The sequence below is a fragment of the Pseudomonas sp. B2021 genome (genome assembly GCF_018135665.1).
In the GTDB taxonomy this organism is placed as follows: Bacteria; Pseudomonadota; Gammaproteobacteria; order Pseudomonadales; family Pseudomonadaceae; genus Aquipseudomonas; species Aquipseudomonas lactis.
In genome coordinates this window covers 4,067,134-4,119,981 of record NZ_SMOF01000001.1, presented here as the reverse complement: position 1 = coordinate 4,119,981, position 52,848 = coordinate 4,067,134, and the positions used below count along the sequence as shown (strand labels likewise).

The window sequence follows — 52,848 nt, the reverse complement described above, 5'->3', positions numbered from 1 at the left end:
TACCGGCCTGTCACGCCGGGGGTCGCGGGTTCGAGTCCCGTCCGCTGCGCCATATTTTCCAGGTTCGATGTGTCGGGCTTGAGATTGAACAGCCAACGCTGATCAGTCAGATGTTTAAAGGTGGTTGAGGGTTCATGCTCAATCAGCCAAGCGATACGCAGCGGTAGTTCAGTCGGTTAGAATACCGGCCTGTCACGCCGGGGGTCGCGGGTTCGAGTCCCGTCCGCTGCGCCATATCTGCCTCAAGGCCCACTGAACGCCTTGAAGCACAAGGAAAGCCACTGGCTCACCTTGATCCGATAGCAAAGACCCTGGTCGAAAGACCGGGGTTTTTTGTGTCTGGGGGTTTGAAAAAAACCTCATCTTCTTCGCTACCACCAGCGCTCATTATCGGCAAACGGCCGACAGATCATTTCGATTCTGTCGGCCGTTTTGCGTTCTTGTGTCAAAAAATTTCAATGTGGTTATTTGCCGCAGGCGCAGAAACCTTTAAAGTTAACCCTTCGGTCAACTTTGCACTGTCATCATGGCCTTTTGATTCGTCGAGAAAGGCTTCTGCAAGTCTCCAGATTCGGTGTACTTAACCATAAGGGCGGATTTATAACCGCTCAGAGGATGATCCATGTCCAACCGTGAAATAACCCGGCGCTCGTTCCTCCAGGGCGGGCTGGTGGCGGGTGTGAGTGTCACGCTCACGCCGCTCAGCACCCAGGCGCTGGCTGCCTTGATGGAAAACAGCGTGACCGTGCCGTCTGAAAAGTGGCTCGGCCATAACGGCAAGGCGCGCCAGCGTAACGATGCCTTGTCGAAAGTCTGCGGCAGCAAGGTGTTTGCCCGCGACATCCGTTCCAAGGACATGCCCGGCTGGCCCCAGCAGCAAGGTCACGCCATGTTGCTTAAAACCATCAAGGCCGACCACATCTACGCGGGCTACGACCTGTCGTGGCTTGGCGCCGATCTGCAGCCGGACCGTATTGTCACCGCTGCCGACCTGGACAAGGACGGTATCGTCTTCCCGGAAGAGCATGCGCCGGACCCGTTGCTGCCCGAGGGTAAAGTGCCGATGTTCATCGGTCACCCGGTGGCGATCCTGATCTGGAACGACTTCGAGCGTTTCCGCCAGGCCAAGAACAAGCTCAAGTTCAATGACAAGGCGATTCGTTACGGTGCCAAAGTGCCGTATTACGAAGGTGACCCCTACGGTAGCTTCCGCTACGTGCGCGTGGGTGGCCCGACCTCGGCCGACGAAGACGAATTCGCCAGCCTCAAGGATTCGATCCTGTTCCCGATGCTGAAAAACCGTCGCCCAGTGTGGAATTCCCAGCCAAACCTGCACGGCAACCTGACCGAGCGCGGGCTGTTCTACGCCGAGCGCATGAAGAGCCAGATCAACACGCCACCGGACAACTGGCTGGTATTTGACGAGCGCTACAAAACCCCATCGATCGAACCGGCCGCCATGGAGCCGGACAACGGCAACGGTTGGTACGATCCGGCGACCAAGACCCTGCACTTTGTGGTGGCCACCCAGTGCCCATTGGAAGTCGCGACCGAGACCGCCAAAATGATCTCGCCGTCGAGCTTCGGCCTGGCCCACTTGAACATGCACCCGGGTTACACCGTGGGGTACGGCTCCAAAGACCACAACATTTTCGTCTACTACGCCGCCCTCGCTGCGTTGTATGGCGCCGGCGTGCCGGTGCGTCTGGCCAATGACCGTTACGAGCAATTCCAGAGCGGCATCAAACGCCACCCGTTCGATATTCGCTATCAGTTGGCGGTCGACAAAAACGACCACAGTTTCAAAATTTTCCTCGCCGACATGAGCGTCGACGGCGGTGGCCGGATCAACTACAGCCCATCGGTGGCTGCGGTCGGCGCCACGGCGGCGCAGTCGATCTACTACATGCCGCAGAACGACCTGCAAGTGACCGCGTACCACTCCCGTGGCGTTGAAGCCGGTTCGATGCGTGGCTACGGCACCCTGCAAAGCATGGCGGCGACCGAAATGATGGTCGACGAAATCGCCGGGCGCCTGGGTGTGGATGCCATTGAGCTGCGGCGCAAGAACGCACTGCGTTCGGGCATGAAGAACACCCAGGGCGCGATCCCTGCCGGTGCGTTGCGCCTGCACGAAATTCTCGACAAGGCCGCTGCGCACGACGTATGGAAAAACCGCGACGCGATCAAGCAACAACGCGAAGCCGCCGACCCGGATAACTGGTATGGCGTTGGTTTCGCCATCTGCCAGAAAGACTTCGGCACAGGTTCCGAAGCGCCGATGGCCAGTGTTGAATTCAGCGCTGACGGTCGCATCAGTCTGCGTCATATCGGTATCGAAATCGGCACCGGCATGTCCACTTCGCAATCGCTGGTGGTCGCCGATTTTCTCGGCAGCCCGGCCCACGAAGTGAAGACTGGCGAAACAGAGTGGCAGGAAATGCAGCTGGTCACCGGCGGCAACCCTTACACCATGAGCCAGGCCGAGCAGGACAACCTGCTGCGCAACCCGCGTTGGGTGGGCAAGCTCGCGTCGGCGTCTTCGGCGACCAACTCGGCGTACTACTTCAGCCACGCCACCCGTGAAGCGGCGCGTGTGCTGTTCAACCACGGCCTGTGGCCAGCAGCGCTGGAGATCTGGCGCCAGGGCCCGTTCGGCGGCCAGGCCAACCCCTATGTGGTACGCCGCGAAGACGCGCATTGGGTCGACGGCAAGCTCACCGCCAACGGTATGCAGCCGTTGAGCTTTGAAGAACTGGCCAAGCGCGCGCACGAGCGCGGCCTGGTCACCGCTGCCACGGTCCACGGGTTCAACCGCTGGAGCTGGGCCGAAGCCGAATACAGCATCGACGGCGTGCGCGAGCGCCTGCCGCTCGACGGTCTGGCGGTGAAGTACGGCGACGGCGCACCGAAAGCCAAGCAGGCGCTGATGAGCACTGCCGGTTTCCACCTGCTCGATCGCCAGAACATCAGCTATCCCGCCACCCAGTTGAACAACGCTGCGGTGACGTACTACAGCCCCGTCGCCACGTTGGTGGAGTTGAAGGTCAACAAGGGTTCGGCGCAGGTCGAAGTGCTCAATCACCATTCGTGGATCGAGTGCGGGCGGGTGCTGGTTGAAGAGTTGGTCAAGGGCCAGCTCGAAGGCGGTGTGGCCATGGGCATCGGTCACGCCTTGATGGAAGAAATGCCGCTGTACGAAGGCGGGCCGGGGGAGGGTGACTGGAACTTCAACCGCTACCGCCTGCCGATGGCGCGTCACGTTGCCGTGTGGAAACAGACCTCGGAGATTCTGCCGGCGCTGTCGCCGAGCGACCCGTCCAAAGGTATCGCTGAAGTGGTGATGATCCCGATTGTCGGGGCCATTGGTAATGCGGTGGCGCACGCCATCGGTAAACGTGTTCGCGACCTGCCAATCACGGCTGTCCGCATCAAGGAGGCCCTCAATGGCTAACCGTCCGCTTCAACTGACCCTCAATGGTCAATCCGTCGGCCCGGTGGACATCCCTGATGACCTGCCGATGATCGACTACCTGCACGAATACAAAAACCTCACGGGCTCGCGGCTGGGCTGCGGCCAAGGCATTTGCCACGCCTGTGTGGTGATCGTCGACAACCCGGACGGCACCAGCGAAGAAGTGCGCACCTGCATCACCGGCGCGCATTACTTTGAAGGCAAGCAAGTGCGCACTATCGAAGGCCACGCCAAGCGCGATGAGTCGGGCCAGGTCACTGAGCTCAACCCGATCCAGCAGCGCTTCGTGGATGAGTTCGCCTTTCAGTGCAGCTATTGCGCGCCGGGCTTCGTCAATGCGGCGACCGTGTTAGTGGAGAAACTGCAACGCCAGCCGACCGTGTACAGCAAGCTGGAACAAATCATCGAGGACAGCCTCGGTCATCACGTCTGCCGTTGTACCGGGTACGTGCGTTATTACAACGCCACCCGCAACGTGCTGACCGATCTCGGCCTGGTCAAGGAGGGTTAAGCATGAAGCTTTTTCTGACCCGCCTGGCCTTGGCGGTCGGCCTGGCCGCGCCGGTATTGTTTGCCCACGCTGATGATCAAGCCAAGCGCGGCGAATACCTCGCCCGCGCCGCTGACTGCATGGCCTGCCACACTGCACCGGGCGGTGCGCCGTTTGCCGGCGGCCTGCCGATTGTCTCGCCGTTTGGCACCATCTACGGCACCAACATCACGCCAAGCAAGGAACACGGCATCGGCTTGTACAACGATGACGAGTTCTTCGCCGCGTTGACTGAAGGCAAGCGTCGCGACGGCGCGTACTTGTACCCGGCGATGCCCTACACCTCGTACCACCTGATGCCGCGTGAAGACTCGGACGCCATTCATGCGTACCTCAAAACCATCGAGCCGATCGAGCGCGCAGCGCCGGTCACGAGCCTGAGCTTTCCCTTCAACGTGCGCCTGGGCTTGATGGGCTGGAACGTGTTGTACGGCAAAGCGCTGAAACTGGAACCGGCGCAAGGCAAGAGCGAAGCCTGGAAGCGCGGCCAGTACATGGTCGAAGTGCTCGGCCACTGCGGCGAATGCCACACGCCACGTGGCCTGCCCGGTGCGATGGAGCTGGACAAGCGCCTGACCGGCGGCATCCTCAATGGCTATCTGGCGCCCAGCCTGCTCGCCACGGACCTGGCCGCGCGCGGCTGGAATGAACAGGACCTGAGCACCTTCCTCAAGCACGGCATGAGCGCTCAGGGCTCAATGTTCAACGAGATGTTCCCGGTGTTTCACAACAGCACCCAGGGCCTGAGCGATGCGGACCTGGCCGCGATGGCGACCTTCCTGCTCGGCGATAAACCGCCGGCAGCCAAGGCGTTGGTCGAAGTGCCGGTGGAGAAACTTGGCCCGAGCGCTCAGCGCGGCCGCCAGGAATACCTGAACGTCTGTGCCGGTTGCCATGCGGCAGGTGGCGAAGGCAAGCCGCACATCGCGGTGGCGATGCGCGGCAACACCACGCTGCGGCTGGAAGACCCGCGCAACCTGGTACGGGTGATTGAGGACGGGATCGGCGAGCAGAAGTTCTCCGGGTTCGAACACATGCAACCGATGCCGGGCTTCGCTGGAAAACTCAGCTCGGAGCAACTCACCGATCTGATCAATTACCTGCGCCAAGGCTGGGGCGGGCAATCGGCGGAGCTGGCGGTAAGCGACGTGCAGAAGCTGCAGGCTGAGGCGCCGTCCATCGAGCACAAGGCGCACTGACATGCAGCATCTGGATCTGCAGGTGATACGACGGGCGCTGGAGTGGTCGGTGGCCGGACAGCGCATCTGGCTCTGTACGGTACTGGCCACCTACGGCTCGGCGCCGCGGGCGCCGGGTTCGCTGCTGGCGGTGAACGCCGCTGGGCAGTGGATTGGGTCGTTGTCGGGTGGTTGCGTCGAGGAAGACTTTCTCGAGCGCGTCGCCGAAGGTGCGTTTCTCGATGCGGTCAACGTGGTGCGCTATGGCGCAGGGGACGATCCGCGCTCGCGGGTCAGCCTGCCCTGTGGCGGTATTCTCGATGTCTTGGTTGAGAAGCTCGAGCCTGACTGCGAGGTGCAGGCGCACCTGCGTGAAGTGGAGTCGGCGCTGCTCGGGCAGCGCCGCTTGATTCGCGAGGTGTACCTGGCCAGCGGGGCGCACAGCCTGTTTGCTGACCGCGAGCAGGGCGCGCGCATCGAGCGTGACAGTGACCGGGTGCGCATCCGTGTTGGTGCGGCTCAGCGTTTGTTGCTGGCCGGGTACTCCAGCGTGGCGCAGGCGTGTGCCGAGTTTGCGGTCGGTCTTGGGTTTGAGGTGATCCTCTGCGACCCGCGCGATGAAGTGCTCGAAGGCGTGGTGCTCAATGGCGTGGAGATTCGTCGCCAGTTGCCGTCGGTGTTTATTGCCGACGGTGGCTGTCACCGTGATACGGCGGTGGTGGCGCTGACCCATGACCCGCGTATCGACGATCTGGCGATGATGGAAGCGGTGCGTACCGACGCGTTCTACATTGGCGTGATGGGGTCGTTGCAGACATCGCAGAAGCGCTTTGAGCGACTGCGCCGTATCGGTGGGTTAGGGGAGGCTGAATTGGCGCGGATACACGCACCCATCGGGCTTAACCTGGGCAGCAGGACGCCATCGGAAATCGCGCTGGCAGTATTGGCCGATATCGTGCGGATTCGCAGCGGGATTGCTCGCGACCAGCTCTGAAGCGCAGCCCTGTAGGTGTAGGAGCGGGCTTGCTCGCGAAAAACTTCAACGATAACGCGTTTATTCTGAATGAATGCGGCGGCTGTGAGTTTTTCGCGAGCAAGCTCGCTCCTACAGTGGTTACATCCCGAACTTATCCCGCAACCCGTAGTACCAGGCCCCCAACGCCGCAAACGGCGTGCGCAACATCTGCCCACCCGGGAACGGGTAATGCGGCAAGTCCGCAAACGCATCAAAACGCTCAGCCTGACCCCGCAAGGCCTCTGCCAGCACTTTGCCCGCCAGGTGCGTATACGTCACGCCATGGCCGCTACAGCCCTGGGAGTAATAGATGTTGTCGCCAAGGCGGCCAACCTGCGGCAAGCGCGACAGGGTCAGCAGGAAGTTGCCGGTCCAGGCGTAGTCGATCTTCACGTCCTTGAGCTGTGGAAATGCCTTAAGCATTTTCGGCCGGATGATCGCTTCGATATTCGCCGGGTCCCGCGCGCCATACACCACGCCGCCGCCGAAGATCAGGCGCTTGTCGCTGGTGAGGCGGTAGTAGTCGAGCAGGTAGTTGCAGTCCTCGACACAATAATCCTGGGGCAACAGCGTCTTGGCCACTTCATCGCCCAGTGGCGCCGTGGTGATCACTTGGGTGCCGCACGGCATCGACTTGGCCGCCAACTCCGGCACCAGATTGCCCAGGTAAGCGTTGCCCGCGACGATAATGAACTTGGCCCTGACCCTGCCTTCAGCGGTGTGCACCACCGGATTGGCACCGCGCTCAATGCGCACCGCTGCCGATTGCTCATAGATCGTGCCGCCCAGGGATTCCACGGCCGCGGCTTCACCGAGCGCCAGGTTGAGCGGGTGGATATGACCGCCGCTCATGTCCAGCAGGCCGCCCACATAGTTGTCACAGGCCACCACTTCGCGGATGCGGTGCTCGTCCAACAACTCCAGTTGCGTATGGCCGTAGCGCTCCCACAGGCGCTTCTGCGACTCCAAGTGGCCCATGTGCTTGCTATTGAGGGCGGCGAACACGCCGCCGTCCTTCAAGTCGCACTGGATCTGATACTTGGCCACGCGCTCACGGATGATCCTGCCGCCTTCAAACGCCATCTGCCCCAACAACTGCGCCTGCTGAGGCCCGACACTGCGCTCGATCACATCGATATCGCGGCTGTAACTGTTGACGATCTGCCCACCGTTGCGGCCCGAAGCACCAAAACCGACCTTGGCGGCTTCCAGCACCGTGACGCGAAAGCCGTTCTCCAGCAAAAACAGCGCACTGGAAAGCCCGGTATAGCCAGCCCCGATCACGCACACGTCGGTCTCGACTTCACCTTGCAGCACAGGACGGGGCGGGACTTCATTCGCAGAAGCGGCGTAATACGACTGGGGGTAGGGGGTGTTCGCCATCCTGGAACCTCTGTTTTATATTTTTTACGAGTGCGCCGATCCTACCTGAGTTGAAAATTGCCTGCCAGCCACCCGGAAATCACGGGTGTACCCGACGCAAATAAAAAATTCGCATATTCATAGGGTTAGCTGCAAAAAAGATGTTGACACCCCTTCGGAATTCCGTAGAATGCCGCCTCACAGCAGGCACGTAGCTCAGTTGGTTAGAGCACCACCTTGACATGGTGGGGGTCGTTGGTTCGAGTCCAATCGCGCCTACCAAACAAAATCCGCTCTGCTGGGCGGTCTAGAAGGGCTCACCGAAAGGTGGGCCCTTTTTTGTTGTGTGAAATTTGGGCACAGCAAAGCCAAGGCGCCTGGCGGCGTCCTTTCAGGGCTTGAAAGTCCAATCAGGCGAACAGCGTCGCCACCGCCAGCAGGCAAATTACCTGGGCGAACAGTTGGCAGCGTATTTCGCCAAGCGTGGTCGCCATATTACTCATTTGTCCGGCATACATAGCGGGAACCCCTCATTGTCGGCGTGACGCCGTGAATGAACTGCAAGTACACACAGCTGCATCGTGGAGTATAGGTGCTGATCAGGAATTTTCACTTCCGACGCCATAGCGAGCTCACCCACACGATTTGTGCAAAAAAACTCGGCTCAATTCCTTCCAGGCACCGTACCGTACAGTGTCATCCCCCCACAAAAAATATTGGTGTGCAGCAACAATTTTTCTTGTTGGACACCCCCGGCCCCAGGCAGCAAAGTTGCCGCCACTGACGCTCGACCTTCCAGGTCAACAATAAAAAAACCGAGCCGACTGCACGCCACTTTCAAGCTGTGAGCCCTTTGCTCACATCCTGCTGTAATGGCGCCGCAGCGCGCACTAAAGGACCTCCCCGCCATGCAAACTGTTGTGAACTTATGGCCGTTGATCGGCGTACTTGTCATCGTGGTCGGCTTTGTATTGCGCTTCAATCCGCTGTTGGTGGTCACCGCAGCCGCCATCGCCACGGGGCTTGCCGCCCAGTTCCCCCTGGAAAAAATCCTCGCCACCATGGGCGATGGCTTCCTTCAGACCCGTGCCCTGCAACTGATCCTGTTATTGCCGCTGGCGGTGATCGGCCTGTTGGAGCGCCATGGCCTGCGCCTGCATGCGCAGAACTGGATCGCCCGCTTCGAACGCGCCACGGTCGGGCGCTTGCTGATCATTTATCTGTTTGTGCGTGAGTCCACGGCGGCCATGGGGTTGACGAGCCTGGGTGGGCATCCGCAGATGGTGCGGCCGCTGCTGGCGCCGATGGCCGAGGGCGCGGCGGAAAAGCGCTATGGCAAGCTGCCGGACAAGCTGCGTCACAAGGTACTGGCCATGTGCGCTGCCACCGATAATGTCGGGTTGTTTTTTGGTGAGGACATCTTCGTGGCCTTTGGTGCGATTGCGTTGATGCACACCTTCCTGCTCGGCTCGGGGATTGATGTGGAGCCGCTGCACATTGCGGTGTGGGGCATCCCGACGGCGATCTGTGCCTTCATCATCCACGCTATCCGGCTGCATCGTTTCGACCGGCGCTTGACCCGCGAAATGAGCTCGGCCGCCGCCCCAGTGGAGGCTGCTCAATGATTATTTCCATTCAATACCTGTACTGGCTGGCGGGTGTGCTGTTGCTGATCACCGCCGGCATGATCCTGCTCGACCGTTCCCACCCCAAGCGCTGGTCCAGTGCGCTGTTCTGGTTGTTGTTCGCCGTACCGTTCCTTATAGGCGAGCGGCTGCCTTCGGTGGTCATCGGAGTGGGTGTGGTGGTGATGGCATTGATTGCGGGCTTGGGCGGCGTTGGTCGTGGCCAGCATGCCCAATTGCACGACAAGGCGTCTCGCGCCAGTGCCGGGCGCCTGGGCCACAAATTGTTCATCCCGGCGTTGGCGATTCCGCTGACCACGGTGATTGGCTCAGTGTTGCTCAAACACACCGAAATCGGTGGTGTACCGCTGCTGGACCCGAAGAACACGACCTTTGTCTCCCTCGGCATCGGTTGCCTGATCGCCCTTGGCCTGGCCTGCTGGCTGACCCGTGATACGCCGGTGCAAGCGTTGCGCGAATCCCGTCGCCTGACCGAAGCCCTGGGTTGGGCCATGGTGCTCCCGCAAATGCTGGCGATGCTCGGGCTGTTGTTCAATGAGGCCGGGGTGGGTACGGCGGTCGCTCATGTCACCACCACTTACATCAACCTGGACTACAAATTGGTGGCGGTGATGGTCTATGTGTTGGGCATGGCCTTGTTTACCGTGATCATGGGCAATGGTTTTGCGGCCTTTCCGGTCATGACCGGTGGCGTCGGCGTGCCGGTGCTGGTGGGGATTTACGGCGGCAATCCTGCGGTGATGGCGGCGATTGGTATGTTCTCTGGCTATTGCGGTACGTTGATGACGCCGATGGCGGCCAACTTCAATATCGTACCGGCGGCGCTGTTGGAACTGCCGGACAAAAATGCAGTGATCAAGGCCCAGATACCCACGGCGCTGATGATGCTGGTGGTCAATATCGTGCTGCTTTACCTGTTGATGTGAGGTCATTGTGCAAAACGTATTGCTGACGGGCTTCGAGCCCTTTGATAAGGCGGCGGTAAACCCTTCTTGGGAGGCCGTGCGCCAGTTGGACGGTGTGCCGTTGAGCGAGGGCGTGAAGATAGTTGCGCGTTGCTTGCCCTGCGCATTTGCCACCGCCGCCGAGACCTTGCTGCAGTTGATCAACGAACTGCAGCCGGCAATGGTCATCGCCACGGGCCTGGGGCCTGGGCGCAGTGATATTTCCATCGAGCGCGTTGCGATCAACGTTAACGATGCGCGTATTCCCGACAATCTGGGCGCGCAGCCGATTGATATCGCGGTAGTGGATGGCGGCCCGGCGGCGTATTTCTCGACGTTGCCGATCAAGGGCATGGTCAAGGCGCTGCGTGAGGCCGGTATTGCGGCCTCGGTGTCGCAGACGGCGGGGACGTTTGTGTGTAACCAGGTGTTTTACCGCTTGCAGCATGCGTTGGCGGGGACTGGGGTGCGCAGTGGGTTTATTCACGTTCCCGGCTTGCCTGGATCGGGCGAGCCGTCGATGGCGTTATCGACGACCGTGGAAGGGTTGCGTGCGGCGGCGTTGGCCGCCTGGCAAACCCAGGCGGATATCGTTCTTACCGGTGGCCAGATCAGCTGACGCTATACGCTGTGTTGCAATTTCAACTACAGTTCCAGCACACCCTCGCCTTGGAAAGTTGCCATGTTAAAGCGTACGAAGTTCGTGTCGGTTGCGTTGTCGCTAGCACTGTCCGTGACCAGTGGCCTTGCCCTTGCAGATCCAGGTAATGGCAAAGGCCAAGGCAACAACAAAGGTGATGCCTATGGTGGGCAGGACACCGGCAAAGGTCACGGTAATAACAAAGGTAATGCCCAAGGTGGGCAAGGTAAGGGCAAAGACAAGGGCGGCCCATCCAGCAATGACTTCAGCGTTGATCGAGGTCGTGTGCTGAATGTGTTGGGCGGCCACCGCGATTATTGGCGTCCGGGCCCGGCCTTACCGCCTGGCATTCAGAAAAACCTGGCACGCGGAAAGCCACTTCCGCCGGGTATTGCCAAGAAACTCGACGGCCGCTTGCTGGGGCAGTTGCCTCGTTATGATGGTTACGAATGGCAGCAAGCGGGAACCGACTTGATATTGGTGGCCATTGCGACCGGCATCATCTACGAAGTCCTTAACGGCGCGTTTGATTGAGTTGCCGCGCCCTCAAGCTTCACGGCCAGGGAAAAACAACTCAAAGCATGTCACGCCGTCTTCACTGCTGACGCGGTACCGCCCGTTATGCAACTGCATGATGGTCGCCACGATCGAGAGCCCCAGGCCGTTGGACTGGGACGACCGCTCGCGGGATTCATCCACCCGGTAAAACCGTTCGAACAGCCGCGGCAGGTGCTCGGCCGGGATCGTCTGGCCGTGGTTGCTGACCCTCAGGTTGATGCCCGCGCCATCCGGCACTGCCTGGATACTCAGCTCCGAGCCCGGCGCGCCATACTTGATGGCGTTGGCACACAGGTTGGCCAAGGCCCGGCGCAGCAACATCGGTTCAGCCCAGATCACCCCTTCGCCCAAGGCGGTGATGTGCATGTCCACATCACCCGCCAGCCCTTCGAAATAATCTGCGATACGTTCCACTTCATCCGCGGCGTCCAGCGCCTGGCGTTGGCGCATTGCGCTGGCGGGGTCGGTGCGAGCCAGGAACAGCATGTTGTCGAGCATCCGCGCCAGGCGCTCCAGCTCTTCGACATTGGAGGCCAGCAGTTGCTGATAGCTCTCGATGCTGCGGTGCTGTTGCAGGGCCACCTGGGTTTCGCCGAGCAGGTTGTTGATCGGGGTGCGCAGTTCATGGGCCATGTCGGTGGACACTTGGCCCAGTTGTACAAAACCTTTGGCCAGGCGCTCAAGCATGGTGTTGAACGAGTCGATCATGGGCAGCAATTCTTTCGGTGCGCCGTGGCTGTGGAGGCGTTCGGCCAGGTTGCTGACGCCGATCCCTTGGGCGTGTCGGGCCAGACGGCGCAAGGGCAGCAAGCCGCGATGGACCAGTAGGTAACCGACCAGCGCCAGGGTGATCGCGGCGATACTCGCCAGGATGTATACGCTCAGACGATAACTGGCGAGTACCGCGGTGCGCTCGGTCATCAGGCGGCCGCTGGTGATTTGCAGGCTGCCCAGGTCGCCGGAGTCGATGGCCACGGCCACCATCGAGAAGGGAATACCGTTCAGGCCGGGCAAATGTTGCACGTCGCTCAACATGAGCCGGTGATCCTTGGGCAGCGGCTGGATCGACGGCAGCGCAATGTTCCCCGGGTTCACCAGCAGCAGCGGCTGCTGGCCGGGTGCGGCGATACTCAGCACCGATTCACGGTTGCCCAACATGTTCTGGAACAGCTCTGGCTTGGTCTTGATCAGGTCCAAGGTATTGCTGTCGTTGAGCAAGTTGCGTAGCTGATCCACTCGGGATATCAGCGCGGCGTCATCGCGGCGGATCAGTTCGCGCTCCAGTTCCCGGTACAGCGCCACGCCCAGGGTTGCCAACAAGGCGAAGGCGAGCAGGGCGAAGATCAACGCCAGGCGCAGGGTCAGGGAGTAAGGGCGCTGGCGGCTCATGGCTGGGTATCGAAGCGGTAGCCAATGCCCCGCACGCTGTGGATCAGCTTGAGCTGGAACGGGTCGTCGATTTTCAGGCGCAGGCGCCGCACGGCGACGTCCACCACGTTGGTGTCGCTGTCGAAGTTCATGTCCCACACCCGCGAAGCAATCAGCGAGCGGGACAGCACCTGGTCCTGGTGCGTTGCGAACAGATGCAGCAGGGCGAACTCTTTGTTGGTCAGGGTAATGCGCGTGCCGGCGCGGGTGACCCGACGTTTGAGTACGTCGATGTGCAGGTCGGCGATGTGCAGTTGCTCTTCATCCCGGCTCGGGCCACGACGGTTGAGGGTACGCAGGCGCGCCACCAGTTCGGCGAACGAAAAGGGCTTGATCAGGTAGTCATCGGCACCCAGTTCAAGGCCTTTGATGCGGTCGGCGATGTCATCGCGGGCGGTGAGGAACAGCACCGGCGTATCGGCCTCTTTGCGCAGGCGACGCAGCACTTCCCAGCCATCCATTTTCGGCATCATCACGTCGAGTACGATCACGTCGAAGGGCGTTTCAAGGGCCTGGTGCAAACCGTCCACGCCATCGCGGGCCAGGCTCACACAATGCCCCAGTTCCTGCAGGCCATTGAGCAGATAATTGCCGGCCTTGGGTTCGTCTTCGACTACAAGGATGTTCATGGGAAGTGCTCTGCTTCAATAAGTTGCGCCAGTGTAGCCCGATCAATTGTCATTGGCGCAACCGGTGCCCTGGACTTGATAATCCAGCACGTGTACGCGGTCTTGGTGGTCCAGGTAGCGCAGTTGCGCCGGCACAACCCCGCATTGGCCGTAGGTGTCGGTGCTCGACAGCACCTTGGCGACATCCAGGTGGACGAAGAAGCCGGTTTTGTCGTGGATCACGTTGGCGGCAGGGGCGGCGTCGGCAGCGAATACCGAGCCAGTGACGAGCAAAGCGGCGAAGCCCAGGGCAATCAGTTTCATGGTGGTGTCTCACGTTCCGGGTGGGTAGTGAGCTCACGGTAACCAGGCGACCCCAACAGCCAACCAACAGGATCATGACAAGTTCGTCATTTTTGCCTCGGAACTGACGGGCCAGATCTCGGCGTTTACAAGCGTCAAGGTGATCCGTAGATTGCAGGGGCCCAGCCCATGAGGAAGCCGTGCAGTGTCCAGCCCAACTCCAAACGTATTTACCCGGCGTTACCGCGCCTTTCTGTTCGATATGGACGGGACCCTGCTCAACTCCATTGCGGCTGCGGAGCGCGTGTGGGGCATCTGGGCTGCACGGCATGGCTTGGATGTGGAAGCGTTCCTGCACACCATTCATGGTGCCCGCGCAATTGATACGATCACCCGCCAGGCGTTGCCGGGTGTCGATCCACAGGTAGAAGCCCAATGGATCACCGAGGCTGAGCTGGACGATGTCGAAGGCATCGTGGCAGTTCCCGGCGCGGTGGCGTTTTTGGCCAGCCTGCCCGTCGATCAATGGGCGTTGGTCACCTCTGCGCCAAAAGCGTTGGCCGTGCGCCGGCTGCAAGCGGCGGGCATTCCGGTGCCGGCGGTACTGGTGACAGCCGAAGATGTAAAGACGGGCAAGCCCGATCCGGCCTGTTATGTGCTGGGTGCCCAGCGCCTGGGCGTGCCGGTGCAAGACTGCCTGGTGTTCGAGGACGCCACAGTGGGGATTCAGGCTGGGGAAGCGGCGGGGGCGGATATCATGGTGGTGACCTCGACACACATGGCGCCGATGGTGACTGCCCATGCTCGCATCGAGGAATATAGTGCGTTGAAAGCCGAGCGTGGGGCTGATGGCTTGCTGTCCTTAAGTCCGTTACCGGTCTCGGCCTTCCAGGCAGTCGAGGGAGTCTGATAGGGCCTGCAACCGGCTGTTTTTCATGCCTTGGCGCGACATCACCATTTCCCTGAGTATCTCGGTGGCGAGCTGGTTGATGGCCTCTGTACCGTGATAGTGCGCACGCACGATGCCGGTAATCGCGAAGTGATCGGTCTCTGGGCCGCTGAGCACGGCTGACAGGGTGCCGTCGGCATGCAGCGTGCACTCGACCCTGTAGCTGGGCAGGCGGTCAGCCAAGGCTTTTTCGATTTGGGATTTGTTGAGGGTGTCCATCCGCATTTGCACCTTTGATTGGCTACGCAGCGCAAGCCCAATGATAGGTGGTGCGGCGGCGCTGTAAATACCGGCGATCCGAAAGCAGGCAGCAGCGCTCAGCGTGCGGCTTTCTCGTGGGTGCGATGGGCGGCGCGCTGGCGCAACTTGCGCAAGATCATCTTCTGGATCGGCTTGAGGCAGAACACAAGCAGGTAGCCGCAGAGCAGAAGCGCCAGATCCACCCAGGAATGGGTGTCGGGATCGGCCCCTTCAACTTCCATTCTCAACCCACACCCGAGTGCCACGAAGACCAGCCCTATCAGCAGGGCAATCATCCAGGATCTTGAAACAAGGGGTTGCGACGCGGCTGGCCTCATCGACGTGTTCCTGAAATGCACTCGGATGGCAGGATAAAGTGTCAGAAATTGGGCTGCCAATAGCGCGACAAGTTCCGGATACCCTGACAGTTTCATCTTGCAGCGAAGGGAAAGCTCAAGGCGCGCTGGTCACGCGGGGAGACGCGAGCAGGCCAATTGGGTTTTCGCCAGCCGTTACAGTGAACGAAAAGGCTGGCTACTGGAGGCGTTTCAAGGCGTCTGGTTTTTATCGGGTGCAGTCAGGCCGGCCTGGATACGCTGGTAAATCTCCTCGCGATGCACGGCAACATCCTTAGGGGCGTTGATGCCGATTCGTACTTGCTGGCCGCTAACGCCCAGGATGGTGATCGTAATGTCATCACCGATGTTTATGCTTTCACCGACTTTGCGGGTGAGTATAAGCATGGACTTCTCCTTGAATTACTTTTAAGGACACATGTTTCAGACAGGGTAGGTGTCGGATGTGTGTAGCTTACTGCGAAGCGCTTCCCTGTGACTGCCTCTTTCTAGGACGCATAGAGGCGACATTAATTCCCATGGCGGTATCATACAGGTCGCGATACATGATTCGCATTGTTTAAGCCAACGTTTATGACGGCCAGAATAGACAGTGAATGGTAAAGTTGCCTCTTTGATCCTCAAAGGAGCAGGGCAGTGCGTAAAGTAGCGATGGCAATTGTGGTGTTGGCGTTGGCCGGATGCGGTGAAGGTAAGTCGGTCGACGCCCCCAAGGCCAAGCCTGCCGTGACCGAAAGCCTGCCGCAAACCGGTGCGATTGCCGCTCAGGAGTGGGATATACGGGTCGGCCCGCCGGACCATAAGCTGCAGGCGATCACCGACCTGACCGCCTGGTTGCTGGAACACGGATTCAATTTCTACATCGTGAAAGTCGACGGCAAGGATGAGGTGCTATTGGGCCCGTTCGCGACCAAAGCTGAGGCCGAGGCCAAGCAGGCGCTGCTGAACGAAAAAATGGCGCGGGCCAAGAAAACCGACACCGTGTCGGAGATTATCGAGCACAACGTCGCGCAGTAGCAGGCCAAGTGGGCGGGCACCCCGCCCACGTTCAGCCGCAGGCCTTCAGGTTGACCGGGCCGACGAACTCATTACCACGCCCCATCACGCACGCCACGGTCTGGTTGCGCTGGCGCTCCCAGGTTTGCACCGGATAGGTCTTGTTCCAGGCTTCATACAATTGCCGGTCCTGCTTAGACAGGCGCAGGCCGTATTGCTTGCTCATATAAAAATACGTGCGCGCGATCATTCCGCGAATGGACGGGCGCGGCATGACCTTCTTCGCCTTGAAGTCCACCTGGGTCAGGCATGAGCCGTACTGCCCGCTTTGCACCGGCAGCCAGCCAAAGCTGAAGTTGTTACGGTCGCCATTCACTTCGCCGATGCTCGGCACCAGGTTGTGCAGGTCTGCCTCGGCGCGCTTGAACACCTCATCATGGCGCGTGCAGTTTTTTCGCCCGCCGTTTTGCCAGCATTGGCGCAGATGCCCGATTTGCCAGGCCGGCACGATGTGTTCCCACTCAATGCGTGCGGCGCGGTTGGCGTTTTTACGCGGTATGTAACCGCAGGCTTTCAGGTTCACCCGGTTACCGGTGTATTTGCAGCCGCAATAGAATTCAGTGGATTGCGGCGCGTAGAGCTTCCAGGCGATTTTCTTGGCTTCGCTGAAGGTTCGAGGGGCCTGGGCGTTGGCGGTGACGGTGAAAAACAGACAGCACACAGCAATAAAACGGGCACTCATTGAATCAATCTTCCTTCGGCACAACCCAGAAAATCTGCACGCCACCGTCATCTCGATAGGCGAGGGTGACGTTGTCGTTTTCCGCAATCTCTTCCAGTAAACGTTGCCAATCGTTCTCCGGCTCATCGGGTAAACGGAAGATCAACGCTGCCTTGGCTTTCTGCGCGTTGGTCGAATTGATGATTTTTTGCACGCGAATGGCCAGGCGCTGATAGGCGTCAGGCGATGCAGGTGCTGCGGAAGAGGGCTTTGCCACAGAGCATTCCTTAATTGGCTGTACGCACATACAGTATTTAACTGTAGGCAATTTCGCAACTGCTTAAATTTCAAGAAGTTCGTCTGACAGCGAATCAGGAAGTTTGTTGAGAAGGGAAGGCAGGAACTGTAGGAGCGAGCTTGCTCGCGAAGAACGTTAACGATAACGCGTAAAGCCTGACTTAACGCGGCGCTATCAAGTTTTTCGCGAGCAAGCTCGCTCCTACGGGTGAATCAGCAGGGATCAGTACTCCCAGAAGATCCGTTGCAATTCTTTGCTGTCCTGGGTCTTCGTCAGGGCGACCATGGCCAGGATGCGGGCTTTCTGCGGGTTCAGGTCAAGGGCGGCGACCCAGTCGTATTTGTCGTCTGGCTGTTCGGCGTTACGCAGAACCATGCCACCGGCGTTGACGTGGGAAGAGCGAATGATCTGCACGCCTTGTTTACGCAGTTCCACCAGCGCTGGAACGACCTTGGACGATACCGAGCCATTGCCGGTACCGGCGTGAATGATCGCTTTGGCACCCGCTTGGGCCAGTGCTTTGTAGGCGGTGTCGCTCACGTTGCCGTAGCCGTAGGCAATTTCAACGTCAGGCAGGCTTTTGATGGTTTTGATGTCGAACTCAGAATCCATGGTGTGACGCTTGGCCGGCAGGCGGAACCAGTAGGATTTGCCTTCAACGACCATGCCCATTGGGCCCCATGGGCTCTTGAAGGCTTCGGTTTTGATGTTGATCATCTTGCTGACGTCGCGACCCGATTGGATCTCGTCGTTCATGGTCACCAGCACGCCTTTGCCGCGGGCTTCCTTGCTACCTGCGACCGCAACCGCGTTGTACAGGTTGAGCATGCCGTCTGCCGACATCGCGGTGCCTGGGCGCATGGAGCCGACCACCACGATAGGCTTGTCGGTTTTTTCTACCAGGTTCAGGAAGTAGGCGGTTTCTTCAAGGGTGTCGGTGCCGTGGGTGATCACGATGCCATCCACGTCCTTGTTGTCGGCCAGTTCGGCGACACGGCGACCCAGTTGCAGCAGGTTTTCGTTGTTGATGCTTTCCGACGCAATTTGCATCACTTGTTCGCCGCGAACATTGGCGATCTGGCTAAGCTCAGGAACGCCGGCGATCAGTTGTTCGATGCCGACTTTGGCTGCCTGGTAGGTGGCACTGTTGGCCGCACTGGCGCCGGCGCCAGCGATGGTACCGCCGGTGGCGAGGATGACCACGTTGGACAGTTTGGTCTTGCTTTCAACTTCCTTTGCCTGGGCGGCGACGGGGAATAGCAGCAGAAGGGCCAGGGCGCCCGGAATAACGTTCTTCAATGCAGATTTCATTATTTTTCTCTCTGGTTTTTGATGAGTGCTGTAGCAGGTTCATCTAGAACACCCGGGCGGTTCTGAACGCCGCGAGGTGCTGAGAAAGAGCAGGATTTGTACCAGGCTGAGCATGTTGGTATTTTTAAATTAACTTATTGATTTAAAACAATTTAAAGTGAGGTTTCGGTTTGATGGGGTTGGGCGCTGTCCGGCTTTCCGAACGAGAAGGGCTGTGGTGTTCGGTTGTCCGAAAGCGTTCACGATTTGTCCGGGCACCCTGTGTGATCATTCGCCACACAGCCTGTCGTTTCAGAGAACGGTCACAGAGGGCGATTTTGCTTAAACGTATCAGCTGTCAGTAGCTGAAGGATAAGCTTGGAGGGCGCCCATGAAAGGCTCGCTGCCATCGTTGACAAATCTCGACAAGGTTCTCATAGTTTGCTCAACGCAAACGTTTGCGAGATGTTTCACTGGGCCCTTAGGCACATCGTCACAGCTCGTATCAGCCGCCCAGGTGGGAGGGCTGCCGAAGGGGTCTTCGGTGCAAGCGTTGCTCACAATAATCATAAGATCGGAGTGAACCCATGAAGCTGCCATTTGCTGGACGTCTTCTTGCTGTTGCTGTGCTTGCTGCCGCATCCGCCGCTTTGCCTCTCTCTTCTGCATTTGCCGATGACGCTGCCAAAACGCCTACCGTGGGTTTGGTGATGAAGTCCCTTGCCAATGAGTTTTTCGTCACCATGACCGACGGTGCGAAGGACTACCAGAAAGCGCATCCTACAGAATTCAAGTTGATCTCCAACGGCATCAAGAACGAGACCGATACCAGCGCTCAGATCGCCATCGTCAACGAAATGATCAACGCCAAGGTCGATGCGCTTGTCATCGCTCCCGCCGACTCCAAGGCACTCGCCAGTGTGCTGAAGAAAGCTTCCGATGCCGGTATCAAGGTGGTCAACATCGACAACCGCCTGGACCCGGAAGTACTCAAAAGCAAAAACCTCGATATCCCGTTTGTAGGCCCGGATAACCGCAAAGGCTCCAAGCTGGTGGGTGACTACCTGGCCAAGCAGCTGGCTGCCGGTGACAAGGTCGGCATCATCGAGGGCGTACCCACTACCACCAATGCCCAGCAGCGTACCGCAGGTTTCAAGGATGCGATGGACGCGGCAGGCATGAAGATCGTTTCCACCCAATCCGGTAACTGGGAAATCGACCAAGGCAACAAGATCGCCGCAGCGATGCTGAGCGAAACGCCAGATATCAAGGCGCTGCTGGCCGGTAACGACAACATGGCCCTGGGCGCCGTCTCCGCCGTGCGTGCGGCAGGCAAGGCCGGCAAGGTGTTGGTGGTGGGTTACGACAACATTGACGCGATCAAACCAATGCTCAAGGACGGCCGCGTGTTGGCCACCGCTGACCAGGCCGCTGCCCAGCAAGCCGTGTTCGGTATCCAGAACGCGCTGAAGCTGGTCAAGGGTGAGAAAGTCGATGCCAAAGATGGCGTGATCGAAACCCCGGTCGAACTCGTCATCAAGCAGTAATCCTGGCAGTACCCAACAGCGCCCGCTCGTCCTGAGCGGGCGCCTGGAGATTTTCCTATGTCATCTTCCGCCCCGAACGCTGTCCTCTCGGTCAGCGGTATCGGTAAGACCTATGCCCAACCGGTTCTGTCCGACATCACCCTGACGCTTAATCGCGGGGAAGTGCTGGCGCTGACCGGTGAAAACGGCGCAGGCAAAAGTACCTTGTCGAAGATCATCGGCGGCCTGGTCACGCCCACCACAGGGCACATGCAATTCAATGGTCAGGATTACTGCCCTGCCAGCCGCACCCAGGCCGAAGCCTTGGGCGTGCGCATGGTTATGCAGGAACTCAACCTGCTGCCGACGCTGACCGTGGCTGAAAATCTGTTCCTGGATAACCTGCCAAGCCGCTGTGGCTGGATCAGCCGCAAACAGCTGCGCAAGGCCGCGATCGAAGCCATGGCCCAAGTCGGCCTGGACGCGATCGACCCGGACACGCTGGTGGGCAGCCTGGGCATTGGTCACCAGCAAATGGTCGAGATCGCTCGTAACCTGATCGGCGACTGCCATGTACTGATCCTTGACGAGCCCACGGCGATGCTTACTGCTCGTGAAGTCGAGATGCTGTTCGAACAAATCACGCGCCTGCAGGCTCGAGGCGTGGCGATCATTTATATTTCGCACCGGCTCGAAGAGTTGGCCCGTGTCGCCCAGCGCATTGCGGTATTGCGCGACGGCAAACTGGTCTGCGTCGAACCGATGGCCAACTACAACAGTGAGCAACTGGTGACCTTGATGGTCGGTCGCGAACTGGGCGAACACATTGACCTGGGCCCGCGCACCATCGGTGGCCCGGCCTTGACGGTGACGGGCCTGACCCGTTCGGACAAGGTTCGTGATGTGTCCTTTGAAGTGCGCGCCGGTGAAATCTATGGCATTTCCGGCCTGATTGGCGCCGGCCGCACCGAATTGCTGCGCCTGATCTTCGGCGCCGACCCGGCCGACAGCGGCACCGTGGCCTTGGGTTCGCCGGCCAAGGTGGTGAGCATTCGCTCGCCGGTGGACGCGGTCGGTCATGGTATTGCCCTGATCACCGAAGACCGCAAGGGCGAGGGCCTGCTGCTGACCCAGTCCATCAGCGCCAACATCGCCCTGGGCAACATGCCGGAAATTTCCGGCGGTGGCGTCGTCAACAGCCGCAACGAAACCGCTCTGGCCAAGCGCCAGATCGACGCCATGCGTATCCGCAGTTCCAGCCCGACGCAGCTGGTGTCCGAGCTGTCGGGTGGTAACCAGCAAAAGGTGGTAATTGGCCGCTGGTTGGAGCGCGATTGCGCGGTGATGCTGTTCGATGAGCCCACCCGCGGTATCGACGTCGGTGCCAAGTTCGACATCTATGCCTTGCTCGGTGAACTGACCCGCCAGGGCAAAGCGCTGGTGGTGGTGTCCAGTGACCTGCGTGAGCTGATGCTGATCTGTGACCGCATCGGCGTGTTGTCTGCCGGGCGCCTGATCGAGACCTTCGAGCGTGACAGCTGGACCCAGGACGAATTGCTCGCCGCCGCCTTTGCCGGCTATCAGAAACGTGATGCGCTGCTCAACGAAGCCGCGCCTAGGAATACCCCATGAAAACAAGCATTTCCCCCGGTAAAACTGGCGGCAACTTCTATGGCCTGGGTACCTACCTGGGGCTGGCGGGTGCGTTGCTGGCGATGATTGCGCTGTTCTCGCTGCTCAGCGATCACTTCCTGTCCTATGACACCTTCAGCACCCTGGCCAACCAGATTCCGGACCTGATGGTGCTGGCGGTGGGCATGACCTTCATCCTGATCATTGGCGGCATCGACCTGTCTGTGGGATCGGTATTGGCATTGGCGGCCTCGGCAGTAAGCGTGGCGATCCTGGGCTGGGGCTGGAGCGTGTTGCCCGCCGCCCTGTTGGGCATGGGCTGCGCGGCGTTGGCCGGCACTATCACAGGTTCCATCACGGTGGCCTGGCGCATTCCGTCATTTATCGTATCCCTCGGCGTGCTGGAGATGGCCCGCGGCGTGGCCTACCAGATGACGGGCTCGCGCACCGCTTATATCGGTGATTCGTTTGCCTGGCTGTCCAACCCGATTGCCTTCGGTATTTCCCCGTCGTTCATCATCGCCTTGCTGGTGATCATCGCGGCCCAGTTGGTACTGACCCGTACGGTCTTCGGTCGTTACCTGATCGGCATCGGCACCAACGAAGAAGCGGTGCGCCTGGCGGGCATCAATCCCAAGCCTTACAAGATCCTGGTGTTCAGCCTGATGGGGCTGTTGGCCGGTGTGGCGGCGTTGTTTCAGATTTCGCGTCTGGAAGCGGCGGACCCGAATGCCGGTTCGGGCCTGGAGCTGCAAGTGATCGCCGCCGTGGTGATCGGTGGCACCAGCCTGATGGGCGGGCGTGGCTCGGTCATCAGTACGTTCTTCGGCGTGTTGATCATTTCGGTCTTGGCCGCCGGGCTGGCGCAGATCGGCGCGACGGAACCGACTAAACGCATCATTACCGGTGCTGTGATCGTGATCGCCGTGGTCCTCGACACTTACCGCAGCCAGCGCGCCAGTCGGCGGGGCTGAGCCATGGCAACGATCAAGGATGTGGCAGCGCTTGCAGGTATTTCCTACACCACCGTGTCCCATGTGGTGAACAAGACGCGCCCAGTCAGCGAGCCGGTACGCATCAAGGTCGAGGCGGCGATCAAGCAGTTGGACTACGTGCCCAGTGCCGTCGCACGCTCGCTCAAGGCCAAGACCACGGCCACCATTGGGCTGCTGGTGCCCAACAGCCTCAACCCGTATTTTGCCGAGCTGGCTCGGGGTATCGAGGATTACTGCGAGCGTAATGGCTATTGCGTGATCCTCTGCAACTCGGATGACGACGCAGAGAAACAGCGCAGTTATTTGCGCGTGTTGCTGGAAAAGCGCGTCGACGGCTTGATCGTGACCTCCGTAGGTGGCGATGACAGTGGCCTTGCCGCAGGCTTGAGTGCAGTGCGCACGCCCATGGTGATTGTCGACCGGGCGCTGGATGGGATTGATGTGGACCTAGTGCGCATCGATCACGAGGAGGGCGCTTACCTGGCGACCCGGCACTTGCTGGAATTGGGGCACCGGGACATCGCCTGTATCGGCGGCCCGGGGCATACCCGCGTGGCGCAGATGCGCCTGGCGGGTTACCAGCGTGCATTGCGCGAGGCGGGCATCGAGGTGTTGGCCAGTCGTACCCTGGAAAGCGATTTCACCAGCACGGGCGGGTATGCCGCAGCCGTACAGTTATTATCGCAACACCCGCCCAGCGCGATTTTCGCCAGCAACGATATGATCGGGTTTGGCGTGCTGCGCGCCGCTGCCGAGCGCAATGTGCGGGTGCCGGGCGAGCTGTCGGTCATCGGTTTCGATGACATTCAGATGGGGCGCTACGTCTACCCGGCGCTGACGACGGTCGGCCAGTCGATCCTGCAATTGGGTGAGACGGCAGCCGAATTATTACTGCAACGAATAGCAACACCCCAACTGCCGATCGATCAACGTATCGTGACGCCCAGTATTGTTTTGCGTGAGTCGACCGCGCCATTGGCTGATGTGTTCGCCCAATACCGCTGAACCGAATTGATGAGTACTGATGTATGCCAGCAAAAGTAGTGGTAATAGGCAGCTTGAACATGGATCTGGTCACCCGCGCCAGTCGCTTGCCGCGTGCCGGTGAAACCCTGATCGGCCAGACATTTTCCACTGTGCCCGGTGGCAAGGGCGCCAACCAGGCCGTCGCCTCGGCACGCCTGGGGGCGAGTGTCGCCATGGTGGGGTGCATCGGTACCGACGCCTATGGCAGCCAATTGCGCGATGCGCTGTTGGTGGAAGGGATCGATTGCCAGGCTGTCAGCACGGTGGACGGCTCCAGCGGTGTGGCGTTGATCGTGGTCGATGACAGCAGCCAGAACGCCATCGTCATTGTGGCCGGCAGCAACGGTGAGCTGACGCCTGCGTCGCTGCGAACGTGCGACGCTGTGCTCCAGGCGGCAGATGTGATCATCTGTCAGCTTGAGGTGCCAATGGAGACCGTTGGGTATGCGCTCCAGCGGGGGCGCGAACTGGGCAAGACGGTCATTCTCAACCCGGCCCCGGCAAGCGGGCCGTTGCCCGCTGATTGGTATGCCTCGATCGATTATCTGATCCCCAATGAAAGCGAGGCCAGCGCCCTGAGCGGCGTGACGGTCGACTCCCTCGACAGCGCCAAGGTCGCCGCGACCGCGCTGATCAAAGCGGGCGCCGGTAAGGTCATCATCACCCTGGGCGCCCAGGGCGCGCTGTTTGCCGACGGCAAGAGCTTTGAGCACCTGGTGGCGCCGAAGGTCAAGGCGGTGGATACCACCGCTGCTGGCGATACCTTTGTCGGTGGCTTTGCCGCCGCGCTGGCCGCGGGCCAGAGCGAAGCCCGGGCGATCCGTTTTGGCCAGGTGGCGGCGGCGTTGTCAGTGACCCGCGCCGGCGCTCAGCCTTCCATTCCTACGCTGCACGACGTACAAGGTTTTGTGCCCGCATGAAAAAGACCCCTTTGCTGAATATCGCCCTGTCGCGCGTGATCGCGTCCCTGGGCCATGGCGACATCCTGGTCATCGGCGATGCCGGCCTGCCGGTGCCTCCCGGCGTCGAACTGATCGACCTGGCCCTGACCCAAGGCATCCCGGACTTCATCAGCACCTTGCGCATCGTGCTTAGCGAAATGCAGGTGGAAAGCCATGTTCTGGCAGAAGAGATCCTGCTGAAACAACCGCCCGCGCTGACCGCGCTAAATGCGCTCACAGAGCAGGCTGAACTGGGCGAACGACGTCTGCTCAGCCATGACAAATTCAAGCAATTGAGCCGCAATGCCCGCGCCGTGGTGCGCACTGGCGAGTGCCAGCCGTACTGCAATATCGCGCTGGTGTCCGGCGTAACGTTCTAGCGTCCCCCCCCAATGACAAGGAGTGCTTTATGCAACGTGGTCTACCTACCCTGAAAAACCTGTTCCGGAGTGTTCTGCTTTTGTCCGCGCTCACTGCTGCAAGCGCCCAAGCGGCGGAAAAAATCGACCTGATCATCGATACCGACCCGGGTGCCGACGATGTGGTGGCCTTGCTGTTCGCCATGGCTTCGCCGCAGGAACTGAGCATTCGTGCGCTGACCACCGTGGCCGGCAATGTGCGCCTGGACAAGACTTCCCGCAACGCGCGCCTGGCGCGCGAGTGGGCAGGGCGCGAGGACATCCCGGTGTACGCCGGTGCGCCAGCGCCGCTGCTGCGCAAACCGATCTACGCCGAGAACATCCATGGCAAGGAAGGCATTTCGGGCGTCACGGTGCATGAACCGAAAAAAGGCCTGGCCGAAGGCAATGCGGTCGACTACCTGATCAAAACCCTGAGCAGCGCCAAGCCGCACAGCATCACCATCGCCATGCTCGGCCCACAGACCAACCTGGCACTGGCACTGACCCAGGCGCCCGAAATCACCCAGGGCATCAAGGAAGTGGTCGTGATGGGCGGCGCGCACTTCAATGGTGGCAATATCACCCCTGTGGCTGAGTTCAACCTGTTCGCCGATCCGGTGGCGGCTGAGATCGTGCTCAAAAGCGGGGTGAAGTTGACCTACCTGCCGTTGGACGTGACCCATAAAGTCCTCACCAGCGACGCCCGCCTGAAAAAGATTGCGGACCTGAACAACAATGCGAGCAAGGTGGTCAGCAGTATTCTGAATGAGTACGTCAAAGGCGATATGGAGCACTACGGCATTCCGGGTGGCCCGGTCCATGACGCTACCGTGGTGGCGTACCTGCTCAAGCCTTCGCTGTTCAGCGGCCGTGAGGCCAACATGGTGGTCGACAGCCGCGAAGGCCCGACCTTCGGCCAGACCATCGTCGATTGGTACGACGGCCTAAAGCAGCCCAAGAATGTGTTCTGGGTTGAGAATGGCGACGCGCAGGGCTTCTTCGATTTGCTGACCGAGCGCCTGGCACGTCTGAAGTAAGGTGTTTTGCCGGGCGGCGCTCGTCGCCCGGTTCTATTCGCGCTCTTGGGCGCCCATGTAGTCGGCCGGGTATTTCTCGAATATCTGGCCAATGAACGCTTGCGCCGCCTGGGTGCCCAGTTCCTTGACCAACAGGTCGATACCAATGATCGCCAGTTCTTCCGGGCTTCCGGGGCTGTAGGAACTTTGCCCTTGGGGCCACTTGGCTTTGATGTCGGCTTGAAGCGTTACGGTGGTCATGGAAATCTCACGGGCTGAAAATGCGTGGTAATGCACTGGAACGCCGTTCCAGAGGGGCGCAGTTAAGCATTTTGTACGGCGTTTGGCACTGCTACTTAGGCATGACGCAGAGGCTGTGCGACACTGTCGGCCTGTTAAATGGCCGGGAAACACCGCGTGCAAATCGATTTGAGCAAGCTCGACAACCTGACGCTGGAGGCTGTGCGCCAACTGCTTGGCAGCGCCAGTGACGACGAACATACCCAGCTGCGGGTGACCAAAAAAGGCGTCGCCTACATTTCTTCCGGCGTAGTCGGGGGGGCTGATATCGATGGCCTGCTGTTTCGCCTGGAGACCTGGGCCAAGGGTTCCGGTTATGTCGGTCTCGTGGCGGCCAGTGACGAAGTTTGGGTCATGCAGATTTTTAACGCACTGAAGCAGAATTGGCCTACAGCGACGTCAGACTATATCGACATCTACTAAGGGCGTTCATATCTAGTCACGATTGACAGGGCGCTTGCCAGCAGTGAGTCAGGCAGACTTGCCCACAAGCGGTTAACGTCTTGAAACCAATCGCTTTGACTGCTGTCGCACGATCTCTGTCCACTTTTTATCATAGGAGGCTTCATGCCTTGGAAGCTCGCATCATTCGGTACTTTGTTGGCTGCGCTCGCGTTGGCGGGTTGCAGCACCCCGGGTGCCTCTGAGCCAGGCAAAGCTGCCACTGCGACCGATGCCGGTCATAGCCGCTGTGAGTCGAAGGCTGCAGAGTTCGCCATCGGCCAGAAAGCCTCGCCTCAATTGCTGGAACAGGCCCGCACGCGTGCCGGCGCGCAGAATGCACGCATTCTCAAGCCCAATGACATGATCACGCTGGAGTATCGCTCCGACCGCTTGAACCTGAACACCGACAACAACCTGGTGATCAACCGGGTTAACTGCGGCTGATACGGCTTTTGCATCACCCATAAAAAACCCCGTCACATGGACGGGGTTTTTTTTAGCTCAGCGGAGAATTACTCGCCGCGAACCTGTGCAGCTTGCATACCCTTTTGGCCTTTCTCAGCCACGAAGGAAACGGTTTGGCCTTCTTTCAGGCTTTTGAAACCGTCGCTTTCGATAGCTTTGAAGTGTACGAACAAGTCGTCACCGCCACCTGTAGGAGTGATGAAGCCGAAGCCTTTTTCATCGTTGAACCATTTAACGGTGCCGGTTTGGCGATTAGACATGGTGTATCTCCAAGAAACATATATTTTCAGTAGTGCTGTGCTGCTCAGGCCAACTGGGCACACCGGGCTATCATAGTCGAAATGTTCGGCTTGGGAGCCCCCCCAAGGCACTGTTTGCTAATCAATCGCTTTGCGTTTGATCCATCATTGGGCTGAAAGCCCCGATTTACGGGGCTTTGCGACGACATATCAGCTATTAAAAAAAGCCGTAAAACCTGCATAATTTGTGCGAAATGGCAGTTTTCAGGCTGTTTTTCCAGCGAAATAGCCGTCGAATCGTCAGCCAATCTTACTTTTTCTTCACCACTTTGCAGGACGAAATAGCCGCGACCGCTTTGTTTTTAAGCTCCGGGCTGGCGTTCTGGTTGGTCATCAATTCCTTGATCTCGGCAGTGCTCAATTCGGCATTGATCTTGTCGGCGCCACATTCACAGTGGGCTTTGGCAGTTTTGACGTCCACGTTCTGGCTGGCGGCGGCACTGCAGTCGTTGACGAAGGCGTCACGGGCGCCGGCTGGCCAGTTGGAAGGGGCTGCAGCCTGCGCGCCGAGGGAAAGGAGGCTCAGGGTAGCGGCGACAGCGAGGGTAGAGGTAAAACGCATCATGGGGATGCTCCTTTGGGTCGAGGACGAACGGCGATTCTCAGTGGCTTTGAGGCCCTACGTACAGCTCAAGTTCACTTTCACAGCTATAAAGCCATGAATTGCTCTTTACCCAACGCTTGGCCGACGCGATGACCGTTCATCTGTGCTAGCATCCTTGCCTGGCTATTTCCCGGCGCGCCATTTGCCGCCTTGCCAGGTTCTTTTTGTTCACTCCAGTCACTCTGGTTCGATTATCGGTTGGCCGAAAGGCTCCTGCCGCTGTAAGGCAGGCGTTCATTATTGAACGGCCTGGTGTTGGATCTTGTACTGGCTCATCCCAACCCACGTGACCTTTGGTAGGGGTCACCACTAGGAGAGGAGGCGCCATGCCAACTATTACTCTTCCCGACGGCAGTCAACGTTCATTCGATCATCCGGTTTCCGTAGCCGAGGTCGCCGCATCCATTGGTGCAGGCCTGGCCAAGGCCACCGTGGCCGGCAAGGTCGACGGCAAGCTGGTTGACGCCAGCGACCTGATCACCAGCGACGCCAGCCTGCAAATCATCACGCCCAAGGATCAAGAGGGGCTGGAGATCATTCGCCACTCTTGCGCGCACTTGATTGGCCATGCGGTCAAGCAACTGTACCCAACCGCCAAGATGGTGATCGGCCCGGTCATTGAAGAAGGCTTCTATTACGACATCGCCTATGAGCGTCCTTTTACTCCGGACGACTTGGCGGCCATCGAGCAGCGCATGCACGCGCTGATCGAAAAAGATTACGACGTCATCAAGAAAGTCACCCCGCGTGCCGAAGTGATCGACGTGTTTACCGCGCGTGGCGAGGACTACAAACTGCGTCTGGTGGAAGACATGCCGGACGAGCAGGCCATGGGCCTGTACTACCACGAAGAATATGTCGACATGTGCCGTGGCCCGCACGTGCCGAACACGCGCTTTCTCAAGTCGTTCAAGCTGACCAAGCTGTCCGGTGCCTACTGGCGCGGTGATGCGAAGAACGAACAACTGCAACGGATCTACGGCACGGCCTGGGCTGACAAGAAGCAGCTGGCCGCCTACATCCAGCGCATCGAAGAAGCCGAAAAACGCGACCACCGCAAGATCGGCAAGCGCCTGAACCTGTTCCACCTTCAGGAAGAAGCGCCGGGCATGGTGTTCTGGCATCCGAATGGCTGGACCCTGTACCAAGTGCTTGAGCAGTACATGCGCAAGGTGCAGCGCGAAAACGGCTACCTGGAGATCAAGACCCCGCAAGTGGTTGATCGCAGCCTGTGGGAGAAATCCGGGCACTGGGCCAACTACGCCGACAACATGTTCACCACCCAGTCGGAAAACCGCGACTACGCCATCAAGCCGATGAACTGCCCGTGCCACGTGCAGGTCTTCAACCAGGGCCTGAAGAGCTACCGCGAGTTGCCGATGCGCCTGGCCGAGTTTGGTGCCTGCCACCGTAACGAGCCATCGGGTGCGTTGCACGGCATCATGCGTGTGCGCGGCTTCACCCAGGATGACGCCCACATCTTCTGCACCGAAGAGCAGATGCAGGCCGAGTCCGCAGCGTTTATCAAGCTGACCATGGACGTTTATCGCGATTTCGGCTTTACCGACGTCGAGATGAAGCTGTCCACTCGTCCGGAAAAGCGCGTCGGTTCCGACGAGCTGTGGGATCGCGCCGAAGCGGCACTGGCCGCAGCGCTGGACAGTGCGGGCCTTGCGTACGATCTGCAGCCGGGTGAGGGCGCCTTCTACGGTCCGAAGATCGAGTTCTCGCTCAAAGATTGCCTTGGCCGTGTCTGGCAGTGTGGTACCCTGCAGCTCGATTTTAACCTGCCGATCCGTCTGGGAGCCGAATACGTCTCCGAAGACAACAGCCGTAAACACCCGGTTATGCTGCACCGGGCGATCCTCGGCTCGTTCGAACGGTTCGTCGGTATCCTGATCGAGCACTACGAGGGCGCGTTCCCTGCGTGGCTGGCTCCGACCCAGGCAGTGATCATGAATATCACTGATAAACAGGCAGATTTTGCCGCTGAAGTTGAAAAAACTCTCAACGAAAGCGGGTTTCGTGCCAAGTCCGACTTGAGAAATGAAAAGATCGGCTTTAAAATCCGCGAGCATACCTTGCTCAAGGTTCCCTATCTCTTGGTTATCGGAGATCGGGAAGTCGAGATGCAGACTGTCGCTGTGCGTACTCGTGAAGGTGCTGACCTGGGCTCGATGCCCGTCGCCCAGTTCGCTGAGTTCCTCGCGCAAGCGGTTTCCCGGCGTGGTCGCCCAGATTCGGAGTAATTATTATTAAGCGTGAAATGAGACAAGATAAACGAGCTGCACCGAAAGCCCCGATCAACGAGAATATCTCGGCACGCGAGGTTCGGTTAATTGGCGCTGATGGCGAGCAGATTGGCATCGTCTCGATTGATGAAGCGCTTCGTATTGCAGAAGAGTCCAAGCTGGACCTGGTGGAAATCTCCGCCGATGCAATCCCACCTGTTTGTCGGGTGATGGACTACGGCAAATCGATCTTCGAAAAGAAGAAGCAGGTTGCCGCAGCGAAGAAGAACCAGAAGCAGATTCAAGTAAAAGAAATCAAGTTTCGTCCAGGGACGGAGGAAGGGGATTACCAGGTAAAACTGCGCAACCTGGTACGTTTCCTGAGTGATGGGGACAGGGCCAAGGTATCCTTGCGATTCCGCGGCCGTGAGATGGCCCACCAGGAGCTGGGGATGGAACTCCTCAAGCGGGTTGAAGCTGACCTGCTGGAGTACGGTTCGGTCGAACAGCATCCTAAGATGGAAGGACGCCAGCTTATTATGGTCATCGCCCCGAAAAAGAAGAAGTAATCAACAGGGCACGGCAGGCCTTCTGATTATGTTTATCAACTGAATGCGGAGTACCGAACATGCCAAAGATGAAAACTAAAAGTGGTGCTGCTAAGCGGTTTCTGAAAACTGCTAACGGCATCAAGCACAAGCACGCTTTCAAGAGCCACATCCTGACCAAAATGTCGACCAAGCGTAAGCGTCAACTGCGCGGTAGCAGCTTGCTGCATCCGTCTGACGTGGCAAAAGTCGAGCGCATGCTGCGCCTTCGTTAATTTTGGTTCAAGAATAGAGGAAGTAACTCATGGCTCGTGTAAAGCGTGGCGTCATGGCCCGTAAGCGTCACAAAAAAATTCTGAAACTTGCTAAAGGCTACTACGGCGCGCGTTCACGCGTATTCCGTGTTGCCAAGCAAGCGGTAATCAAGGCAGGCCAATACGCCTACCGCGACCGTCGTCAGAAAAAACGTCAGTTCCGCGCTCTGTGGATCGCTCGTATCAACGCTGGTGCACGTGTTAACGGTCTGTCCTACAGCCGTTTCATCGCTGGCCTGAAAAAAGCGTCCATCGAAATCGACCGTAAGGTTCTGGCTGAACTGGCCGTGAACGAAAAAGCGGTGTTTGCTGCGATTGTCGAGAAAGCTAAAGCCTCCTTGGCTTAAGTACCCCCGACAGTCACCCTGGGCTACTCCTGTGGCCCAAGGTGGTAAACGTCATAAATAGGGGAAGAGCCTTCAAGCTCTTCCCCTATTTTGTATCTGGAGTCTGTACATGGAAAACCTGGACGCGCTCGTCGCCCAAGCCCTTGAGGCTGTGCAAAGCGCTGAAGATGTAAATGCCCTGGAGCAAATCCGGGTTCACTACCTTGGCAAGAAAGGTGAATTGACTCAGGTGATGAAGACCCTGGGAAATATGCCTGCTGAAGAGCGTCCGCAAGTCGGTGCGCTGATCAACGTCGCCAAGGAGCGTGTCACAGAGGTTCTCAATGCGCGCAAGGCGTCGCTCGAGGAGGCCGATCTTGCGGCCAAGCTCGCCGCCGAGTCCATTGACGTGACCTTGCCTGGTCGTGGCCAGGCCTCGGGCGGTCTGCATCCGATCACCCGGACTCTGGAACGTATCGAACAGTTCTTCACCCACATCGGCTACGGCATTGCCGAAGGCCCTGAGGTCGAAGACGACTACCACAACTTCGAGGCGCTCAACATCCCAGGCCATCACCCGGCCCGGTCGATGCACGACACCTTTTATTTCAACGCCAACATGCTGCTGCGCACCCATACCTCGCCGGTACAGGTCCGCACCATGGAAGCGAACAAGCCGCCGATCCGCATTGTCTGCCCAGGCCGTGTGTACCGTAGCGACTCGGATATCACCCACTCGCCGATGTTCCACCAGGTCGAAGGCCTGCTGGTTGATCGCGATATCAATTTCGCCGACCTCAAAGGCACCATCGAAGAGTTCCTGCGGGTGTTCTTCGAGAAAGAGTTGGCCGTGCGTTTCCGTCCTTCATTCTTCCCGTTCACCGAGCCGTCCGCTGAAGTCGACATGGAATGCGTGATGTGCAGCGGTAAAGGCTGCCGTGTGTGCAAGCAGACCGGCTGGCTGGAAGTGATGGGCTGCGGCATGGTTCACCCCAACGTGCTGCGCATGTCCGGGATCGACCCGGAAGAGTTCTCGGGCTTTGCCTTCGGCATGGGCGTTGAGCGTCTGGCCATGCTGCGTTACGGCGTGAACGACTTGCGTCTGTTCTTCGACAACGACTTGCGGTTCCTCGCGCAATTTCGCTAGTCGTAACGAATCTTTAGGAGAGCAGGATGAAATTCAGTGAACAATGGCTGCGTGGCTGGGTAAGCCCGCAGGTAGATCGCGACGCGCTGGTTGCGCGTCTGTCGATGGCCGGCCTTGAGGTCGATAGCGTTACCCCGGCCGCCGGAGTTTTCAGCGGCGTGGTGGTGGGCGAGGTGTTGAGCACCGAGCAGCACCCGGATGCCGACAAATTGCGTGTGTGCCAGGTCAGCAACGGCTCGGAAACCTTTCAGGTCGTGTGCGGAGCGCCTAACGTGCGCCCGGGCCTGAAGATCCCGTTCGCCATGATCGGCGCCCAGTTGCCGGGCGACTTCAAGATCAAGAAGGCCAAGCTGCGTGGCGTTGAATCCAACGGCATGCTGTGCTCCCAGGCTGAGCTGCAAGTGGGTGAGGGCAATGATGGCTTGATGGAGCTGCCGGCCGACGCGCCAGTGGGTCAGGACATCCGTGTTTACCTGGAGCTGGAAGACGCCAGCATCGAGGTCGACCTGACCCCCAACCGCGGCGACTGCCTGTCCCTGGCTGGCCTGGCCCGTGAAGTGGGTGCGCTGTACAACGCGCCTGTCACCCGTCCAGTGGTCGCTGCCGTACCGGGGGTACACGACGAAGTACGCTCGATTGAAGTATTGGCGCCCAACGCTTGCCCGCGTTACCTGGGGCGTGTGATCCGTAACGTCGACCTGTCCAAGCCAACCCCGCTGTGGATGGTCGAGCGCCTGCGTCGTGCCGACGTGCGCAGCATCGACGCCGCCGTCGACATCACCAACTACGTGATGCTTGAACTGGGCCAGCCGTTGCACGCGTTCGATCTTGCCGAAATCAACGGCGGCATCCGCGTGCGTATGGCCGAAGAGGGTGAGAAGCTGGTGCTGCTCGATGGTCAGGAAGTCAGCCTGCGTGCCGATACCCTCGTGATCGCCGACCACGCACGCGCCCTGGCGATTGCCGGCGTGATGGGTGGCGAGCACAGCGGTGTATCCGCGACCACCCGTGATGTATTCCTTGAAAGTGCGTTCTTCGACCAGATCGCGATCGCTGGCAAGGCCCGTTCCTACGGCCTGCACACCGATGCGTCGCACCGCTACGAGCGTGGTGTGGACTGGAAACTCGCCCGTGAAGCCATGGAGCGCGCCACCGGCCTGCTGCTGGAAATCACCGGTGGCGAAGCCGGCCCGATCACCGAAACCGTCAGCGAACAGTACCTGCCGTCGATTGCGCCGATCACCTTGCGTGCCAAAAGCGTTGAGCAAATGCTCGGCCTGGTCATCGAGCCGGCTGAAATCGAGCAACTGCTGTCTGCGCTCGGCCTGGGTATTTCTGCGGGTGGGGAAGGGCAGTGGCAGGTTGCAGTACCTAGCCATCGCTTCGACATCAGCCTGGAAGTCGACCTGATCGAAGAGCTGGCGCGCCTGTACGGCTACAACCGCCTGCCGGTTCGCTATCCGCAAGCACGCCTGGCACCGCAACCCAAGGCCGAAGCGCGTGCGCACCTGCCTGAACTGCGTCGTTTGCTGGTTGCCCGTGGTTACCAGGAAGCAGTGACCTATAGCTTCATTGATCCAAAACAGTTCGAACTGTTCAACCCTGGCGTAGAGCCGTTGCTGCTGGCCAACCCGATCTCCAACGACATGGCCGCCATGCGTTCCTCGTTGTGGCCGGGCCTGGTGAAGGCACTTTCCCACAACCTGAACCGCCAGCAAGACCGCGTGCGCCTGTTCGAAAGCGGCTTGCGTTTCGTCGGCCAGCTCGATGGCTTGAAGCAAGAGCCAATGCTGGCGGGTGTTGTCTGCGGCAGCCGCCTGCCGGAAGGCTGGGCGCAAGGCCGTGAGGTCGTGGACTTCTTCGACGTCAAGGCTGACGTGGAAGCGGTGCTGGGCTTTGCCGGTGCGCTGGACGCCTTTACGTTTGTACCGGGCAGCCACCCAGCCTTGCACCCAGGCCAGACTGCGCGTATCGAGCGCGAAGGTCGCCTGGTAGGTTTTGTGGGCGCCATTCACCCGGAACTGTCGAAAACCCTGGGTCTGGACCGTCCAGTCTTCGTGTTTGAGCTAGTCTTGGCTGAAGTTGCGTCGGGCAAGATGCCTAAATTCAGCGAGTTGTCGCGCTTCCCTGAAGTGCGCCGCGACCTGGCCCTGATTGCCGACCGTGAAGTCGCTGCCACTGCAGTTCTGGATGTAATCCGTGAAAATGCAGGGGAATGGCTGACAGACCTCAGGCTATTTGACGTCTATCAGGGTAAAGGCATTGATCCGCATAGAAAAAGCCTCGCAGTTGGCTTGACCTGGCAGCATCCATCGCGCACTCTTAATGACGATGAGGTGAATACCACGACGCAAAATATCCTCACCTCGCTCGAACAAAGGTTGAACGCCACGTTAAGGAAGTGACGTATGGGGGCTTTGACGAAAGCTGAGATGGCGGAACGTCTGTACGAAGAGTTGGGTCTGAACAAGCGCGAGGCCAAGGAATTGGTCGAGCTGTTTTTTGAAGAGATCAGACACGCTCTGGAAGACAACGAACAGGTCAAATTGTCCGGTTTCGGCAATTTTGACCTGCGAGACAAACGCCAGCGGCCTGGCCGCAATCCAAAAACGGGAGAAGAAATCCCGATCACGGCTCGCCGTGTGGTCACCTTTCGTCCAGGGCAGAAGTTGAAGGCCCGAGTTGAGGCTTATGCTGGAACCAAGTCATAACGACGAGCTACCCGTCATCCCAGGCAAACGCTACTTCACCATTGGTGAAGTCAGCGAGCTGTGTGCGGTAAAACCGCACGTGCTGCGCTATTGGGAGCAGGAGTTTCCTCAACTCAACCCCGTCAAACGCACCGGGAACCGTCGGTATTATCAGCGCCAGGACGTGCTGATGATCCGACAGATCCGCGCGCTGCTGTACGACCAGGGGTTCACCATCAGCGGCGCACGCCAGCGTATGTCCGGTGATGAAGCCAAAGACGACACCACCCAATACAAGCAACTGATCCGCCAGATGATCTCCGAATTGGAAGATGTATTGGTGGTGCTGAAAAAATGATTCAAGCTTTAAAAATACTTCCACATTTCAAAAGCTTGCGGTATATTCCGGTTCGCTTCGTTAAGAAATGAACCCAGTAACACGCCTAGTCGGGGCGTAGCGCAGTCCGGTAGCGCACTAGCATGGGGTGCTAGGGGTCGAGTGTTCGAATCACTCCGTCCCGACCATTTATTCCTGAGTAAAATCAGTCACTTAAGCCGATAAGATGAATCGGCTTTTTTGTGCCTGCGCAAAACCTGCACAAAACTACCCAGTGATTTCGCAGATATTCAGGTCCGGAACTGCCTCGGACCAGATGATTTCCTCATGGTCTCGCTGGTATTTTTTGGTCATGCCCTCGCTCGCATGACCCGCAGATCTTCTGCCCCTCGAAACGCATGTCTAGGATGTCGGTCCGCCGCTGAGCGGTGATAAGCGCCAGGCCGATTGGCGTTCTGTAGCCAGGCAGGCGACTTTTTCCCTGATAGCCTTCAGGCCCTCAACGGTGTGCCGCTTGCGCTGCTTCTTCCCGACTCGTTTGATGGTGCTGGCCGCTGGGTTGTCCGGGCACAGGCCCTTGGCTGCGGCGTGGTTGAAAAAGTCGACCAATGGCGCCCGGCATTGGTTGGCTGAGCGCGGGGTGAACCATGATCCCAACATGCTCGACGCTGATTACCGGGATGGGGCTGACGAAGCTGGAAGCTCTGTGGCGGGAGCGGGACGCAGACCTGCTGGCTTAGCAGGTAGCAATGACGATAGCCCGGCCCAGCGCCGGGCTATTTGTTTCGCCTCAAGGCAACCCGACTGGGAGGTAATCCATAGCCTTTACCGGACGGGGCAGCTTTCGGCTCCGGGTTCATACGGATGGGCGTGCAGATCGGCATCAACTCTACTCTCAGCGCGGCCTTTTCCGTTGAAATCGCCCAGTCGACGACCGAGACCAACAGAGGTGTCCGCTTGCATGGGGCGCCAGGGGGCGGGTGTTCGAGTCACTCCGTCCCGACCATATTATTCAATGAATTAGCCCAATCGGTGACGGTTGTGCTTTTTCAGGGAATAAATGCCCTTCCCAGCATCCGTCGCCATTTTTCATAATCACCACACACCAAGGAAATTTCCCACATCCAACGCCGGTACCCCGTTGTTAGGCTCCCACTCTTTGACCTAACTTCAAGGAGTTACCTGATGACAAAACGTCTAGCCGCCGAGTTCTTCGGCACATTCTGGCTGGTACTGGGCGGTTGCGGCAGTGCCGTTCTGGCTGCCGCCTTCCCTGAGCTGGGCATCGGCTTTGTCGGCGTGGCCTTGGCATTTGGCTTAACCGTATTAACCATGGCCTACGCCGTCGGCCATATTTCCGGCGGGCATTTCAATCCCGCGGTCACCCTGGGTTTGCTCGCCGCCGGGCGGATTGACGGCAAGGACGTGGCGCCCTACATCCTCACTCAGGTCCTGGGCGCGATTGCAGCTGCCGGGGTGCTGTACCTGATCGCCAGCGGCAAGGCCGGGTTTGATGTGTCGGCGGGGTTTGCCACCAATGGTTATGGTGAGCACTCTCCAGGTGGCTTCTCGTTTCTGTCAGTGGTGGTCACCGAGTTTGTACTCACGGCGTTTTTCCTGCTGATTATCCTGGGTGTTACCGATAAAAAGGCGCCGGCCGGTTTTGCGCCGCTGGCCATCGGGTTCGCCCTGGTCTTGATTCACCTGATCAGCATTCCGGTGAGCAATACATCGGTTAACCCGGCGCGTAGTACGGGCGTGGCACTGTTTCAAGGCGATTGGGCGATGGCTCAGTTGTGGGTGTTCTGGGTGGTGCCTTTGCTCGGTGGCGTGTTTGGTGGGCTCGTGCACCGGTTCGTGTTGGCGACAAAACAGTAATCGCTCAGGCCACCTTTGCTCGGCGCGCGGGCCGTGTTCTTCATGATCGAGCCGCCTTGTAACGGTTGGCCGGGCGCGTCAGGCCTAGGTTTTCGCGCAGTGTGGTGCCGGTGTATTCGCGCCGAAACAAGCCACGCCGCTGTAACTCGGGAACGACCAGGCGGGCAAAATCTTCCAGCCCGCCCGGCAGGTGCGGTACCAGAATATTGAAGCCATCCGCTGCATCCTTTTCGAACCAGCGCTGCAGTCCATCGGCGATCTGCACCGGCGTGCCGATCACGCTGTAATGGCCGCGTCCACCGGCAATGCGTCGGCCCAGTTGCGCCAGTGTCAGCTGTTCGCGCTGGGCCAGTTCACTCAGCAGTTGCTGGCGGCTGCGCTGTCCGCTGTCGGTCAAGGGCAGCTCGGGCAGCGGCCCGTCCAGCGGGTAGCCGGACAGGTCGAAATTACCCAGCATGCGCCCCAGCAACGCCACACCCACCTCGGGTTCGACCAACGCCTGGAACGCTTCGAATTTGGCCTGGGCCAAGGCTTCGGTTTGCCCCACCACCACAAACACGCCCGGCATGATTTTCAGCGCGTCGGCCTCGCGCCCGTATTGGCCCAGGCGACCTTTGAGGTCGCTATAGAAGGCCTGCGCGTCGGCCAATGAGGTCTGCGCGGTAAACACCACTTCGGCGGTCTGCGCGGCCAGTTCACGGCCGGTTTCCGAGGAGCCGGCCTGCACGATCACCGGCTGGCCCTGCGGCGAGCGCGCCACGTTCAGGGGGCCTTTGACCTGGAAGTGTTCGCCCACATGGTCCAGCACATGGCGTTTACTTGGCTCGTAATAGCGCCCGCTGGCCTTGTCGCGCACGAAGGCGTCGTGGTCCCAGCTGTCCCACAGCCCCGTCACTACCTGATGAAATTCCCGTGCGCGGCTGTAGCGTTCGGCATGCCCCAGGTGCTCGTCGCGACCGAAATTCAGCGCCTCGGCCGCGTTATCCGAGGTCACCAGGTTCCAGCCTGCGCGACCGCCGGAGAGGTGATCCAGCGAGGCGAATTTACGCGCCACGTGGTACGGCTCGTTATAGCTGGTGGTAGCGGTGGCGATCAGGCCGATATGTTCGGTCACGGCACTGAGGGCCGAGAGCAGGGTGAGCGGCTCGAAATGATCCGAACGCGCCATTTGGCTGGCGACCTCACCGGTGGCGGCGGCGATGCTGTCGGCCACGAACAGTGCGTCGAATTTCGCCGCTTCCGCCACCCGTGCCAAATGCTTGTAGTGGGCGAAATCCAGGCCAGCGTTCGCCGGTACGTCGGGGTGGCGCCAGGCGGCCACGTGGTGCCCGGTAGCCATCAGGAAGGCGCCGAGTTTGAGTTGACGGCCCATGCTAGAAATCCTTGCGCAGTTGCACGCCGAAGTAACGCTCATCGTCACGAGGCACGGCGCGGTAGATGTAGTTGCCGCCGCTGGCCAGCAGCGGTGAGTAGGATTTGTCAGCGAGGTTCTTCGCCAACAGCGCCACGCGCCAGCCATTGGTATAGTCGGCCAGGGCCACGCTGGCGTTCCAGAGGCCGTAGGCGCCTTGTTTGGTGTCGAGGTTCTGGCTGATGTCGTACTGCACTTCGCTCTGCCAGCTGTAGTCAGTGCCCAGTTCGATATCCAGGCCGTTCTCCAGGGGGATGCTGTAGTCGGCGCGCACGTAGCTTTTCCAGTCCGGGCTGAACGGCAGTGGCTTGCCATTGACGTTGCAGGTTGCCGCTGCGCCTGGCGGGCACGCGAACTGATCGATGCGCGCCCGGGTATAGGCCAGGGCGCCGGAGAGCTTGAGTTGCTGGGTGGCTTGCAACGCGTAATCGAGCTCGACGCCTTCGGTGCTGACGCTGCCAGCGTTGATCAGGCGTGTCACGACTTGGCCGGCGACGGTGTCGAAAAAGTTGGCCTGGTAGTTGTCGTAGTCACTGTGGAACACCGCCAGGTTGGTGGTCAGGCGGTTGTTCCAGGCAGTGGCCTTGATTCCGGCTTCCCAGGTATTGGAAGTCTCCGGCTTGAGCGCGTCGGTGTCGCGCGGCTGCATGTTGAAGAACACGTTATAGGCCGGGCCTTTGTAGCCGCGCGAGTAGGTGAGGTAGCTGGTCACGGTGTCGCTGATGTCGTACTGCACGCCCAGCCGCCCGGACCAACCGTCCTCGTCTACCGAACCAGAACTCGACGTCGCCGGTTGAATGCCGCTGACGGCAGTGGCAGAGGTGGACACGCGGCGATGGTCGTACTTCAAGTCGTCATGGGTGTAACGCAAACCGGCGATGCCGCGAAAGCGCGAGGTGAAGTTGAGCGTGGTCTCGCCGAACGCCGCGTAGCTGTCGCTGGTGGTGTTGTAGTCGGCAATGCCACGGTCGATACGCGTCGTGGTGGTGAGGGTGCGCTGGTAGGTTTCTTCATCCTTGCCATGCATGTAGAACAGGCCGCCGACGTACTCCATGAACTCACCTTTGGGCGAGGCCAGGCGCAGCTCCTGGGAATACTGGTCGAACGCCAGCTCGCCTTTGTCGGCGGTGCCGGGGAACGCGGCAGTGACCGTGCCGAGACGGTCGCCATCCTGATATTGAGTGTTGTCCCAGCCACGCCAGGCGGTGATCGAGGTGAGGGTGTAGTCGCCCAGGTTCCAGTCCAACTGCGCCGACAAGCCCTTGTTGGTGTCTTCCACATGGCTGCGGGTATCGGTGTTGATATCGCGGTTGTCACTCGAGGCGCGCACCTGTCTCAAGGCATTGCTGAACGCCGGGCTGAGGGACTTGCTGACCACGCCATTGGGCGCGTCGTCGTGGGATTGCATGTAGTCGGCGATCAGGGTCAGTGTCACGTCATCGTTGGGCGTGAATTCCAGCTTGCCGCGAATGCCCTTGTGGTTGTAACCGTTGACCTCCTGGCCGTTGTGGCGGTTGTCGACGTTACCGTCGTAGCTGCCGAACAAAGTACTGATCGAGCCCTTGAGCACCTCCGGCACCAGGCTGCCACCGATGCCAAAGCGCGTGCGGCTTTCATGGCCGCTGTAGAACGACTGGTCGATAAAACCGTGGGTCTGGGCAGTCGGCGCCTTACTGGTGATATTCAGCACACCGGCCGACGCGTTCTTGCCGAACAGCGTGCCTTGCGGGCCACGCAGCACTTCGATGCGCTCCAAATCCAACAGGTCGAGTGTGGCCTGGCCGGGGCGTGCATAGACCACGCCATCGATCACCGTAGCCACCGTTGGCTCAACGCCCGGCGAGGTTGAAATGGTGCCCACGCCGCGCACGAACAATGAGGTGTCCTTGTTCGAAGCGCCGGTGCGAAAGTTCAGCGACGGTACTTGCTGCGCGATGCTCGCCACCCCGTTGCGATTGTCACGCTCCAGTTGCTCGCCATCGAGCACCGAGACGGCCACCGGCACTTTTTGCAGCGATTCTTCGCGGCGGGTAGCGGTGACTGTCACGGATTGGAGCGTGGGTTCCTGTTCGTCAGCCGCTACAGCGCCGCAGACGGGCAAGGCGCTGAGGCCAGCCAGAAGCAACAAATGGGTGTGCCGTGGAAAGTTATGCATGCTGTGCCCGCTCGAAAAAATACCCTGGTCCGCTGCGGTTCTGCGACCTTCAGCGCCTGAAAATGTCTTGGGCATTCGCTCGAGCGAGTAGCAGACAGTGCGCTTTGTTAGCGCTAACATCGGTATTATTGAAGGCGTCGGTTTAGAGCGTCAAATACTAAAAAATTAGTTTTATATTCCTTTTTGAGGTTTTTGCCGTGAACGAACAAAAACCGCGCAAGCGCCGGGGCGCCGGCCGCGTCACCCTCAATACCGTGGCGCGCCAGGCCGGGGTGTCGGCCATTACGGTGTCGCGTTACTTCAACCAACCTGAACAGGTGTCACCCGAGCGCCGTGAACGTATCGCCCAGGTAGTCGCGCAGTTGGGGTATGTGCCGAACCTGGTGGCCGGCGGGTTGGCCTCCGCGCGCGGCAAAATCGTTGCGATGGTGACTCCGAATATCTCGGGGCCGATTTTTGCCAATACGCTGCAGGGCTTCAGCGACACCCTCAATCGTCACGGCTACCAACTGTTGCTGGCCTCCAGCTATTTCAGCGTCGAGCAGGAGGAAAGCGCGGTGCGCGCTTTTCTCGGTTGGTCGCCGGCAGCGCTGGTGCTGACCAGCCGCTTTCACAGCCCTGGCACCGAGAAGATGATCGCCGAGGCAGATATACCGATCGTCGAAACCTGGGACTACGTGCCGGAACGCGCGCCGTTGCAAGTGGGGTTTTCTCATTATGAAGTGGGCGTCACCGCCGCGCGCTACTTGCATGGCAAAGGCTATCGACGCATCGCCTTCGTACAAAACAGTGCAGTGGGCGACCTCAGCGCATTGGAGCGGCGCGATGGATTTACCGCGACCCTCTCCGAGTTGGGTGTGCACCCGTGGGTCTTTGTGCCGGACGCCGACCGTGCGCCCTTCGAAGCCGGCAAGCAGGCCATGGAAGCGCTGATGGGGCAGGCCATCACGCCCGACGCGATTTTCTTCGCCAATGACAACCTCGCCGCGGGCGGTTTGCTGGCCGGTCAACGCGCCGGGCTGAGCATCCCCCAGGACTGCGCCGTATTGGGTTTTGGCGACTACCCGTTTGCACACATGTTGCTGCCCAGCCTCAGCACCCTCCGGCCCCCCGCGTTGGAGATCGGTGTACTCGCTGCCACACGCGTCCTGCAAAGTCTGGGCGTATTAGCCACCGATGAGGAAGTTAAGCGCTTGAATCTTTTGCACTGTCAGTTAATTGAACGAGAGAGCACCTGAACAACCATTCAATATGGCTAATTGCAACTAGTGGCTATTGGCTGCCAATGCTCTAAATCAGTGCATTTGGCAATGTTTTGTATTTAATTACCCCCTCATCCGGAACTAGGGCTATAACTTCCAGTCGATACACCCGGCTAACGCCTGCCTGGGCTATGGCGAACTAATGGCATTGTTCGGTAGTTCTAAATAGCCATACTTTTCGCAACGTTAGATATTCCTCAATGATGCCGTCAGCGCCCATCGATGCTTGCAAGATGCAGATCCCGCACACCGACCAGGTGTGCGTGTGGCTGATGCAGCACGCCGGGCTCAAAAACGTCGATCTGGAGCGCGCCCAGCGTTTATCCACTGAGCCTGGCGACCTGCTCGGTTTGCTCACGCGCCTGGGTTTGGTGTCCGAAGTCGAACTGGCTCGCGCCTGGGCCGATTTGCTGGGCGCCCCCTTGCTGTTGGCCGAGGCTGCGCCGCCGTTGCTCGACCCCTTACCCGTCTTGACTGAACGCTTCATGCGTCACTACCAAGTCGTACCCATGGGCTGGCATCAGAGCGGGTTGCGCGTGATGGCCGCCAACCCGGCGCAGTGGTATCCGTTCCAGGCCCTGGCCTATGCCTGTCAGGTGCCGGTGTGGCTGGCCATCGGTTCGCGTAATGAAGTCGACACGCTGATCGAGCGCTATTACGGCCAGGGCCGTTCCGCCATGGGCAGCCTGATCGAAAACCTCGATGAGCAGGGCGGCGTGCTGGAAGACATCGAACACCTCAAGGACATGGCCTCCGAAGCGCCAGTGATTCGCCTGGTCAATCTGATCCTGCAGCGCGCGGTGGAACAGCGCGCTTCGGATATCCATATCGAACCCTTCGAAAACCAACTCAAGGTGCGCTACCGCATCGACGGTGTGTTACACGACGCCGAAGCGCCGCCGGCCAGTTCGTCGGCGGCGGTGATCTCGCGGGTGAAGATCATGGCGCGCCTGGACATTGCCGAACGGCGCCTGCCTCAGGACGGGCGCATCATGCTGCGCATTCAGGGCAAGGCGTTGGACCTGCGGGTGTCCACGGTGCCCACCAGCTTTGGCGAGTCGGTGGTGATGCGCCTGTTGGACCGGCAAACCGTGCAGTTCGACTTCCCCAGCCTGGGCTTTGATGGCCCACGCCTGGCGGCCTTTTTGGACCTGTTGGCGCGGCCCCACGGCATCCTGTTGGTCACCGGGCCTACGGGCTCGGGCAAAACCACCACGCTCTATACCGCGTTGTCGCAGCTCAACACGGCTGAACGCAAGATCATCACCGTGGAAGACCCGGTGGAATACCAGCTTGAAGGCATCAACCAGATCCAGGTCAAGCCGGCCATCGGCCTGGACTTTGCCGGAGCGCTGCGCGCCATCGTGCGCCAGGACCCGGACGTGATCATGATCGGTGAAATCCGCGACCTGGAAACCTGCCGTATCGCCGTGCAGTCCTCCCTCACGGGTCACTTGGTGCTCTCAACCCTGCACACCAACAGCGCCGCGGCGAGCATCACGCGCTTGCTGGACATGGGCGTGGAAAGCTACCTGATTGCCTCCACGGTCAGCGGTATCCTCGCCCAGCGCCTGGTGCGCCGCCTGGACTCTGCCACGCGCGTGGCCTTCCAGGCCCCAGCGCAATTGATCCAGGAGCACGGCCTGGATCGCCTGACCGAGCAGCGTCCCATCCTGCTTTACCGCGGCGATTATCACGGCCGCAGCGCCCTCACTGAGTTGTTGGTAATGAACGATGAGTTGCGTGGCCTGCTGATGGGCCGCGCCGACGCCGCCAGCCTCGAACACGCCGCCCGCCGCGCCGGTTTGCGCACCTTGTATGAAGACGGTTTGCGCCAGGCCCTGGCCGGTGTCACGTCCCTGGAAGAAGTGCTGCGCGTCACCCGTGGTGACGACGCGTGAGCCTGTTCAAGTTCCGTGCGTTGGACAGCCAGGGCGTGGCCCAAAGCGGCACGCTGCAAGCTATTGACCAGGCCGCTGCCGTCGCCGTCTTGCATCAGCGAGGCTGGTTGCTGCTGCACATCGAAACGGCCAGCGGCCCCTTGTTGCGCCAGGCACGCGGGCAGTTGAAGGGCGCAGCGCTGGTGAGTTTTACCCAGCAATTGGCCACGCTACTGGGTGCCGGCCAGCCCCTCGAACGCGCTTTAAACCTGTTGCTCAAGCAAGCCCGCCATCCCCAGGTGCGGGCCTTGATCGAGCGCATTCGCGATCAGGTCAAGGCCGGCAAACCGCTGTCGGCGGCGCTGGAGGAGGAGGGCGGTACGTTTTCCCCGCTGTACCTGAGCATGGTGCGCGCCGGTGAAGCCGGCGGGGCGCTGGAAGGCACCCTGCGCCAGCTCAGCGACTACCTGGAGCGCAGCCAGTTGCTGCGCGGCGAGGTGATCAATGCGCTGATCTACCCGGCCTTCCTGGTGGTGGGCGTACTGGGTTCCCTGGCGCTGTTGCTGGCCTATGTGGTGCCGCAATTCGTGCCGATTTTCCAGGACCTGGGTGTACCGATTCCACTGATCACCCAGGTGATCCTGGCGCTCGGCGAGTTCCTCGGCGCCTATGGCCTGGTGGTGCTGGCCGGGTTGTCGATCAGTGGATGGGTCCTGGCAGCGCGCCTGCGCGACCCCCTGCGCCGTGAGCGTTACGACCGTCACCTGCTGGGCATCCGCGTGATCGGCCCGCTGTTGCAACGGGTGCAAGCCGCCCGCCTGGCCCGCACCCTCGGCACGTTGCTCTGCAATGGCGTGGCGCTGCTGCCGGCGCTGGTGATCGCCCGGCAAGTCTGCAGCAACCGTGCGCTCCAGGCGCAAGTGGCGCTGGCCGCGCAACGGGTCAAGGGCGGCGGCACCCTGGCCGATGCGTTCGGCCGCCAGCCGCTGTTACCGGAGCTGGCGCTGCACATGATTGAAGTCGGTGAACAGGCCGGCGAACTGGACAGCATGCTGCTCAAGGTCGCCGACATCTTCGACGTCGAGGCCAAGCGCGCCATCGAACGCTTGCTCGCGGCAATGGTGCCGACCCTGACCGTGGTCATGGCGGTGCTGGTGGCGGTGATCATGCTCGCGATCATGCTGCCGCTGATGAGCCTCACCAGTCATATATGAACTTTCAAGGAGCAGAACCGATGAAAAACCGACACCGCCAAGGCGGCTTTACCCTGTTGGAAATGCTGGCGGTGATCGTGCTGCTGGGCATAGTCGCGACCATTGTGGTGCGCCAGGTCGGTGGCAATGTGGACAAGGGCAAGTACGGCGCGGGCAAGGCGCAACTGGCCAGTTTGAGCATGAAGATCGACAGCTACGCCCTGGACGTGGGGGCGCCGCCCAACAACCTGCAACAGTTACTCGACAAGCCGGCCAGTGCTTCCAACTGGGCCGGCCCCTACGCCAAGCCTTCGGAGCTGAAAGACCCGTTCGGCCACGGGTTTGGCTATCGCTTCCCCGGTGAGCACGGCGCCTTCGACCTGATCTTCTACGGCCAGGACGGCCAACCCGGCGGCGAGGGCTACAGTGCCGACCTGGGCAACTGGGAATAACCCGCCCGTGGCCCAGCGAGGCTTTACCCTGCTGGAGATGCTGGTGGTCATTCTATTGATCGGCATCGCTGCCGGGTTGTTGGGGCTGGGTGTACGACAAGGGTTGCAGGTGGCCAAGGAGCGGCGGGTGGTCGCGCAGATGGTCGAGGCCCTGCGCGCCACGCGTGCGAGCGCGATCGTCAGCGGCGAGGCGGCGCACACTCAATTCGACCTTCAGGGCCGCACGTTCCACGCGCCAGGGCGTGCGTCTCAGCAGTGGCCAGCGCAGGTGCAAGTGACCTTGCACAGTGCCGAACAGGCCGGGGCCGCCGTGGTGTTCTATCCCGACGGCAGTTCCACCGGCGGTAACCTGCTGCTGGCCAACGGTAGCCGTCGTTGGCGCATCGACATTGGCTGGCTCACCGGCAGTGTGCAATCCAAGGCGCTGCCATGAAGCATCAGGCCGGTTTCACCTTGCTGGAAATGCTCGCCGCCCTGACGTTGATGGCGGTGTGCAGCAGTGTGTTGCTAGTTGCCTTCGGCCAGAGCGCGCGTTCCTTGTCCCAGGTGGCCCACAGCGACCGCCTCACCCATGCCGCGCTTACGCTGCTGGACCAGGAAGCTGCCGGCCCGCTGATTGAAGGAACCCGCCAAGGCCAACTCGACGGCATTCATTGGCAATTGACCAGCACCCGCCAACAGCCGCACCTGTTTCGTCTCGACCTGAACGTGCGTGAAGGCGTGCATCAGGCGCGCTTCAGCACTTTGAAGGCGCGCCTGTGAAGCGCCGTGAGCAGGGCTTCACGTTGCTGGAAGTGCTCGTGGTGCTCAGCTTGCTGTCGGTATTGTTGCTGCTGGTGAGCGCAGCGTTGCTGGGGGCCAATCGGGCGGTGGCCAAGGCCCAGGCCTACACCGCCAGCCTGGATGAAATGCGCGCCGCCCAACAGTTTTTGCGCACCTCGATCAGCGAGGCGCTGCCGCTGAAGCTCACTGACGACGGCAGCCAGGCCGAGGGTTTCTTGATCGGCATGCCGGAACGGCTGCAGTTTGTGGCGACCTTGCCCGGTGTATTGGGCGGGGGTATCCAGCGCTTTACCCTGCAACGGGTCGGGCAGGATCTGCAGGTGGCTTTTTCTCAGAGGGCATCGCAGGCCAACGCGCAGCGCGATGAGCCGCAGGTACTTTTGCATAACGTCGAGGCGTTGCAGTTCAGTTATCGCGGTGTCTCGCCACTGGGCCAGCCCACGGACTGGTTGAGCCCGTGGCCCTGGCCCCGGCGCTTGCCCACAGCGGTGCGCATCGACGCCACCGTCGACGGGCCGGTGCCGTGGGTCACCCAGGTGGTTGCGCTGCGCCTGAACCTGTCCAGCGCGAGCGGTGAAGAATGAGGCGCCAACGCGGTGCTGCGCTGTTGCTGGTGCTGTGGGTGCTGGCCTTGCTTAGCGTATTGCTGGGTGGCCTGGCCGGGTGGGTGCAACTGCAAAGTCGCCAGGCGCTGTGGCTGCGCCAGCACACCCAGACGCTGTTAGCCGCCCAGGCCGGTATCGCACAGGTCATGGCGCAAGGGCAGTGGGTGGCGGACGGGCGTTCTATTGCGCTGACCTTCGACGACGCCCGCTTGCAGGTCAGTGTGCGCAGTGAGCGCGGCAAGCTGTACCTGGTCAACGCCGCCCCCCAAGACCTCACACGTCTGGCCCTGGCCTGCGGCGCTACACCGGTTCAGGCCCGGCAGTTGGCCAAGGCCCTTGAGACGCGGCGCCAGCAGGGCCTGGCGCCGTTTCGGGTGCTGGAGCAAGTGCGTCAACTCCCCGGCATGACCCAGGCGCTCTACAGCCAACTACTGCCGCACATCACCTTGTGGAGCGACCTCGACCGGCCCGCTCCGGCATTCGCCAGCCCCCTGATGCGCAAGGCGTTGAACCTGCCAAGTCAGAACGCCGAGGGCGTCGACCCCGGCCAGGTCGTGGAAATCGACAGCCGCGCCGAGCGCCCCGGCGGCTATCAGGCACGCTTGCGACTGACCCTTTTATTAAGCCCTGCGGAGGACAGCGCACAGCCCTACCGGGTGGTGCGGTGGCAAGAATGATTCAACTCGAACCGATTGCCCGCTATTGGCGCGCCAGCCTGCTGCAACAAGGCTGGCGCTTGTGGCTCACGGAGTTACGCGGCTGTGTGCCGAAGTGGCTGGCGTTCCAGGAGCCGCCTGAGCAGGTTCACCACTGGCCGCTGACGGCGCCGGTGGTGCCAGGCAATGCGCGCCAGGTGCTGATGCTTGCCCCCGACGCCGTGTTGCAGCAAAGCGTGCAACTGCCTCTGGCCGCTGCACGCAACCTCATGGAAGTGGTTGGCTATGAACTGGACCGCTACACCCCGTTTGACGCCGAGCAGCTCTACTTCGTCGCCCGTCAGGAGCGGCGCACACCCAGCCACCTGGAGGTGAGGGTGGTGGCGATCCTGCGCGAGCGCCTGGACCAGATTCTCACCGACTGCGCCGCCCTCGGCCTGTACCCGCACCGCGTGGATGTGGCGGGCTTAGGCATTGATCTGCTGCCGGCGCCGTTGCGCCCGCGTTCGCGTCCTGCCGGCAAGCAATTGCAGCGCAGCCTGCCGTGGTTGTGCGGCGCTTTGCTGATCGCGGCGATGCTGTTGTGGCTCAACGACCGCCAGCGGGTACTCGACACCATGCGCGCCACTGTCCAACAGCAAAAAGCTGAGGTCGCCCAGGTGCACGCCCTGCGCCAGCAACTGCTCAATACCCGTGGTGCGGCACAGTACCTGTCCCAGCGCAAACGGGCGCAACCACCCCTGGCTGCGCTGCTAAATGACTTGACCAGTTGCCTGCCCGCCGATACCTGGCTCGACCAATTGGACGTCAAGGACGGCGAAGTGAGTTTTTCCGGCCAGAGCGCCAAGGCCAGTGGCCTGATCAGCCGCATCAAAGGCTGCCAGCGCTTGGACAACGCACAATTCGAAGGGGTGATCCAACCCGACGCACGCACCGGCAAAGACCAGTTTGCCTTGCGTGCCCACTTACGCCAGGAGGCCGCCGATGCGCCGACCCCGCACACCCCGTGAACGCCGCGGCGCCGCCTTGTTGACCCTGGCGTTGGTGCTCGGCGCGGCCTATTGGCTGTTGATCGACAGCTGGTTCGCCGGGCCGCTGCGGGCCATGGGTGAGCAGGCCGAACAGTTGCGTGAACAGCAGCAGCGCTATGCCAGCGTCATACGCCAGGGCGATGCCTTGCGCGAACAGCTGGCGCAGGCACAGCAAGACCCGGCCAGCAGCGCCAGCCTGTTGCCGGGCGACGACCCGGACGTGGTCGCCGCCGACCTGATGCAGCGTCTGGCCGACCTGATCAACAGCCACGCCAACCTCGGCGGCGGCTGCAACCTGACCCAGCGCAAGCCGATCACGCCTGAACAGGACGACAGCGAGCCCTATCGTCAGGTCAAGGTCAGCCTCACGCTCAATTGCGCCATCGAACCGCTGACCGCGATCCTGCATGGGCTGGAATATCAGCCGCCTTTTCTGTTCGTCGATGAGCTGCATATTCGTCGCGACAAACAGGCGCCGGCCAATGGCGGGGCAGGCAAGCTGGCGGTGCAACTGCTGGTGCGCGGCTACCTGCAACCGGCGCGGGTGGCACCATGATCGGCCCATTGCGTCCTCTGGAATGGGGCTGGCTCGGCGTGGCCGCGCTTTTGGGGCTGTTGATGGCGATGATCCTCAGCAGCATCGGCGATGCCCCCCGGTGGTTACCCGATGCACCGGTGCATGCGCCGCCCTCGTTCCAGGTGCAGGCCGCTCCCACGCCGGCGTTGCAAGACCTTGCCAGCACCTGGCAAGCGCCACTGTTCAGCCCGGATCGCCGCCCGGACCGGGAGGTGGGTAAAACCCAGGTGGCGAGCCTGGCCAACCTGACCCTCAGCGGCATCATGATCACCGGCAACCTGCAAATGGCCATGCTCAAGCAAGCCGGTGGCCCAACGCTCACGGTGCGCTTGGGCCAAGCGTTGCCCAACGGTTGGCGCCTGGAACACCTGACCCCGCAATACGCCCGTTTTGCCCTGGGCGGGCGCACCCAAACCCTGAGCCTCTACGGTAAGCGGCTACCCCTGATCTCACATCCCCGCGAGTCTCTCCCTTGATCGATATGCGCACTTCGCTGTTTTGCCTGGCTACCGCCGTCTCCCTGGGCGGCTGTGGCTCTTTGCCCGACACCCTCGACCCGGACGACGACCTGCTGCACGAGGCCCTGCAGGGCACGGGCGCACAACGCCTGCCGCTTCAGACGCCTGTGGCTCAAAGCCCTCCACCTGCCACCCAGGCCCCGCCACAGCGCCAGTTGATTCGCGGCAATCAAGCATTTGTGCGCCAGCCCAAGGCGCCTGTAAACGTGCCGGAGCAGGGCGGCGACATCGTGTTCAACTTCGCCGGCCAGCCCATCGAGGCCGTGATCAACAGCGTGATGGGCGACTTGCTGCACGAGAACTACAGCATCGCCGAGGGCGTGAAGGGCACTGTCAGCTTCTCCACCTCCAAACCCGTGGACAAACAGCAAGCGCTGTCGATTCTCGAAACCCTGCTGTCCTGGACCGACAACGCCATGATCAAACAGGGCAACCGCTATGTGATCCTGCCGGCCAACCAAGCAGTGGCGGGCAAGCTGGTGCCGCAGATGCGCGTGGCGCAACCGGCCAGCGGCCTCTCGGCACGTCTGTTTTCACTGCGCTATATCTCGGCCACCGAGATGCAGAAACTGCTCAAGCCCTTCGCCCGTGAAAACGCTTTTTTGTTGGTGGACCCGGCGCGCAATGTGCTGAGCCTGGCCGGCACGCCTGAAGAACTGGCCAACTACCAGGACACGATCGACACCTTCGATGTGGACTGGCTCAAGGGTATGTCGGTGGCGGTGTTTGGCCTGCAACGCGCCTCGGTAGCCGAGCTGATGCCCGAGCTGCAAGCCATGTTCGGCACGGACAGTGGCACACCCCTGGCCGGCATGCTGCGGTTCTTGCCGGTGGAGCGCACCAACTCGGTGGTGGCGATTTCTTCGCAGCCCCAGTACCTCAGCGAAGTGGGCGACTGGATCCGCACCATCGACGAGGGCGGCGGCAACGAGCCGCAGATGTATGTGTACGACGTGCGCAATATGAAGGCCGCCGACCTCGCAAAGTACCTGCGGCAAATCTACGGCAATGGCGCGATCAAGGATGACGCCCCGGCGAAGGTAGCGCCGGGGTTGCGTACCACCACCTTGTCCTCGTCCACCAGCGCCGGTTTGCAGGCCAACGCCCCGGTGCCCGCAGCCGAAGAACCTGAATCCGAGCCTGCCGAAAGCACCCAGGCGCCGCCCACCAGCGACCTCGAAGCGGGCACGCGCATCACCGCGCAAAAGAGCAGCAACCAACTGCTGGTACGCACCCGCCCGGCGCAGTGGAAAGAGATCGAAGCGGCGATCAAACGCCTCGACAACCCACCGCTGCAAGTGCAGATCGAGACCCGCATCCTGGAGGTCAAGCTCACCGGCGAACTGGACCTGGGCGTTCAGTGGTACCTGGGCCGCCTGGCCGGCAATTCCACCAGCACCACGGTGGCCAACGCCTCCGGCAGCCAAGGCGCCTTGGGCGGTGGCGGGGCAGGGCTGGGGGCGGCGGACTCGTTGTTCTATTCCTTCGTCAGCTCCAACCTGCAAGTGGCCTTGCACGCCCTGGAAACCAACGGCCGCACCCAGGTGCTGTCGGCGCCATCGCTGGTGGTGATGAACAACCAGCCGGCGCAGATCCAGGTGGGGGACAACATTCCCATCAGCCAGACCACCGTTAATACCGGAGACGCCGACACCACCTTGAGCAGTGTCGAATATGTGCAGACGGGGGTGATTCTGGATGTGGTACCGCGCATCAATCCGGGTGGGCTGGTGTACATGGATATCCAGCAACAGGTCAGTGATGCCCAGAACCCGACAGGTAACAGTGAGACGCCGGTGAACCCGCGCATCTCCACACGCTCGGTGTCCACCCAGGTAGCGGTGCAGAGTGGCCAGACGGTGTTGCTGGGCGGGTTGATCAAGCAGGACAACGCTGAGAGTGTCAGCGCCGTGCCTTACCTGGGGAAGATTCCGGGGTTGCGCTGGTTGTTTGGCAATACCGGCAGGTCCAAGGACCGCACGGAGCTGATTGTGCTGATTACGCCGAGGGTGATTACCAGCAGCAGTCAGGCGCGGCAGGTGACGGATGATTATCGCCAGCAGATGCAGTTGTTGCGACCGGCTCAATGAGCCTGGCTGCACCGAGTACCGATGTGGGAGGGGGGGGCGCTCTCGATGGTGGCCTGACACCCCGCGATCAAAAATGTGGGAGCTGGCTTGCCTGCGATGACGGCCTGCCAGCCGGCACCTATCAACCTGACACCCCGGAATCAAAAATGTGGGAGCTGGCTTGCCTGCGATGACGGCCTGCCAGCCGACGCCTATCTACCTGACACTCCGCAATCAAACTGTGGGCTTGCTCGCGAAGGCGGCCTAACAGGCGACGCAGTTATACCGGGTACATATCCATTCCTGCGGTAACGGCTACTTAGGGTTCCGCCCTGACGGCGGCTCACTTTGCAAAAGCGGCAAAGTAAGCAAAACGCTCTTGCCCCACCACTCGGCACCTCGCCTAGGCTCGGTGTGCCCGAACACAGTCTTGAATCCGTGTGCCGCCGCCACGCGCCATCCATGGCGCGGGGCGGCTAACCCGGCGTCCTGCCGGGTTACCCACGAATTCAAGCCTGCGTTCGGCCAGCGTGGTTTAACGGGGCGCCTAAGATCAAAAGCAGATCAAGATCAAGAGCG

Annotated in this window: 55 protein-coding genes, 4 tRNA genes and 1 pseudogene (1 of these 60 only partly in view); 44 read left to right on the top strand and 16 right to left on the bottom strand. The window is 60.4% G+C overall.

What is annotated here, in order from left to right; all coding sequences use genetic code 11:
* The 6 genes from E1K68_RS18360 to E1K68_RS18335 form a co-directional block, all read left to right on the top strand.
* Positions 1-52: transfer RNA gene (locus tag E1K68_RS18360), tRNA-OTHER, on the top strand; it begins 94 nt to the left of the window's first position.
* A gap of 105 nt (positions 53-157) precedes the next feature.
* Positions 158-234: transfer RNA gene (locus E1K68_RS18355), tRNA-Asp, on the top strand.
* Positions 235-622: 388 nt separating this feature from the next.
* A complete protein-coding gene (locus tag E1K68_RS18350; RefSeq protein WP_212614519.1) occupies positions 623-3,454 on the top strand; it encodes a xanthine dehydrogenase family protein molybdopterin-binding subunit in 2,832 nt (943 codons plus the stop codon).
* Positions 3,447-3,986, top strand: coding sequence for a (2Fe-2S)-binding protein (locus E1K68_RS18345; protein ID WP_058410045.1), 540 nt, complete (start codon positions 3,447-3,449; stop codon positions 3,984-3,986). Before E1K68_RS18350 ends, E1K68_RS18345 begins: the two co-directional genes overlap by 8 nt.
* Positions 3,987-3,988: 2 nt before the next feature.
* Entirely contained in the window at positions 3,989-5,224 is a 1,236-nt protein-coding gene (locus E1K68_RS18340; protein ID WP_212614518.1) for a cytochrome c, read from the top strand.
* A 1-nt stretch (position 5,225) separates the two neighbouring features.
* Positions 5,226-6,197: an XdhC family protein gene (locus tag E1K68_RS18335; RefSeq protein ID WP_003192526.1), complete on the top strand. Its 972-nt coding sequence runs from the start codon at positions 5,226-5,228 to the stop codon at positions 6,195-6,197.
* Between the two features lie 120 nt (positions 6,198-6,317).
* Here the strand turns inward: E1K68_RS18335 and E1K68_RS18330 are convergent, their stop codons facing one another.
* On the bottom strand, positions 6,318-7,601 hold the full coding sequence (locus tag E1K68_RS18330) for an FAD-binding oxidoreductase (protein WP_057711836.1): 1,284 nt from the start codon (positions 7,599-7,601) through the stop codon (positions 6,318-6,320).
* 184 nt (positions 7,602-7,785) lie between these two features.
* Here E1K68_RS18330 and E1K68_RS18325 point away from each other — a divergent pair.
* The 5 genes from E1K68_RS18325 (at position 7,786) to E1K68_RS18305 (ending at position 11,344) form a co-directional block, all read left to right on the top strand.
* A tRNA-Val gene (locus tag E1K68_RS18325) sits at positions 7,786-7,862 on the top strand.
* Positions 7,863-8,488: 626 nt separating this feature from the next.
* The gene (locus tag E1K68_RS18320) at positions 8,489-9,205 is read left to right on the top strand and encodes a DUF969 domain-containing protein (RefSeq protein WP_094773829.1); all 717 of its coding nucleotides are present in this window, start codon (positions 8,489-8,491) and stop codon (positions 9,203-9,205) included.
* Positions 9,202-10,152 (top strand): DUF979 domain-containing protein, encoded by a 951-nt coding sequence (locus E1K68_RS18315; RefSeq protein WP_019820885.1) that lies wholly within the window; start codon positions 9,202-9,204, stop codon positions 10,150-10,152. The genes E1K68_RS18320 and E1K68_RS18315 overlap by 4 nt, the downstream gene beginning before the upstream one ends.
* A gap of 7 nt (positions 10,153-10,159) precedes the next feature.
* On the top strand, positions 10,160-10,789 hold the full coding sequence (pcp, locus tag E1K68_RS18310) for a pyroglutamyl-peptidase I (RefSeq protein ID WP_003192519.1): 630 nt from the start codon (positions 10,160-10,162) through the stop codon (positions 10,787-10,789).
* Positions 10,790-10,852: 63 nt separating this feature from the next.
* Entirely contained in the window at positions 10,853-11,344 is a 492-nt protein-coding gene (locus tag E1K68_RS18305) for an anti-virulence regulator CigR family protein (protein WP_120248914.1), read from the top strand.
* A 12-nt stretch (positions 11,345-11,356) separates the two neighbouring features.
* On the opposite strand, the gene E1K68_RS18300 is transcribed toward E1K68_RS18305, so the two are convergent.
* From E1K68_RS18300 to E1K68_RS18290, 3 genes are read right to left on the bottom strand one after another with little or no spacing between them, the layout of a single operon-like run.
* Positions 11,357-12,757 carry a heavy metal sensor histidine kinase gene (locus E1K68_RS18300; RefSeq protein WP_212614517.1) on the bottom strand — a complete coding sequence of 467 codons (1,401 nt, stop codon included), beginning with the start codon at positions 12,755-12,757 and terminating at the stop codon, positions 11,357-11,359.
* Positions 12,754-13,425, bottom strand: a complete 672-nt coding sequence (locus tag E1K68_RS18295; RefSeq protein ID WP_003192516.1) for a heavy metal response regulator transcription factor — start codon at positions 13,423-13,425, stop codon at positions 12,754-12,756. The genes E1K68_RS18300 and E1K68_RS18295 overlap by 4 nt, the downstream gene beginning before the upstream one ends.
* A 42-nt stretch (positions 13,426-13,467) precedes the next feature.
* The gene (locus tag E1K68_RS18290; protein ID WP_212614516.1) at positions 13,468-13,728 is read right to left on the bottom strand and encodes a DUF2790 domain-containing protein; all 261 of its coding nucleotides are present in this window, start codon (positions 13,726-13,728) and stop codon (positions 13,468-13,470) included.
* 184 nt (positions 13,729-13,912) lie between these two features.
* Between E1K68_RS18290 and E1K68_RS18285 the strand changes: the two genes are divergently transcribed.
* Positions 13,913-14,617: an HAD-IA family hydrolase gene (locus E1K68_RS18285; protein WP_212614515.1), complete on the top strand. Its 705-nt coding sequence runs from the start codon at positions 13,913-13,915 to the stop codon at positions 14,615-14,617.
* Here E1K68_RS18285 and E1K68_RS18280 read toward each other — a convergent pair.
* From E1K68_RS18280 to csrA, 3 genes are all read right to left on the bottom strand, one after another.
* Entirely contained in the window at positions 14,579-14,875 is a 297-nt protein-coding gene (locus E1K68_RS18280) for a hypothetical protein (RefSeq protein WP_212614514.1), read from the bottom strand. The genes E1K68_RS18285 and E1K68_RS18280 overlap by 39 nt on opposite strands.
* A 98-nt stretch (positions 14,876-14,973) precedes the next feature.
* Positions 14,974-15,234 carry a hypothetical protein gene (locus E1K68_RS18275; protein ID WP_003192512.1) on the bottom strand — a complete coding sequence of 87 codons (261 nt, stop codon included), beginning with the start codon at positions 15,232-15,234 and terminating at the stop codon, positions 14,974-14,976.
* Between the two features lie 210 nt (positions 15,235-15,444).
* Positions 15,445-15,639: a carbon storage regulator CsrA gene (csrA, locus tag E1K68_RS18270; protein WP_003192511.1), complete on the bottom strand. Its 195-nt coding sequence runs from the start codon at positions 15,637-15,639 to the stop codon at positions 15,445-15,447.
* A 249-nt stretch (positions 15,640-15,888) separates the two neighbouring features.
* Here csrA and E1K68_RS18265 point away from each other — a divergent pair, with 249 nt between their 5' ends.
* Entirely contained in the window at positions 15,889-16,269 is a 381-nt protein-coding gene (locus tag E1K68_RS18265; RefSeq protein WP_212614513.1) for an SPOR domain-containing protein, read from the top strand.
* A gap of 31 nt (positions 16,270-16,300) precedes the next feature.
* Here E1K68_RS18265 and E1K68_RS18260 read toward each other — a convergent pair whose 3' ends face one another.
* From E1K68_RS18260 to E1K68_RS18250, 3 genes are all read right to left on the bottom strand, one after another.
* The gene (locus E1K68_RS18260) at positions 16,301-16,990 is read right to left on the bottom strand and encodes an endonuclease I family protein (protein ID WP_003192508.1); all 690 of its coding nucleotides are present in this window, start codon (positions 16,988-16,990) and stop codon (positions 16,301-16,303) included.
* Positions 16,991-16,994: 4 nt separating this feature from the next.
* Positions 16,995-17,246, bottom strand: coding sequence for a DUF1654 domain-containing protein (locus E1K68_RS18255; RefSeq protein ID WP_003192507.1), 252 nt, complete (start codon positions 17,244-17,246; stop codon positions 16,995-16,997).
* Between the two features lie 243 nt (positions 17,247-17,489).
* Positions 17,490-18,578: an asparaginase gene (locus E1K68_RS18250; RefSeq protein ID WP_032896200.1), complete on the bottom strand. Its 1,089-nt coding sequence runs from the start codon at positions 18,576-18,578 to the stop codon at positions 17,490-17,492.
* 566 nt (positions 18,579-19,144) lie between these two features.
* Here E1K68_RS18250 and E1K68_RS18245 point away from each other — a divergent pair.
* The 7 genes from E1K68_RS18245 to E1K68_RS18215 are packed head-to-tail and all read left to right on the top strand — an operon-like array spanning position 19,145 to position 26,115.
* The gene (locus E1K68_RS18245) at positions 19,145-20,104 is read left to right on the top strand and encodes a sugar ABC transporter substrate-binding protein (RefSeq protein ID WP_003192504.1); all 960 of its coding nucleotides are present in this window, start codon (positions 19,145-19,147) and stop codon (positions 20,102-20,104) included.
* A 57-nt stretch (positions 20,105-20,161) separates the two neighbouring features.
* Positions 20,162-21,715: a sugar ABC transporter ATP-binding protein gene (locus tag E1K68_RS18240; RefSeq protein ID WP_003192503.1), complete on the top strand. Its 1,554-nt coding sequence runs from the start codon at positions 20,162-20,164 to the stop codon at positions 21,713-21,715.
* Positions 21,712-22,689, top strand: coding sequence for an ABC transporter permease (locus tag E1K68_RS18235; RefSeq protein WP_057711695.1), 978 nt, complete (start codon positions 21,712-21,714; stop codon positions 22,687-22,689). Before E1K68_RS18240 ends, E1K68_RS18235 begins: the two co-directional genes overlap by 4 nt.
* Before the next feature lie 3 nt (positions 22,690-22,692).
* The gene (locus E1K68_RS18230; protein ID WP_003192500.1) at positions 22,693-23,715 is read left to right on the top strand and encodes a LacI family DNA-binding transcriptional regulator; all 1,023 of its coding nucleotides are present in this window, start codon (positions 22,693-22,695) and stop codon (positions 23,713-23,715) included.
* 23 nt (positions 23,716-23,738) lie between these two features.
* Complete coding sequence (gene rbsK / locus E1K68_RS18225; protein WP_034135970.1) at positions 23,739-24,656, top strand: ribokinase; 918 nt, start codon at positions 23,739-23,741, stop codon at positions 24,654-24,656.
* A complete protein-coding gene (rbsD, locus tag E1K68_RS18220) occupies positions 24,653-25,057 on the top strand; it encodes a D-ribose pyranase (RefSeq protein WP_212614512.1) in 405 nt (134 codons plus the stop codon). Before rbsK ends, rbsD begins: the two co-directional genes overlap by 4 nt.
* A gap of 29 nt (positions 25,058-25,086) precedes the next feature.
* The gene (locus tag E1K68_RS18215) at positions 25,087-26,115 is read left to right on the top strand and encodes a nucleoside hydrolase (RefSeq protein WP_032896207.1); all 1,029 of its coding nucleotides are present in this window, start codon (positions 25,087-25,089) and stop codon (positions 26,113-26,115) included.
* Between the two features lie 33 nt (positions 26,116-26,148).
* Here the strand turns inward: E1K68_RS18215 and E1K68_RS18210 are convergent, their stop codons facing one another.
* Positions 26,149-26,355, bottom strand: coding sequence for a hypothetical protein (locus E1K68_RS18210; protein WP_003192496.1), 207 nt, complete (start codon positions 26,353-26,355; stop codon positions 26,149-26,151).
* A gap of 156 nt (positions 26,356-26,511) precedes the next feature.
* Here E1K68_RS18210 and E1K68_RS18205 point away from each other — a divergent pair, with 156 nt between their 5' ends.
* On the top strand, positions 26,512-26,817 hold the full coding sequence (locus E1K68_RS18205) for a hypothetical protein (protein ID WP_057711719.1): 306 nt from the start codon (positions 26,512-26,514) through the stop codon (positions 26,815-26,817).
* Between the two features lie 144 nt (positions 26,818-26,961).
* Positions 26,962-27,282, top strand: coding sequence for an I78 family peptidase inhibitor (locus tag E1K68_RS18200; protein ID WP_003192494.1), 321 nt, complete (start codon positions 26,962-26,964; stop codon positions 27,280-27,282).
* Between the two features lie 68 nt (positions 27,283-27,350).
* Here E1K68_RS18200 and E1K68_RS18195 read toward each other — a convergent pair whose 3' ends face one another.
* Both E1K68_RS18195 and E1K68_RS18190 read right to left on the bottom strand, forming a co-directional pair.
* Complete coding sequence (locus E1K68_RS18195; RefSeq protein ID WP_003192493.1) at positions 27,351-27,563, bottom strand: cold-shock protein; 213 nt, start codon at positions 27,561-27,563, stop codon at positions 27,351-27,353.
* Positions 27,564-27,852: 289 nt separating this feature from the next.
* Positions 27,853-28,167: a hypothetical protein gene (locus E1K68_RS18190; RefSeq protein WP_019820908.1), complete on the bottom strand. Its 315-nt coding sequence runs from the start codon at positions 28,165-28,167 to the stop codon at positions 27,853-27,855.
* Between the two features lie 365 nt (positions 28,168-28,532).
* Between E1K68_RS18190 and thrS the strand changes: the two genes are divergently transcribed.
* The 9 genes from thrS (at position 28,533) to E1K68_RS18145 (ending at position 35,987) form a co-directional block, all read left to right on the top strand.
* Positions 28,533-30,455, top strand: a complete 1,923-nt coding sequence (gene thrS / locus E1K68_RS18185; RefSeq protein ID WP_054898317.1) for a threonine--tRNA ligase — start codon at positions 28,533-28,535, stop codon at positions 30,453-30,455.
* On the top strand, positions 30,455-31,006 hold the full coding sequence (infC, locus tag E1K68_RS18180) for a translation initiation factor IF-3 (RefSeq protein WP_015884933.1): 552 nt from the start codon (positions 30,455-30,457) through the stop codon (positions 31,004-31,006). The genes thrS and infC overlap by 1 nt, the downstream gene beginning before the upstream one ends.
* Before the next feature lie 59 nt (positions 31,007-31,065).
* Positions 31,066-31,260, top strand: coding sequence for a 50S ribosomal protein L35 (gene rpmI / locus E1K68_RS18175; RefSeq protein WP_002553160.1), 195 nt, complete (start codon positions 31,066-31,068; stop codon positions 31,258-31,260).
* A 29-nt stretch (positions 31,261-31,289) separates the two neighbouring features.
* Entirely contained in the window at positions 31,290-31,646 is a 357-nt protein-coding gene (gene rplT, locus E1K68_RS18170) for a 50S ribosomal protein L20 (RefSeq protein WP_003192488.1), read from the top strand.
* A gap of 109 nt (positions 31,647-31,755) precedes the next feature.
* The gene (pheS, locus tag E1K68_RS18165) at positions 31,756-32,772 is read left to right on the top strand and encodes a phenylalanine--tRNA ligase subunit alpha (protein WP_034135967.1); all 1,017 of its coding nucleotides are present in this window, start codon (positions 31,756-31,758) and stop codon (positions 32,770-32,772) included.
* A gap of 26 nt (positions 32,773-32,798) precedes the next feature.
* Positions 32,799-35,177: a phenylalanine--tRNA ligase subunit beta gene (gene pheT / locus E1K68_RS18160; RefSeq protein WP_212614511.1), complete on the top strand. Its 2,379-nt coding sequence runs from the start codon at positions 32,799-32,801 to the stop codon at positions 35,175-35,177.
* A 3-nt stretch (positions 35,178-35,180) separates the two neighbouring features.
* Positions 35,181-35,483: an integration host factor subunit alpha gene (ihfA, locus tag E1K68_RS18155; RefSeq protein WP_002553164.1), complete on the top strand. Its 303-nt coding sequence runs from the start codon at positions 35,181-35,183 to the stop codon at positions 35,481-35,483.
* Positions 35,464-35,820 (top strand): MerR family transcriptional regulator, encoded by a 357-nt coding sequence (locus tag E1K68_RS18150; RefSeq protein ID WP_003174972.1) that lies wholly within the window; start codon positions 35,464-35,466, stop codon positions 35,818-35,820. Before ihfA ends, E1K68_RS18150 begins: the two co-directional genes overlap by 20 nt.
* Positions 35,821-35,910: 90 nt before the next feature.
* Positions 35,911-35,987, top strand: a tRNA-Pro gene (locus E1K68_RS18145).
* A 79-nt stretch (positions 35,988-36,066) separates the two neighbouring features.
* On the opposite strand, the pseudogene E1K68_RS27895 reads toward E1K68_RS18145, so the two are convergent.
* Positions 36,067-36,441: pseudogene (locus E1K68_RS27895) on the bottom strand (integrase); the annotation flags it as partial.
* Between the two features lie 543 nt (positions 36,442-36,984).
* On the opposite strand from E1K68_RS27895, the gene aqpZ reads away from it, so the two are divergent.
* Complete coding sequence (gene aqpZ, locus E1K68_RS18140) at positions 36,985-37,677, top strand: aquaporin Z (RefSeq protein ID WP_212614510.1); 693 nt, start codon at positions 36,985-36,987, stop codon at positions 37,675-37,677.
* Positions 37,678-37,717: 40 nt separating this feature from the next.
* Here aqpZ and E1K68_RS18135 read toward each other — a convergent pair whose 3' ends face one another.
* Both E1K68_RS18135 and E1K68_RS18130 read right to left on the bottom strand, forming a co-directional pair.
* Positions 37,718-39,049, bottom strand: a complete 1,332-nt coding sequence (locus E1K68_RS18135; RefSeq protein ID WP_212614509.1) for an LLM class flavin-dependent oxidoreductase — start codon at positions 39,047-39,049, stop codon at positions 37,718-37,720.
* A 1-nt stretch (position 39,050) separates the two neighbouring features.
* Positions 39,051-41,243: a TonB-dependent receptor gene (locus E1K68_RS18130; protein WP_212614508.1), complete on the bottom strand. Its 2,193-nt coding sequence runs from the start codon at positions 41,241-41,243 to the stop codon at positions 39,051-39,053.
* Between the two features lie 197 nt (positions 41,244-41,440).
* On the opposite strand from E1K68_RS18130, the gene E1K68_RS18125 reads away from it, so the two are divergent.
* The 12 genes from E1K68_RS18125 (at position 41,441) to gspD (ending at position 52,290) form a co-directional block, all read left to right on the top strand.
* A complete protein-coding gene (locus E1K68_RS18125) occupies positions 41,441-42,481 on the top strand; it encodes a LacI family DNA-binding transcriptional regulator (protein ID WP_212614507.1) in 1,041 nt (346 codons plus the stop codon).
* Between the two features lie 227 nt (positions 42,482-42,708).
* Positions 42,709-44,406: an ATPase, T2SS/T4P/T4SS family gene (locus tag E1K68_RS18120; RefSeq protein ID WP_212614910.1), complete on the top strand. Its 1,698-nt coding sequence runs from the start codon at positions 42,709-42,711 to the stop codon at positions 44,404-44,406.
* Positions 44,403-45,599: a type II secretion system inner membrane protein GspF gene (gene gspF / locus E1K68_RS18115; RefSeq protein WP_212614506.1), complete on the top strand. Its 1,197-nt coding sequence runs from the start codon at positions 44,403-44,405 to the stop codon at positions 45,597-45,599. Before E1K68_RS18120 ends, gspF begins: the two co-directional genes overlap by 4 nt.
* A gap of 20 nt (positions 45,600-45,619) precedes the next feature.
* Positions 45,620-46,030 carry a type II secretion system major pseudopilin GspG gene (gene gspG, locus E1K68_RS18110; RefSeq protein ID WP_212614505.1) on the top strand — a complete coding sequence of 137 codons (411 nt, stop codon included), beginning with the start codon at positions 45,620-45,622 and terminating at the stop codon, positions 46,028-46,030.
* A gap of 7 nt (positions 46,031-46,037) precedes the next feature.
* Positions 46,038-46,463 (top strand): GspH/FimT family pseudopilin, encoded by a 426-nt coding sequence (locus tag E1K68_RS18105; protein ID WP_212614504.1) that lies wholly within the window; start codon positions 46,038-46,040, stop codon positions 46,461-46,463.
* Positions 46,460-46,792, top strand: a complete 333-nt coding sequence (locus E1K68_RS18100; protein ID WP_192001718.1) for a prepilin-type N-terminal cleavage/methylation domain-containing protein — start codon at positions 46,460-46,462, stop codon at positions 46,790-46,792. The genes E1K68_RS18105 and E1K68_RS18100 overlap by 4 nt, the downstream gene beginning before the upstream one ends.
* The gene (locus E1K68_RS18095; RefSeq protein WP_212614503.1) at positions 46,789-47,397 is read left to right on the top strand and encodes a prepilin-type N-terminal cleavage/methylation domain-containing protein; all 609 of its coding nucleotides are present in this window, start codon (positions 46,789-46,791) and stop codon (positions 47,395-47,397) included. Before E1K68_RS18100 ends, E1K68_RS18095 begins: the two co-directional genes overlap by 4 nt.
* A complete protein-coding gene (locus tag E1K68_RS18090) occupies positions 47,394-48,095 on the top strand; it encodes a general secretion pathway protein GspK (protein WP_212614502.1) in 702 nt (233 codons plus the stop codon). Before E1K68_RS18095 ends, E1K68_RS18090 begins: the two co-directional genes overlap by 4 nt.
* Positions 48,092-49,084, top strand: coding sequence for a PilN domain-containing protein (locus tag E1K68_RS18085; RefSeq protein WP_034134233.1), 993 nt, complete (start codon positions 48,092-48,094; stop codon positions 49,082-49,084). Before E1K68_RS18090 ends, E1K68_RS18085 begins: the two co-directional genes overlap by 4 nt.
* Positions 49,059-49,661, top strand: a complete 603-nt coding sequence (gene gspM / locus E1K68_RS18080; RefSeq protein ID WP_212614501.1) for a type II secretion system protein GspM — start codon at positions 49,059-49,061, stop codon at positions 49,659-49,661. Before E1K68_RS18085 ends, gspM begins: the two co-directional genes overlap by 26 nt.
* Complete coding sequence (locus E1K68_RS18075; RefSeq protein WP_034134234.1) at positions 49,658-50,158, top strand: general secretion pathway protein GspN; 501 nt, start codon at positions 49,658-49,660, stop codon at positions 50,156-50,158. Before gspM ends, E1K68_RS18075 begins: the two co-directional genes overlap by 4 nt.
* Before the next feature lie 5 nt (positions 50,159-50,163).
* Positions 50,164-52,290 carry a type II secretion system secretin GspD gene (gene gspD / locus E1K68_RS18070; protein ID WP_212614500.1) on the top strand — a complete coding sequence of 709 codons (2,127 nt, stop codon included), beginning with the start codon at positions 50,164-50,166 and terminating at the stop codon, positions 52,288-52,290.
* Positions 52,291-52,848: the final 558 nt, after the last annotated feature.

What these genes read in the sequence shown, in the direction of transcription:
- E1K68_RS18345 (WP_058410045.1), top strand. Translation starts at nt 3,447, where the DNA reads ATGGCTAACCGTCCGCTTCAACTGACCCTCAATGGTCAATCCGTCGGC.
- E1K68_RS18085 (WP_034134233.1), top strand. Translation starts at nt 48,092, where the DNA reads ATGATTCAACTCGAACCGATTGCCCGCTATTGGCGCGCCAGCCTGCTG.
- E1K68_RS18350 (WP_212614519.1), top strand. Translation starts at nt 623, where the DNA reads ATGTCCAACCGTGAAATAACCCGGCGCTCGTTCCTCCAGGGCGGGCTG.
- E1K68_RS18130 (WP_212614508.1), bottom strand. Translation starts at nt 41,243, where the DNA reads ATGCATAACTTTCCACGGCACACCCATTTGTTGCTTCTGGCTGGCCTC.
- gspM (WP_212614501.1), top strand. Translation starts at nt 49,059, where the DNA reads ATGCGCCGACCCCGCACACCCCGTGAACGCCGCGGCGCCGCCTTGTTG.
- gspD (WP_212614500.1), top strand. Translation starts at nt 50,164, where the DNA reads ATGCGCACTTCGCTGTTTTGCCTGGCTACCGCCGTCTCCCTGGGCGGC.
- E1K68_RS18305 (WP_120248914.1), top strand. Translation starts at nt 10,853, where the DNA reads ATGTTAAAGCGTACGAAGTTCGTGTCGGTTGCGTTGTCGCTAGCACTG.
- E1K68_RS18330 (WP_057711836.1), bottom strand. Translation starts at nt 7,601, where the DNA reads ATGGCGAACACCCCCTACCCCCAGTCGTATTACGCCGCTTCTGCGAAT.
- E1K68_RS18075 (WP_034134234.1), top strand. Translation starts at nt 49,658, where the DNA reads ATGATCGGCCCATTGCGTCCTCTGGAATGGGGCTGGCTCGGCGTGGCC.
- rplT (WP_003192488.1), top strand. Translation starts at nt 31,290, where the DNA reads ATGGCTCGTGTAAAGCGTGGCGTCATGGCCCGTAAGCGTCACAAAAAA.
- aqpZ (WP_212614510.1), top strand. Translation starts at nt 36,985, where the DNA reads ATGACAAAACGTCTAGCCGCCGAGTTCTTCGGCACATTCTGGCTGGTA.
- thrS (WP_054898317.1), top strand. Translation starts at nt 28,533, where the DNA reads ATGCCAACTATTACTCTTCCCGACGGCAGTCAACGTTCATTCGATCAT.
- rbsD (WP_212614512.1), top strand. Translation starts at nt 24,653, where the DNA reads ATGAAAAAGACCCCTTTGCTGAATATCGCCCTGTCGCGCGTGATCGCG.
- ihfA (WP_002553164.1), top strand. Translation starts at nt 35,181, where the DNA reads ATGGGGGCTTTGACGAAAGCTGAGATGGCGGAACGTCTGTACGAAGAG.
- E1K68_RS18100 (WP_192001718.1), top strand. Translation starts at nt 46,460, where the DNA reads ATGAAGCATCAGGCCGGTTTCACCTTGCTGGAAATGCTCGCCGCCCTG.
- E1K68_RS18090 (WP_212614502.1), top strand. Translation starts at nt 47,394, where the DNA reads ATGAGGCGCCAACGCGGTGCTGCGCTGTTGCTGGTGCTGTGGGTGCTG.
- E1K68_RS18135 (WP_212614509.1), bottom strand. Translation starts at nt 39,049, where the DNA reads ATGGGCCGTCAACTCAAACTCGGCGCCTTCCTGATGGCTACCGGGCAC.
- E1K68_RS18295 (WP_003192516.1), bottom strand. Translation starts at nt 13,425, where the DNA reads ATGAACATCCTTGTAGTCGAAGACGAACCCAAGGCCGGCAATTATCTG.
- E1K68_RS18215 (WP_032896207.1), top strand. Translation starts at nt 25,087, where the DNA reads ATGCAACGTGGTCTACCTACCCTGAAAAACCTGTTCCGGAGTGTTCTG.
- E1K68_RS18260 (WP_003192508.1), bottom strand. Translation starts at nt 16,990, where the DNA reads ATGAGTGCCCGTTTTATTGCTGTGTGCTGTCTGTTTTTCACCGTCACC.
- E1K68_RS18315 (WP_019820885.1), top strand. Translation starts at nt 9,202, where the DNA reads ATGATTATTTCCATTCAATACCTGTACTGGCTGGCGGGTGTGCTGTTG.
- E1K68_RS18195 (WP_003192493.1), bottom strand. Translation starts at nt 27,563, where the DNA reads ATGTCTAATCGCCAAACCGGCACCGTTAAATGGTTCAACGATGAAAAA.
- E1K68_RS18250 (WP_032896200.1), bottom strand. Translation starts at nt 18,578, where the DNA reads ATGAAATCTGCATTGAAGAACGTTATTCCGGGCGCCCTGGCCCTTCTG.
- E1K68_RS18280 (WP_212614514.1), bottom strand. Translation starts at nt 14,875, where the DNA reads ATGGACACCCTCAACAAATCCCAAATCGAAAAAGCCTTGGCTGACCGC.
- E1K68_RS18335 (WP_003192526.1), top strand. Translation starts at nt 5,226, where the DNA reads ATGCAGCATCTGGATCTGCAGGTGATACGACGGGCGCTGGAGTGGTCG.
- E1K68_RS18200 (WP_003192494.1), top strand. Translation starts at nt 26,962, where the DNA reads ATGCCTTGGAAGCTCGCATCATTCGGTACTTTGTTGGCTGCGCTCGCG.
- E1K68_RS18290 (WP_212614516.1), bottom strand. Translation starts at nt 13,728, where the DNA reads ATGAAACTGATTGCCCTGGGCTTCGCCGCTTTGCTCGTCACTGGCTCG.
- E1K68_RS18275 (WP_003192512.1), bottom strand. Translation starts at nt 15,234, where the DNA reads ATGAGGCCAGCCGCGTCGCAACCCCTTGTTTCAAGATCCTGGATGATT.
- E1K68_RS18235 (WP_057711695.1), top strand. Translation starts at nt 21,712, where the DNA reads ATGAAAACAAGCATTTCCCCCGGTAAAACTGGCGGCAACTTCTATGGC.
- pheS (WP_034135967.1), top strand. Translation starts at nt 31,756, where the DNA reads ATGGAAAACCTGGACGCGCTCGTCGCCCAAGCCCTTGAGGCTGTGCAA.
- E1K68_RS18320 (WP_094773829.1), top strand. Translation starts at nt 8,489, where the DNA reads ATGCAAACTGTTGTGAACTTATGGCCGTTGATCGGCGTACTTGTCATC.
- rpmI (WP_002553160.1), top strand. Translation starts at nt 31,066, where the DNA reads ATGCCAAAGATGAAAACTAAAAGTGGTGCTGCTAAGCGGTTTCTGAAA.
- E1K68_RS18190 (WP_019820908.1), bottom strand. Translation starts at nt 28,167, where the DNA reads ATGATGCGTTTTACCTCTACCCTCGCTGTCGCCGCTACCCTGAGCCTC.
- E1K68_RS18300 (WP_212614517.1), bottom strand. Translation starts at nt 12,757, where the DNA reads ATGAGCCGCCAGCGCCCTTACTCCCTGACCCTGCGCCTGGCGTTGATC.
- E1K68_RS18240 (WP_003192503.1), top strand. Translation starts at nt 20,162, where the DNA reads ATGTCATCTTCCGCCCCGAACGCTGTCCTCTCGGTCAGCGGTATCGGT.
- E1K68_RS18245 (WP_003192504.1), top strand. Translation starts at nt 19,145, where the DNA reads ATGAAGCTGCCATTTGCTGGACGTCTTCTTGCTGTTGCTGTGCTTGCT.
- E1K68_RS18340 (WP_212614518.1), top strand. Translation starts at nt 3,989, where the DNA reads ATGAAGCTTTTTCTGACCCGCCTGGCCTTGGCGGTCGGCCTGGCCGCG.
- pheT (WP_212614511.1), top strand. Translation starts at nt 32,799, where the DNA reads ATGAAATTCAGTGAACAATGGCTGCGTGGCTGGGTAAGCCCGCAGGTA.
- rbsK (WP_034135970.1), top strand. Translation starts at nt 23,739, where the DNA reads ATGCCAGCAAAAGTAGTGGTAATAGGCAGCTTGAACATGGATCTGGTC.
- E1K68_RS18150 (WP_003174972.1), top strand. Translation starts at nt 35,464, where the DNA reads ATGCTGGAACCAAGTCATAACGACGAGCTACCCGTCATCCCAGGCAAA.
- gspG (WP_212614505.1), top strand. Translation starts at nt 45,620, where the DNA reads ATGAAAAACCGACACCGCCAAGGCGGCTTTACCCTGTTGGAAATGCTG.
- E1K68_RS18230 (WP_003192500.1), top strand. Translation starts at nt 22,693, where the DNA reads ATGGCAACGATCAAGGATGTGGCAGCGCTTGCAGGTATTTCCTACACC.
- csrA (WP_003192511.1), bottom strand. Translation starts at nt 15,639, where the DNA reads ATGCTTATACTCACCCGCAAAGTCGGTGAAAGCATAAACATCGGTGAT.
- E1K68_RS18120 (WP_212614910.1), top strand. Translation starts at nt 42,709, where the DNA reads ATGCCGTCAGCGCCCATCGATGCTTGCAAGATGCAGATCCCGCACACC.
- E1K68_RS18210 (WP_003192496.1), bottom strand. Translation starts at nt 26,355, where the DNA reads ATGACCACCGTAACGCTTCAAGCCGACATCAAAGCCAAGTGGCCCCAA.